Raw genomic sequence first — 57,671 nt, forward strand, 5'->3', positions numbered from 1 at the left:
GGCGTTGACCGCCTCGCCCACCGCGACCCCGGAGTAGCCCCAGGCGGTGCCGGTGCCGAGGTTGCCGGGCCCCTGCGCGACGACGGTGATGTCGGCGCCGAGCACGTGGCGCGCGGCGAGCAGCCCGCTGTGCACGTTGACCGATTCCAGATCGCCGCCGAAGGCCTGACCGGCGGTGATGACACCGGCCAGCGCCGGGGCGAGCGCGTCGAGCGAGCGGGAGAACCAGGCCGGAAGCGCGCCCCCGTCGGTCATCACGTACGCGATGCGCGCCCGCGGTGCGTCGGCCCGGATGCCCGCGATGATCGCCGGAAGCGCGGAGTGCAGGTCGGCGGTGACGACGGGCATGCCGCCCAGGTCGTGTGCGGCGAGCATCGTCTCGCGGTGCGGCGAGGCCTCCTCGTCCACGGAGATCGTGATCGCCTGCAGCGGGGTGTATCGAGCCTTGACGATGTGACCGGGGCTCTCCGGGTCGGCGGGCAGCCGCTCGGGGATCGCCACGACGAGCGCGTAGCCGCCGGTGCCGAGGCCCATCGCGAGCGCACCGGTGTTGAGCAGCACCTGGTCACCGACGTGCGGCTCACCCACGAGCTGCGGGTAGGCGAGGGCGAGCATCGTCTCGGGATCGGCGTCGGCGCGCCGGTGCAGGCGTACCTGTAGCTCCATCGCGCCCTGCCAGCGCTTGCCGTGCCCGACCACCACCGCGGTACGCCACCGAATCATGCGCACCATCCTTCCGTACCGTCCCGTCCTTACCCGGTCGGGTCGAGGAAGACATACCGGATGCCCGGGAAACGTTCGCGCAGCCGCCGCTCGGCCTCGTCGGCGGCGGCCTCGACCTCGGCTCCGGAGATCGTGTCGACGAAGTCGACCTTCGCGGCGACGAGCAGGGAGCCCGGGCCCAGCAGCATGGTGAGCAGCGTCGGGACGCCCTCGATGCCCGGGACGCCCGCGAGCTCCGCCTGGATCTGGTCCTGGAGGCCGGCGGGCGCGGCGAGGCCGATGAGGTGGGCGATGTTGGCCCGGGCCAGCACACCGGCGACGGCGAAGAGCAGCAGTCCGATCGCGATCGAGGCGAGCCCGTCCCAGACCGCCGAGCCGGTGAGCACCGAGGCGCCGAGGCCGAGAGCTGCGAGGACGAGGCCGATCAGGGCGGCGCCGTCCTCCAGGGTCACCGCGACGACGGTGGTGTCCGAGGTGATCCGCAGGTAGCGCAGGGGCTTGATGCGCCAGCGGGCGGCGGCACCGCGTACCTGCCGGGTGGCCTGCCGGAACGAGATCGCCTCGATGGCGAAGGAGATGGCGAGCACGGCGAAGGAGATGCCGGTGTCGCTGAGCTCCTCGCCGTCGATGAGGGTCTGTACGCCATGCGTGATGGAGAACCCGGCTCCGGCCACGAAGGTGCAGACCGACGCGATGAAGGCCCAGAAGTAGGCGGCCTTGCCGTACCCGAACTGGTGACGCTCGTCGGCCGGCTGGGCGCCCCGGCGCAGGGCGACGTAGAGCAGCACCTCGGTGATGGTGTCGGCGAAGGAGTGCGCGGCCTCGGAGAGCATGGAGGCGGAGCCGCTGATCAGACCGGCGACGGTCTTGGCGACCGCGATGCCGAGATTCGCCGCACCCGCGATGATGACCGTGCGCAGGCTCTCTTCGCTCGACATGGCATCAGGCTAGGGTCGCGACAGGTCGGGCGCCCTGTTCAGGGTCGTTTTGCCTGGAAAAATATGTTTAGCGAGTTATTCTCCGAACGCTCGTGCTAATAACACCCCTACCGGGGACGACGTTCCACGGCAACGCTGCTAGGTTGGGCGGGTGTCGCGCAGCCGCACCGAACGACTCGTCAATCTCGTGATCTGCTTACTCTCCACCAGGCGTTTTCTCACCGCCGCGCAGATCGCCGCGACCGTGCCCGGATATGAGCACGACGCCACCGATGCCCGGGACCATGAGGCGTTCCAGCGCAAGTTCGAGCGTGACAAGGCCGAGCTCCGTGATCTCGGTGTGCCGCTCGAGACCGGCACCGCCAGCGCTTTCGACGCCGAGCCGGGCTACCGCATCGCCCAGCGTGACTACGGACTGCCCGATATCCCGCTCGGTCCGGATGAAGCCGCCGCCGTCGGTGTCGCCGCCCGGCTCTGGCGCCATGCCGGGCTCGCCGCCGCCGCCACCTCGGGGCTGGCGAAGCTGCGGGCGGGCGGCATCGAGGTCGACGCGCAGGCGACGCTCGGCGTCGAGCCGGTCGTCGCGGTCGACCCCGCCTTCGCCCCGCTGACCAGCGCCGCCCGGGAGCGCCGAGCGGTCACCTTCGACTACCGGGTGCCCGAGGAGGACACCACGGTCACCCGGCACGTGCAGCCGTGGGGCGTCGTCTGCTGGCGCGGCCGGTGGTATGTCGTGGGGCACGACACCGACCGGGGCGCCACCCGCTGCTTCCGCCTGTCCCGCATCCGCGGCCAGGTCAAGGCGGTCGGCCGGGCGAGTGCCTACAGCCCGCCGGCCGAGCTCGACCTGATCAGCCACGTGGCCCGGTGGTCCGGTCCGCTGGAGCGCAGCAACACCGCGCGGGTGCTGGCCCGCCCCGGCCGGGCCGCCGGTGTGCGGCGCTGGGCGATCGACGTCGAGCCCGCCGCCGACGGCGACGTGCTCACCCTGCGCTATGCCGAGCCGGGCGGCTTCGCCAACTGGCTCGTCGGATACGGCGCCGACGTGACCGTCATCGAGCCGGTCGAGGTCCGCGAGGCGGTGATCCTGCGGCTGCAGGAGATCGTCAAGGAGTTCGAGCCCGTGGAGGTGGTCCGGTGACGGTCACCCGCCCCGGCACCTCGGCCGACCGGCTGGCCCGGTTGTTGAATCTGGTGCCCTACCTGCTGACGCGGCCCGGGATCCTGATCACCGAGGCGGCCGCCGATCTCGGGGTCACCCCGGCGCAGCTCCAGGACGACCTGGAGCTGCTCTGGGTGTGCGGGCTGCCCGGATACGGCCCCGGTGACCTGATCGACATGGCGTTCGACGGCGACCGGGTCACCATCACCTACGACGCGGGCATCGACCGGCCGTTGCGCCTGACTCCCGACGAGGCGATGGCGCTGGTGGTGGCGCTGCGGATGCTCGCCGAGACGCCGGGCATCGCCGACCGCGACGCGATCAGCCGGGCCCTGTCGAAGATCGAGAAGGCTGCGGGGGAGTGGGCCGACGCGCCCGTCGCCGTCGGCACCCGGGGCAACGACGACCGGCTCGCCACCGTGCGTGCCGCCGTCGAGCGCGGCCGGGCGCTGCGCATCACCTACTACACGGCGACCCGCGACGCGACGACCGAGCGGGTGATCGACCCGATCCGGGTGCTGATCGTGGGCGAGCGCTCCTATGTCGAGGCCTGGTGCCGACGCGCGGCCGACGTGCGGCTGTTCCGGGTCGACCGGATCGATGCGCTCGTCGAGCTCGAGGAGCCCGCGGTGCCGCCGCCGGGGGTTCGCAGCGAGGTCCTCGACGGTGCCGTCTACCGCCCGGCGGGGGACGCGCCCGAGATGGTGCTGCGGATCGGACGCGGGGCGCGGTGGATCACGGAGTATTACCCCGTCGAGGGGATCGAGGAGCTCACTCCCGAGGAGTGGCTGGTCACGATGCGGGTGACGGACCTGGACTGGGCCCGGCGGTTCGTGCTCGGACTCGGGCCGGGCGTGGGCGTCGTCTCGCCCAGTGAGCTCGCGGCATCGGTGCGCTGCTCGGCGCAGGAAGCGCTCGCGGCGTATTCGGCGTGATTAAATCATTCGTGTATGCGGATGTCGTGATGTTAGATTCCCCAGCGTAACGCTCACGGGGGCGGTGTCCTCGCGTGACCTGTAGCACCGCTCTCGGGGAGGAAACATGGCAAGGATCAAAGCTCTGCTGGTCGCGTTCGCGGCCGTCGTTCTGGTCATGGCCAACGGTTCCCAGGGAAGCATCAGCGATGCCAATGGCAGCGCGGCCGGGTGCAGCTCGGCCTATCCGGGCACCTCCGTCTACCCGGTCACCGCGGTGCAGGTCTGTCTCGATCTGTCCGGCGGCGACGTGTGCCGGGCGAAAGTGACGATCACCTAATCGGTGCGGCGGAGATCCCCGGCCCAACGCCATCGAGACGTGGCCCGGGGATCTCCGTTTCGGCCCGGGTGGGCTTGACGTGCGGTTCGTAACGGCACCGGTAGGCTGACCTCATGACAGGGTGGATCGTGCTCGGCGTGGTGTTGCTGGGTCTGCTTATTCTCCTGCTGGCAGTGCGGGCGCTCGCGGTCAGAGTGCCCCAGCTGCTGGCGGTGCAGCAGGATCTCCAGGTGACGCTGGAGGGCGCGCAGGCGCTGCAGGCCCGATTGGAGGGCACCCAGGAGCGGATCGCGGCGCTGCAGGAGCGCGTTGCGCTGGCCCAGCACCGCCAGGGCATCCTGCAGGAGCGGATCGCCCTGATCAAGGCCTCGTTCAAGCGATAGCTGCTCGATTCTGCTCGATACCCGTCCATTGCAAGCAAATCTTGGCGGAATCGCTGCTTGACGGGTGCTCGGTCGGTGGTCAAGACTGCACCGGCGGGTGACGCAAGAGCCGGACGCAACGTGGCGATTGCGGAAAACGCACGTACTATGGGGCCGGACACCCCTCACTTTGATCAAATTTGGAGCAAGCAATGGGCGCCCTTAAGCCATGGCACATCATCCTGGTGGTGGTAGTGCTCGTCCTTCTGTTCGGTGCGAAGCGGCTCCCCGACGCTGCTCGTTCGCTCGGCCGCTCGATGCGGATCATGAAGGCTGAGACCAAGGGCCTCATGGAGGACGGCAAGGAAGCCGACAAGGGTGACCTCGCGGGCAAGGCTGAGGCCAACGCCGCGCGCACGCCGCTCTCCGGCGAGGTCCAGGCGCCGGCGGCGCCCGTCGCTGATCCGGTGCAGCGCGTCAACGAGCGCTGAGCGCTCACCGCGACGTGAACACCCCGGCACGTCGGTCCAAACCGACCAAATTCGAGCGTGCTTCCGAAGGCTCGATGACTCTCATCGAGCACATTCGGGAGCTACGTTCCCGGCTGACCCGGGCGACTCTGGCGATCCTGGTCGGCGTCATCGTTGGTTACTTCCTGTCGACCGACATCTTCAAGCTCATTCAAGAGCCTTACTGCAGCCTGCAACCCGATCCGACGAACTGCCAGTTCGTGTCGCTCGAGGTCACCGCGCAGTTCATGTTGAAGCTGAAGCTGGCGCTCTGGGCCGGACTGGTGCTGTCGTCGCCGGTCTGGCTTTACCAGCTCTGGGCCTTCATCGCGCCGGGACTGCACCGGCACGAGCGCAAGTGGGCCTACATCTTCGGCGCGATCGCCGGTCCCCTCTTCATGACGGGTGCGGTGCTCGCCTACGTCGCGGTCCACCAGGGTCTGAAATTCCTGCTGGAGCAGGGCTTCGCCAACGTCGCGGTGACGCTGGAGATCGGCGCCTACACGTCGTTCATCACCAACTTCGTTCTGCTCTTCGGCGCGTCGTTCGAGTTCCCCGTGCTGCTGCTGCTGCTCAACTTCTCGGGTGCCGTCACCGGCAGGCGGATGCTCGGCTGGTGGCGGATCGCGATTTTCCTGTGCTTCGTCTTCGCCGCGATCACGACGCCGGACCCCGGTCCGTTCGGCATGACGCTGCTGGCTCTGGCGCTGTCCCTGCTCTTCTTCGGCTCCGTCGGAGTCGCGCTCATCAATGACAAGCGGCGTGCTCGCAAGGAGCGCAAGCTCTACGGTGACATCGGCGATGACGAGGTCTCCAAGCTCGACGACCTGGAGCTCGACGAGGTCGAAGCCGGTGAACCGGTCGCCGCACCGAAGCCGATCGAGCGGCGCTACGACGAAATGACGTAACCGTCATACGATGACGGCTCGCACCCACCCGGGTGCGGGCCGTTCGTCGTTTCTGAGAGGTCGCACTGTGATCGCGGTGCTGGTCAACCCGACCGCCGGGCGCGGTCGCCACCGTGGGGTGCTCACGGAGGTCGTCGAGCGCCTGCGCGGCGCGGGCGAGCAGGTGGTGCAGATCGCCGGTGAGTCGGCCGAGCAGGCCCAGCAGGGCTGCCGCGACGCCGTCGCCGACGGCGCCCGCGCGCTGGTCGCGATCGGCGGCGACGGGACACTGCACCTGGCGCTCCAGGCCGTCGCCGAGCGCGGCATCCCGCTGGGAATAATCCCGGCCGGTACGGGCAACGACGTCGCCACTGCCGTCGGAGTCCCCGCCGACCCGCTCGCCGCGGCCGACCTCATCGTGGCGGCGCTGCTCGCCGACCGCACCACCACCATCGACCTGGCCCGGATCGACGGCGCCGGCGGCGAGACCCGCTGGTTCGCCGGGGTGCTCGGGCTCGGCTTCGACGCGATCGTCAACGAGCGCGCCAACCGGATGCGCTTCCCGAAGGGCTCCTCGCGCTATGACGTCGCGATCGTCCTGGAGCTGGCACGGCTGAAGGCGCGCCGCTACGCGATCACCGTGGACGGGGTCCGGCACGACCAGGATGCGGTACTCGTGGCGATCGGCAACACGCCGTCCTATGGCGGGGGGATGCGGATCTGTCCGGCCGCGGTGCCGACCGACGGGCTGAGCGACCTGGTCATCGCGGGTCCGGTCTCGCGGGCGACCCTGATGCGGGTGAAGCCGCGCATCTACGCGGGCACCCACGTGAGCCACCCCGCCGTGCGCCAGCTCCGCGGCAAGGTGATCACCATCGACGCCGAGGGCATCACCGGGTACGCCGACGGCGAGCGCGCGCTGCCCCTGCCGATCACGGTGACCGCGGTGCCGGGCGCACTGACGCTGCTGCGGTAACGCGGCCCTGCCGTGCCCGAAATTCGCGTTGATCAAGGGAAGACTCGCCATCCGGGGTGTCCGATTCGCGGCGAGTCTTCCCTTGATCAACGCGAATTTCGGGCAGGCTCAGTGCTGCTGGACGGCTAGGGCGAGGGCGGCGGAGAGGCCGTTGGCGCTGCCGACCGGGGCCGACGGCAGGATGATCGCCCGGCACCCGGCCGCCACGGCACCCGCGTCGGCGGCCGTGTCGCCCACCATGATCGTGCGCTCCGGTGGCGTACCGAGCAGGGCACAGGCGCGCAGGAAGATCTTGGGATCGGGCTTGATCAGGCCGATCTCGTAGCTCAACATCACCGGCACGTCGCCGAAGCCCCAGACCTCCAGCATCGGCCGGATGTCGAAGCCGATGTTGCTGACGACGCCGACCGCCACCCCCGCCTCACGGAGCGCGTTCACCGTGGGCAGCGCGTCGGCGTAGGGCACCCAGCCCTCGGCGAGCAGGACCCGCTCGTAGACCGCTTCGGCGAAGCCCTCGATGTCGCAGACGACGGTCGCGGCGAGCCCGGTATAGGCCTCGCGGTGGGCGTACTCATAGAGGTCTCGGTTTGCCCAGACCTCAGCCAACTGCGGCGGGATGCGGACCGGCCGCCCGGAACCGGGCAGGCCACCCGCGGCCGCGAGCCGATCGGCGAGCACGGTCGCCCGGCCGCGATCGATCGACGCACCGCACGCCGCGGCGGCCTCGGTCACCCAGAGCACCGGGTCCACCGTGGTCGCGAGCGTGCCGTGGAAGTCGAAGAGGACGGCGTCGGCGCCTCGCGCCGGGTACGCCGTCGGCGTGCCCTCATCATCTGCCACCCGTGCACCCTATCTAACGGACAGTTACCCCTTCGCGCCCTCCCGTGCGGTGTCGCGCGGTTGATCTCCCGGGCAGGTGACTCGCGGGCGGGGAGGCTCTACCGTTGCGCGGTGTGACTGACCCCCTCGGCACCGTCGCCACCGCGATCGGCGTCTTCGCCGGTACCAACATCGACGACCTCATCGTCCTGACCGTGCTCTTCCTCGCCGCGCGGGCGACCGGTCGGCCCCGGCCGTGGCAGATCTGGGTCGGCCAGGCAACCGGGATCGCGCTGCTCGTCACCGCCTCGGCCGCGATGGCACTCGGGCTCGCCGCCATCCCTGACGAATGGGTCGGGCTGCTCGGCCTGGTGCCGCTCGGCCTCGGGATCTGGGGGTTCGTGCAGGTGTTCCGCGGCGGTGACGAGGCCGAGCCGCCCGTCGTGGCGGCCGGTGCGCTCGCGGTCGCCGGGCTCACCGTGGCGAACGGGGCGGACAACATCGCGGTCTACGCCCCCGTCTTCCGTACGCTGGGGCTGACCGGCACCCTGCTGACGATCGGGGTGTTCGCGCTGCTGGTGGCGGTGTGGTGCGCGGCGGGGTCGTGGCTGGGGTCGCACCGGGCGGTGGTCGCGGTGATGCGCCGGCACGGCCACTGGCTCGTACCGGCGGTCTTCGTCGCGATCGGCGTTGTGATCATCCTCGAGTCCGGCGTCCTGGCCCGGCTGCTCTGACCCCGCCCCGCCCCGCGCCGCCACTCGCCCTGACGGTCTGGTCACGTAGTGCAGCACAGCGTGGCCTCGCGCAGCGATGTGGCCACGGTGTGCTGCACAACGTGACGGGAAGTGCGGCTGGCGCCGGCTGTCGGGAGTGCGGCTCGCCTGTGGGGGCGCTAGCCGGGCCATGATCGCGTTGTTTGTCGGAAGTTGGCCCCTCCGCAGGCGCGGGAAGGGCTTGCTTCCCGGAAACAACGCGATCATGGACCGTGCATTGGCGCCGGGTGTCCCAGCTTGCTGTGCGCGCGCACGCGTTGAGCGGGCCCGCGTACCCGGGCGGGCCCGCGTACCCGGGCGGGCCCGCGTACCCGGGCGGGCCCGCGTACCCGGGCGGGCCCGCGTACCCGGGCGGGCCCGCGTACCCGGGCGGGCCCGCGTACCCGGGCGGGCCCGCGTACCCGGGCGGGCCCGCGTACCCGGGCGGGCCCGCGTACCCGGGCGGGCCCGCGTACCCGGGCGGGCCCGCGTACCCGGGCGGGCCCGCGTACCCGGGCGGGCCCGCGTACCCGGGCGGGCCCGCGTACCCGGGCGGGCCCGCGTACCCGGGCGGGTAAGGACCGGTGCCGCAACTCTTCAAGAGTTGCGGCACCGGTCCTTACCCGCCCGGGCCAGGTCAGGAGAGGGGCGCCGTGAGGTCGTAGACGGTCTGGCCGCCGACGGTCTTCGCGGTGTAGTTCTCCGCCACCCAGGCGCTGATCGCGCTGCTGCTGCCGCCGCCACGGCCGCCACCCTGGCCGCCGCCGATGAGGTAGCCGATCTGCCCGTCCTGCACCCACTGCTGGAACTGCGCCAGCGTCGGTGCCGGATCGCCGGACCAGCCGCCCATGCCCATCACCGCCTTGCCCGTGGCGAGCTCCAGCGTCGCCGCGCTCTGCGCACCGGAGACCGCCGCCGCCCAGGTCGTGTCGGTCGCGGTGAGCAGTGCGGTGAGCTCGGCGGAGGTCGCACCGCCGCCACCGAATCCGCCGCCACCGACCATTCCGCCGGCTGCCCCGCCCGAAGCCGCCCCGCCCACCGCTGGACCACCCGCACCGCCCGGCAGAGCGGAGCCGGGAGCAGCGCCGATACCGGGAGCGGTGCCGGAACCGCCGCCGAACCCGCCCCGCCCGCCGTCCGGCCGGCCCGCGCCGCCCGCGCCGCCCGGACCACCCATCCCGGGCATGCCGCCCATGCCGCGGCCGCCCGCCGACGTCGCGGGTCCGGCGAGCGGCGTACTCCCGGTGTGCGCGGTTCCGGCGGTCTGCAGCGCATACGCCGCCGGAGCCGCGAGTAACGCCCCCAGCGCCCCGATCGCACCCGCGAGCGCCAGACGCCGAGCCGGGACCAGCAGCCCCGCTACGGCGATCACAGCCGCCGCAACCACCACCCACGCCAACCACGGCTGCCAGTCGGCCCGGCCGAGCAGCGTGACCGCCCACCAGGCGCTGACCACGACCGCGGCAGCCAGGATGATCCGGGCGGTCCAGCCGTCCCGCGCCCGCCACAGCAGCACGCCGCCCCCGCCGATCAGCGCGCCGAGGGCGGGTGCCATTGCGACGGTGTAGTACTCGTGGACGATGCCCTCCATCAGGCTGAACACGAGCGCGTGCGTGATCAGCCAGGTGCCCCAGAGCAGCAGTCCGGCCCGAGCGGCGTCGGTCCGCGGCCGCCGCGCGGTCACCCACAGCCCGCCGCCGAGCGCGATCAGCGCCGCCGGGAGCAGCCAGGACGCCTGCGCGCCCATCGTGTCGTTGAAGAGCCGCAGCAGCCCGGCCGCGCCGCCGAAACCGCCCCCGCCGCCGCCGAAACCGCCGCCGGGGCCACCGCCCTCACCGCCGGTGATCCGGCTCAGCCCGTTGTAGCCGAGGGTCAGCTCCAGGATGGAGTTCCCCGTCGACCCGCCGATGTAGGGCCGCGATCCGGCGGGCCAGAGCTCGACGAGCGCCACCCACCAGCCCGCGCCGACGATCATGGCTCCGGCGGCGGCGAGCAGCTGCCGGACCCGCTTCCAGACTCCGACCGGCGCGCAGACCAGGTAGACGATCGCGAGCGCGGGCAGCACCAGGAACGCCTGCATCATCTTCGTCAGGTAAGCGAGTCCGACGAGCCCGCCCGCGAGCAGCAGCCACCGGGTCAGCCCCCGCTCCAGGGCCCGCGTCACCGCGTAGGCGGCGGCGACGAGCAGCAGCGTGAGCAGCGCGTCCGGGTTGTTGAAGCGGAACATCAGCGCCGCGACCGGGGTCAACGCCAGCACCACCCCGGCGATGAGCCCGGCGGTGCCGCCCGCCCAGCGCCGCACGGCCGCATGGGTGAGCGCGACGGCGGCGACCCCGCAGAGCGCCTGCGGCACGAGCACGCTCCAGCTGGAGAAGCCGAAGATCCGCGCCGAGATCTCCATCAGCCACAGCGACGCGGGTGTCTTGTCGACGGTGATGAAGTTCGCCGAGTCCAGCGAACCGAAGAGCATCGCCTTCCAGTCCTGGGTCCCGGCCTGCACCGCCGCCGCGTAGTAGCCGTTGCCCCAGCCCGACGCCGCGAGATTCCACAGGTAGAGCAGTCCGGTGCCGACGAGCAGCGCGGCGAGCGCGATCCGCTCGGTCGTCGGCCGCCGCGAGCTGCGCGGTGTCTCGACAACCTCGGCGGGTACGCCCGCAGCCGCCCGCTCGGTCTCGAAGTCCAGCATGGTCATGCCCTTTCTCCCGGGACGACAGTGACGGTGGAACCGAAGACCCACGACCGCAGCAGCGTGAAGCGCAGCAGGGTGGCGGTGAGGTTGGCGGCGATCAGCACCGCGAGCTCGGTCGAGCGGGACGGGTCCGGTGCGAGCGCGTGCAGCAGCCCCAGCGAGCCGCTCGTCACCACCAGGCCGAGCACGAAGATCAGCATCCCCTGGGCCTGGTGGCGCAGCGCGTCGGCGGACCCCCGGATGCCGAAGGTGAGGCGCCGGTTCGCCGCCGTGTTCGCGACCGCGGTGACCGCCAGCGCGGCGAAGTTGGCGCCCTGCGCACCCAGCACCGGCCGGGCAAGCGCGAAGAGCACCAGGTAGGCGAGGGTGCTCGCCACCCCGACGAGCCCGAACCGGACCACCTGCCGCAGCAGCGTCCCGTGCCCGGCCTGCTCGTCGAGGAGCTGGGGCTCCCGGCCGAGCTGCTCGCGCAGCCGTTGCAGCGGCAGGGCGCCGGTGAGCAGTGCCGTGCCGAGCCGGGCGATGCCGCGCAGGTCGGCGGCGACGGTGGCGCGGATGTCGACCCTGCTGTCGGGGTCGTCGACCCAGTCCACGGGTACCTCGTGGATGCGCATCCCGCTGTTCTGCGCGAGGACCAGCAGCTCTGTGTCGAAGAACCAGCCGGTGTCCTGGACCAGCGGCAGCAGCTCCCGCGCCACGTCGGCGCGGATCGCCTTGAACCCGCACTGCGCGTCGGAGAAGGACGCGGCGAGGGTGCCCCGCAGCAGCAGGTTGTAGCCGCGCGAGATCACCTCCCGCTTGGCGCCCCGGACCACCCGCGACTGCCGGGCGAGCCGGGTACCGATCGCGAGGTCGGAGTGGCCCGAGACGAGCGGCGCCACCAGCGGCGGCAGCGCCGCGAGGTCGGTGGAGAGGTCCACGTCGAGGTAGGCGAGGACCGGTGCGGGCGAGCCCAGCCACGCGTGCCGCAGCGCCCGTCCCCGGCCCTTCTCGTCGAGCCGCACCACCCTGACCTCCGGCAGCTCGGCGGCGAGCCCGGCTGCCACCGCGGCGGTGCCGTCGACGCTGGCGTTGTCGGCGATCGTGATCCGGAACCGGTAGGGCAGGTTCGCGACGAGGTAGCCGTGCAGTCGGCGTACGCAGGGGGCGAGGTCGGCCTCCTCGTTGTAGACGGGCACCACGACATCGAGGACGAGCTGCGTCGCCGCGGTCTCGATCGGTTGCCGTCGGGATCGGGCCGGTGCGGTGATCATGAATTCTCCTTCGTCAGGTCGTAGACGGTGACGCCGCCGACGGTGCTCGACGCGTAGTGCTCGGCCACCCAGGCCGTGATCTGCTGAGCGACGTCGCTGCCGCTGCTCGCCCCCATGCCGAAACCCGAACCGCCGATCAGGTAGTGGATGCGTCCCTGCGCGACCCACTGCTGGAACTGGGCGAGGCCGGGCGCGGCGTCGGTGCCGTTGAACCCGCCCAGCGCCATCACCGGGAGCTGTGTGGCGAGCTGGTACCCGGCCGCGTTGTTGGCGCCGGTCGTCGCGGCCACCCAGTCATAGGCGTCGGCGTCGGCGGTGAGGAGTGCCTGGAGTTCGGTGCTCGGGGTGGTGGCGTTGAGCAGGCCGCCCATGCCGCCGCGTCCGCCGCCGCGGAAGGCGCCGGTGCCCGTACCCCCGCCGGTTCCCCCCGGTGCCGTGCCGTCAGGGGCCATCGGACCGGTGGGGCCGGCCTGGCCGGTGCCCTGTGCCGGACCACCGGGGAGCGTGCCCTGGCCGCCGGGCATGCCGCGCCCCGCGCCGCCCCGGTTGCCGCCGGGGCCGCCGCCACCCGGGCCGCCCATGCCGCCGGTCGCGGGACCGGCCGTGGGGATCGCGCCGGTGTGGGCCGTCGCGGCCGTCTGGAGGGCGAAGGCCGCGGGTCCGGCGAGGGCGACCACGAGGCCGGCGAGTGCCACGGTGCGCTGGGTCCAGCCGGGCAGCAGCCGGGCCGCGAGCAGCGCGGAGGCGATGGCGATCGCACCGACCAGGATCGCCTGGCGCAGCCACGGGTAGAAGGTCGCAGCCTGGCCGAGCAGGGTGAAGGACCACCAGCCGGTGCCCGCGAGCGCCGCTGCGGCGGCGGCCGCGGCCCAGGCGTGCTCGCGATTGCGCCACAGCAGCGCCGCGCCCGTGCCGATGACCGCGCCGATCGCCGGGGCGAGGGCCACGGTGTAGTAGGAGTGGAAGATTCCGGCCATGAAGCTGAAGACGAGCCAGGTCGTCACGAGCCAGCCGCCCCACAGCAGGAATCCGGCCCGGATCCGGTCCGTGCGCGGCCGCCGCCAGGTCGCCGCGATCCCCACGGCGAGCAGCACCAGCGCGGTCGGCAGCAGCCAGGACGCCTGGCTCGCCATCTCGCTGCCGAACAGGCGCTGCCAGCCGGTCTCGCCCCAGCCGTTGCCGCCGCCGACGCTGCCGGTCTCGTCGCCGGTGAGGCGGCCGAAGCCGTTGTAGCCGAGCGTCAGCTCCAGCACGCTGTTGTCCTGCGTGCCGCCGATGTAGGGGCGCGAGCTCGCCGGCCACAGCTCCACGATCAGCACCCACCACCCGGCCGCCGCGACCATCACGCCGGTCGCCGCCGCGAGCTGCCAGGCCCGCCGCCCGAGGCCGCGCGGTCCGAAGATCAGATACACCAGGCCGAACGCGGGGAGTACGAGCAGCGCCTGCAGCATCTTGGCGAGGAAGGCGAAGCCGATCGCACTCCCGGCGAGCAGCAGCCACCTCGTCTGCCCGAACTCCAGTGCCCGGGTCACCCCGTAGGCGGCCGCGATCAGCAGCAGCACGAGCAGCGCGTCGGGGTTGTTGAAGCGGAACATCAGCGCCGCGACCGGGGTGGTGGCGAGCACGGCACCGGCGATCAGCCCCGCACCCGGCCCCGACCAGCGGCGTACGGTGGCGTACAGCAGGCCGACCGAGGCGATTCCGCACAGCGCCTGCGGCAGCAGGACGGCGACGGAGTTCAGCCCGAAGAGGCGGACGGATATCGCCATCAGCCACACCGCGGCCGGGGCCTTGTCGACGGTGATGAAGTTCGACGAGTCCAGGGAGCCGAAGAAGAGCGCCTTCCAGCTCTGCGATCCGGCCTGGGCCGCGGCGGCGTAGTAGGGATTGGCCCAGCCCGATCGGGACAGCCCGATCAGGTAGAGCGCCGCCGTGGCGGCGAGCAGCAGGGCCACCGCGATCGTGCCGGCTCTGGGCCGCCGTCGGCGGGGAGCCGCGCTCGCGTCGACCGGTGCGGTGGTGAGCCCGGGAGCAGGCAGGATGCTGGTCATGGCGGTGAGCCTGACAGCGGCGTGTCTGCACCGACTCGGACTTGGCTGGGTGTCACCTGGGGGTATGTCCGTAATTCGCTGGTCTGAAAGCCGACGCCGCCCCGTTCTGCGCAGCCCCCGAGCCGCAAACTGTCGCCTCTGCGCTATAGCCTGTGAATCATGACGAGCCCCGCCGAGAGTTATGCCGATTCCCAGCGACGCGGGGCACAGGCCGCGGAGTTCCCGGCATTGACGGACTTCATCGGCGAGCTCTCGTTCGAGCTCGACGACTTCCAGCTGCAGTCCTGCCAGGCGCTGGAGCGGGGCTCCGGCGTGCTGGTCTGCGCGCCGACCGGTGCGGGCAAGACGGTGGTCGGCGAGTTCGCGGTGCACCTGGCCCTGCGGCAGGGTCGCAAGTGCTTCTACACGACCCCGATCAAGGCGTTGTCCAACCAGAAGTTCCACGACCTCATCGACCGCTACGGTCCGGAGAAGGTCGGCCTGCTCACCGGCGACAACGCCATCAACGGCGACGCGCCGATCGTGGTCATGACGACCGAGGTCCTGCGCAACATGCTCTACGCGGGATCATCCACTCTGGAGGGTCTCTCCTTCGTCGTCATGGACGAGGTGCACTACCTCGCCGACCGCTTCCGCGGCGCCGTCTGGGAAGAAGTGATCATCCACCTCTCCCAGTCGGTCACCCTCGTCTCCCTCAGCGCGACCGTCTCCAACGCGGAGGAGTTCGCCGAGTGGCTCAAGACGGTGCGCGGCAAGACCGAGGTGATCGTCAGCGAGCACCGGCCCGTCCCGCTGTGGCAGCACATGCTCGTCAACAAGCGGATGTTCGACCTCTTCCACGACGCTGACGCCGCCCGTGCTCACGACGTTCACCCGGAGCTGCTGCGTTACACCCGGGAGTCGCTGCGGCGGCTGGAGCTCAGCGGCGGCCTCGACAAGCGCGGCCCGCGCGGGCGGGGACGCCGCAACGTCGGCCCGCCGCGCCAGGACATCGTCGAGCGCCTCGACAACGAGGGCCTGCTCCCGGCGATCCTGTTCATCTTCAGCCGGGCCGCCTGCGACGCCGCCGTGCAGCAGTGCCTCCAGGCCGGCCTGCGCCTCACCAGCCCCGACGAGAAGGTCGAGATCCGGGCCCTCGTCGAGCGGCGGATGAGCTCGATCCCGACCGAGGACCTGTCGGCGCTGGGCTACTGGGAGTGGCTCGACGGGCTCGAGCGCGGGCTCGCCGCCCACCACGCCGGGCTGCTGCCGATCTTCAAGGAGATCGTCGAGGACCTCTTCGTCCGGGGCCTGGTCAAGGCGGTCTTCGCCACCGAGACGCTGGCACTCGGCATCAACATGCCCGCCCGCTGCGTCGTGCTGGAGCGCCTGGTCAAGTTCAACGGCGAGGCGCACGTCGACCTGACCCCGGGGGAGTACACGCAGCTCACCGGCCGCGCCGGCCGCCGGGGCATCGACGTGGAGGGCCACGCGGTCGTCGTCTGGACGCCCGAGGTCGACCCCCGCCACGTCGCCGGTCTCGCCTCCACCCGCACCTACCCGCTGCGCTCCAGCTTCCGGCCGTCCTACAACATGGCGGTCAACCTCGTCGGGTCCGTCGGCGCCGACCGCGCTCGCGACCTGCTCGAATCGTCGTTCGCGCAGTTCCAGGCCGATGCCTCGGTCGTCGGCGTCGCCCGCCAGGTGCAGAAGAGCCTGGAGACGCAGGCGGCCTACGCCCACGAGGCCTCCTGCCACCTCGGCGACTTCTCGGAGTATTTCGCGCTGCGTGTGGCGATCGGCGACCGGGAGAAGGCGATCACCCGCCAGTCCCAGGCGAGCCGCCGCGACCAGGTGGCGATCTCGCTCAGCGCGCTCAAGGTGGGCGACGTGATCCGGGTTCCCGCCGGTCGGCACGGGGGCCTCGCGATCGTGCTGGAGGCGGGCACCGCCGGATTCGGCGAGCCCCGGCCGCTGCTGCTCACCGAGGACCGCTGGGCCGGGCGCCTCGCCGCGGGGGAGTTCCCGCACCCGGTGGAGGTGCTCGAACGCGTACGCGTGCCGAAGAACTTCAACCACCGCAACCCCGGCGAGCGGCGCGACCTCGCGGCGAGCATGCGCGGCCTCGGGCTGGAGCGCGGCGCGGGCCGCCGGGCCAAGCCCAAGTCCGGCGGCGAGGACCGCGAGCTCACCCGGCTGCGCCACGACATGCGCAAGCACCCCTGCCACCAGTGCCCCGACCGCGAGGACCACGCCCGCTGGGCCGAGCGCGCCCACCGGCTGCTGCGCGAGACCGATGCGCTGCGGGAAAAGGTCGCCAGCCGGACCGGTTCGCTGGCCCGCACCTTCGACCGGATCTGCTCGATCCTCGCCGACCGGGGCTACCTCGCCGCCGACGGCACCGTCACCGCGGCGGGCAAGATGCTCGCCCGGATCTGGACCGAGGCGGACCTGCTCGTCGCCGAGTGCCTGCGCGACGGCGTCTTCGAGGGTCTGCCCCCGGCGGAGCTCGCCGCGGTCGTCTCCACCGTGCTCTACGAGGCGCGGCGCGAGACCGACGAGCGGATCGGGCTGCCCCGGGGACCGGTGACCACGGCGGTCGAGGAGATCCTGGCCCGGCACCGCAACATCGCCGAGGACGAGCTGGAGCGGGGACTCGACGCGACCCGCGAGCCCGACCTGGGCTTCGTCTGGCCGATCTACCGCTGGGCGCGCGGCGAGACGCTGGCGAAGGTGCTGGCGAGCGGCACGATGGACGGCGAGATGCCGGCCGGTGACTTCGTCCGCTGGGCCCGTCAGGTCGTCGACCTGCTCGGGCAGCTCGCCGAGGCGTCCGGGGTGTCGGCGGAGGTGCGGGGGTCGGCCCGGCAGGCGATCGCGCTGGTCAACCGGGGAGTGCTCGCCTACACCGCGATGGCCTGACGCCCGCGCTGCTATTCACGATCACACGTCATTCGGGGAACCAGACGTGATCTCCACGGGTGCCCGGATTCGCTGCGCGTGCACGTCCCGGCGAGGCGCCAGCGTCGCGGCACCTCCGCACGCCGGCGTCTCTGCACGTCAGGAGATGCGCCGCCGCCCGGCCCGATGCCACGATCCCGGAGAGGGATCCACCGGCGGGTCCTGATAGGAGCGGTGGCAGATGAGTTCCGGATTGGCGATCGTCCTCTTCCCCGTAGCGCTGGGCATCGTCATGCTCGGCCTCGGCCTCACCCTGACGATCGAGGACTTCCGGCGGGTGGTCACCTATCCCCGCGCCGTCCTCATCTCGCTCGCCTGCCAGATGGTCCTGCTCCCGGCGATCTGCCTGGGGCTCGTCCTGCTCGCGGACCTGCCGCCCGAGCTCGCGGTCGGCATGATGCTGCTCGCCGCCTCGCCCGGCGGCAGCACCGCCAGCCTCTACAGCCACCTCTTCCGCGGCAACGTCGCGCTCAACGTGACCCTCACGGCGATCAACTCCGTCCTCGCGCTCTTCACCCTGCCGCTGATCGTCAACTCCTCGATCGCCGGGTTCATCGGCTCGGACACCTCGATCGGCCTGCAGTTCGACAAGGTGCTCCAGGTCTTCGCGATCGTCCTCATCCCGGTCGCGGTCGGCATGACGGTCCGCGGCCGCTTCCCCGCCTTCGCCGAGCGGATCCAGCGCACGGTCAAGATCGCGTCCGTCGTGGTCCTGGTCTTCGTCCTCACCGGCGCGGTGATCGGGATCAAGGACGAGATCGCCGAGACGATCGGCGCGGTCGGCGTGACGGTCCTGCTCTTCAACATCGCAAGCCTCCTCATCGGGTACGCCGTCCCGCGCCTCGCCCGCGTCGCGCACCGCGAGTCGGTGGCCTCGTCGTTCGAGATCGGACTGCACAACGCGACGCTGGCGATCACCATCGGTCTCAGCCCGACCCTGCTCAACAGCAGCGAGATCGCCCTACCGTCGGCGATCTACGGCACGCTGATGTTCGCCACCGCCGCGGTCTTCGGCTTCATCACGGCCCGCCGCGGTCGGCGTACCTCCGAGGATCTCCCGGCCTGACCCTCCGCGGCCCGGCGCCGAAGATCGCCGCAACTCTTCAAGAGTTGGTGCTAACCCCTGAGCACCAACTCTTGAAGAGTTGCGGCGATCTTTGGTTTGATGAGCGTTATCCATCGGCGGTGGGATTTAATCGCCGCAAAGTATTGACCTGTCTGAGCGGGCATGGTCTTATCTAGCCGAATACATTCTATTCCCATGGGTTAGGTAGGATATTGATGTCCCGACTCCGTCCCCCGGTGCTCGTTGCCGTGTTCGCGCTGGTGCTCGGCTCGTTGGCCGGTCCCGTCGTGTCGGCACCCGCCGCGCAGGCAGCGCTTCCCACCGCCGCCATCTCCATCGGCGACAGCTTCATCAGCGGCGAGGGCGCCGGCGCCTACACCGCCGTCACCGACCTCAACGGCACGTCGCAGGCCTTCCCCGGTTGGTCGGCGCCGAACAACAACCCCTACTTCTGCCACCGCTCGGCGAACGCGTCGCTCTTCAAGGCGGACCTGCCGGGGATCCAGAACCGGTTCAACCTCGCCTGCTCGGGCGGCCAGCCGTTCGACATCGCCAACAACTCGATCAACCGCACCAAGGGCCGCAACGTCGCCGCGCAGCTCACCCAGCTCCGGCAGGTCGCGCAGACCAACGACATCGACGTGGTCCTGGTCGGACTCGGCTCCAACAACAGCTCCTTCACCTTCGGCGACGTGGCCGTCCTCTGTGCCAACCGGTTCATCGCCGACGCGTGGACCGGCTGGTGGGAGTTCTGGGCCTACCTCAACGGTCCGGTGCCGCAGGAGCCGTGCAGCAACGCCGACCTCGCGACCGCCGCCGAGGTCTCGGCCGCGACCGCCGAGACGATCGCCGCGCTGCGCCTGCTCGTCAACACCCTCAACGAGGTCGACGCCGACGGCCAGCACCGCATCGTGTTCCAGGACTACACCAACCCGATGCCGACCGACTTCGACGTCAAGTTCCACACCGAGGACGGCCGCGCCGACGACCGGGACAAGTTCCGCGACCTGGGCGCCGAGCGCTACGCGGGCGGCTGCCCCGTGCACCGGGCGAGCCTGGCTCCCGGCCACTACTTCTCGGCCGCGCTCGGCACGATCGTGCAGAACAGCTTCAACACGATCTCGGCCGAGTACCCGGGCCAGGACTTCGTCTACCTCAACGTGCAGCACGCCTTCGACGGCGCCCGGCTCTGCGAGAAGGCCGACAGCCCGGCGAACACCCTCGCCACCCCGATCCGCCTGATGGACGGCCCGACCGGCGTCTTCCTGCAGAGCCTGTCCGGCTACGACAAGATCGCGATCCAGCGGATCGCCAACTCCTGCGTGACCTACTTCCAGACCTGCCAGGAGTCGTGGCACCCCAATGCCTCGGGCCACGCGGTGCTCGGGCAGTGCCTCGCGGGTGCGGCTGCGACGGCCGCACGCTCCGTCTCCTGCGTACGCCAGAGCAACGGCTCGATCGTCGTCAGCTGACGTGACGCGGTGCCCGGGATCGTCCTCCCGGGCACCGCGTTACACCGCCCACGGTGGAGTGCCGACGACCGTCCCGTCCGCCATCGTCGCGGTGAAGCCCGCCTGGATCACGACGTGGGCCGTGGCGGGCTCGGCCCCCGGGTTGACGAGCTGGATCGGCTCGCCGGCCGGCACGACGGCGGCGTCCCCCGCGTGCAGCGGATCGCCGTCGGGGGAGAGCCGCAGGGTGCCCGAGGTGACCATGAAGACCTCGTCCCGGTCGAGGTGGTGCGGCTGGTCCGAGACGAGGCCCGCCTCGACGGTGATCCGCCAGGTGCAGACCTCGCCGGAACCCCGGCTGGGTGAGGCGAGCCCGGTGAACTCGACGCCGGGCAGCTGGAAACGCGGTGCGGTGGTCGCGGTGATGAGGTGCATGGTTCGTTCCCGTCCGAGTAGACAAGCTGGCTTGTTCAAGCTGACTTGTCTATCATGGGGTCCATGGACGCCGAAGCGCAACCGATCGATCTGGGGATCCTGCTGGGCCTCGCCTATCAGGAGTTCGTCCGCGAGCTGCGGGTCGCGCACGAGGAGGCCGGATTCACCGACGTGGGCAGGTCGGACGGTGTCGTCTTCCGGGCGATCGCCGGGCGGCCGATGACCGTCAGCGACCTCGCCGTCCGCCTGCAGATCACGAAGCAGGGTGCGGCGCAGATCATCGAGGAGATGGAGGCCCGGGGGTACGTCGAGCGCCACCCCGACCCGTCGGACGGCCGGGCCCGCCTCGTCCACCTCGCCGAACGGGGGCGGGCGGCACTCGCCAGCGCCCGCGCGTTCCACCGGTCCTATGAGGAGCGTCTCGCTGCCGCCCATGGCAAGGCCGCTGTCGCCACGCTGCGCGGGCTGCTCGCGGAGATCGCCGGCGCCGAGCAGACCGTCGACCCCCGCCTGCGCGCCCTCTACCTCTAGCCCTCGGGTCACGGTGCCCTCGGGTCGCGGTGCCCCGGTCGCGTTGCCCCGGTCACGTTTTGCAGCAAAGCGTGGCCTCGCCGCGCGGAATAGCCACGCTTTGCTGCAAAACGTGACGGGGACCAAGATCGCCGCAACTCTTCAAGAGTTGGTCCTATCGACCGCGCCGCCGTGCCGCCGCTCGCCGTGCCGGGACTTGATCGCGCTGTTTCCCGGAAGTAGGGCGCTCGGGCATTGCCGGAGGGGACTGTTTCCCGGAAACAACGCGATCACGCGCGATGGGAGCGCTTCCATTCGCGCTGCGGGCCGGTATGCTGACGGGGCATTGAGGCCGGGAGGGACCATGGCGCGTCAACCCACGATGGGGGATATCGCGCGCCGTGCCGGGGTTTCCCGGGTCGCCGTCTCCTACGCGCTCAACGGCCGTCCCGGTGTCTCCGAGGAGCTGCGCCAGCGCATCCTGCGGATCTCGCAAGAGATCAACTTCAGCGCCAACGGACCGGCCCAGGCGCTGCACGGCGGCGGCGTGCACGCGATCGGGCTCACCATGCGGCGCCCCGCCACGGCGTTCGCCATCGAGGTCTTCCGCCGCGAGCTCATCAGCGGCGTGCAGATGGAGCTCTCGGCGCGCGGCTTCGGCCTCGCCCTGCAGTTCGTCGCCGACCTCGACGACGAGCTCGCCGTCTATCGCCGGTGGAACGGCGAGCGCCGGGTCGGTGGCGTACTCATCTGCGATCTCGGCACCGACGACCCGCGGGTGCCGGTGCTGGAGGAGCTCGGCCTGCCTGCGGTCGTCGTCGGCGGCCCGACCGGTGTGGGGCGCCTGACCAGCATCTGGAACGACGATCGGGCGGCGGTGACCGAGTCCGTCGGCTACCTGGTCGGGCTGGGGCACCGGCGGATCGCCCGGGTCAGCGGGCCGGGCGAGATGCTGCACACCGCCGAGCGGACCGGGGCGTTCCTCGCCGCCTGCGCGAGCGCGGGTGCCGAGGGGATCGTCGTCGGCGCCGACTACACGGGTGAGGCCGGGGCGACGGCGACGCGGCGGCTGCTCAGCTCGGCGCGGCGGCCCACGGCGATCGCCTACGACAACGACGTGATGGCCGTCGCCGGGCTCGGCGTCGCGATGGAGATGGGTGTCGGGGTCCCGGCCGAGCTCTCCATCGTGGCGTGGGAGGACTCGCCGGTCTGCCAGGTCGTGCGGCCGGCGCTGACGGTGCTCCACCGCGACATCCCGGCCTTCGGCGCGCACGCGGCGCGGCTGCTGCTCGCGGTCATCGAGGGTGCGGAGCCGCGGAGCGTCCAGGACCACACCGCCCAGCTCGTCGTCCGGGCGAGTACGGCGCCACCGGCCTGATGGCGTCCGGAATATAGGCTGAGCCGATGAGCTTCAGCGATGAGATCCGCCGCAGCAAGCAGGTCAACCTCACGACTTTCCGCAAGGACGGCACCGGGGTCGCCACGCCCGTCTGGCACGTCGTCGACGGCGATGAGCTCTTCATCATCTCCGAGGCCGAGGCGTGGAAGGTCAAGCGGATCCGCAAGAACAGCCGGGTGCTGATCACGGCCTGCGACATCCGCGGCAAGGTCGCGCCGGGCGCCGAGCCCATCGAGGGCCGGGCCCGCCTGCTCGACGACGCCGGGACGCAGGCAGCGCGGAAGCTGGTCGCCCAGCGTTACATCATGTCGCGGCTCGGCAACTGGTTCAGCCGCGTCCTCCACCTGCGCAAAGCGCCCGTCATCGGCATCGCCGTCACGATTTAGGCGGTGCGGTGCTGCCGCGCGGGGTGAGGTGCGCGGGCTCGTCGTGCATGCTCGTCACCGGCTTGCCGTCGATCGCCGAGAGCAGCAGCCGGGCCGCGTGCGTGCCGTACGCGGAGATGTCGCGGGTCATCGCCGTCAGCGGCGGGTGGACGAGGCGGCAGATCGGTGAGTCGTCCCACGCGATGATCGACAGGTCGCCGGGGACGGCGAGCCCCATCTCCTGCGCCACGGCGAGCCCGGCGATCGCCATGATGTCGTTGTCATAGATCAGCGCGGTCGGCCTGCTGGGCGAGCTGAGCAGGCGGCGCGTGGCGCGGGCGCCGTCCTCACCGGTGTAGTCGGTCGGGACCGTGACGGTCGTCAGGCCCAGCCGGGTCCCGGTCGCGGCGAAGGTCTCCGTGCGGATGGCGGTGTGCACGAGGCCGGAGATGCCGCCGACCCGGGCGATCCGCTTGTGCCCCAGCGCCGCCAGATACTCCACCGCCTCGATGAGCGAGACGCCGTCGTCGGACCAGATGCTGGCGAGCGGCCCGCTGGCGCTCGGCGGGCCGATCACGACGGCGGGCAGCCCGAGCCCGGCGAGCGCGGCGATCCGCTCGTCGCCGGTCCGCACGTCGCAGACGAGGACGCCGTCGACGCTGCGGTCGCTCCACCAGCGCCGATAGGCGGCGATCTCCGAGTCGTGGTCGGTCACCATCTGCAGCAGCAGCGCGTAGGAGTGGATCGACAGCTCGGCTTCGAGGCCGCTGATGAGCTCCATGAAGAAGGGTTCGAGACCGAGGGTCTTGGGCGGCCGGTGCAGGGTCAGGCCGACCACCTTGGAGGCGGCGCCGGCGAGGGCCCGGGCGGCGCTGTTGGCGCGGAAACCGAGGGAGTCGGCGGTGGCGAGGATCCGCTGCCGGGTCGTCTCGGAGACGCCGGGCAGGCCGTTGAGCGCGTAGGAGACGGCACCCTTGGAGACACCGGCCTCCCGCGCGACGTCGGCGATGGTGGGTCGTTTCACGCGGTCTGCCTCCGGCGGTCGTCCTGAACGAGGATGCTGTCCCGAACAAGGCTGCGCTGCTTTCTCGGTTCACCAATCGTAGCTGATCCCCGTGCGCCGGCCGGATACCGTGCGGGCTGCGTACGCAATCGACCGTTGACAGTCGCGAAACCGGGTCGTAAAGTCCGCCCGCTTACTCGGTTCAGTAGGGTGCCCGCAACCACTCGACCGTCACGTCGTGCAGCGAAGCGTAGCCATGCTTCGCTGCACGACGTGACCGGCTAGGCGACCAGCTTGAGCATCATCTCGATCTGGGCGGTTCGCGACTGGTCGATGCGGGTCGCGAGGTCCAGCGAACCGGGGTGGGCGCCGCTCGTGAGCTCCATACGGGCGTACTCGACGGCCTGGTGCTGGCGCCCGATCAGCAGGTTGAGGAAGGTCTTGTCGAAGTCGGCCGCCTTGCGCAGCGCCTCGACCTCGGACTTCCCGCTCGTCGGCAGGCCGCCGTGACCGGCGTGCAGGGACGGCTCGGCGGCGGCCGCGGTCGGCAGCGACCAGGCGGTCAGCCAGTTCAGCATGGTCTTCGCCTCGTCGGCCTGCGTCACCGCGACCGCGGCCGCGAGAGTCTTGACCTGCGGGTCGACGGCGCGTTCCTGGGCGAGTGTCAGGATCTCGGCGGCGGGACCGTACTGCGAGACCATCATCTGCAGGAACATCACGTCGGTGTCGTTGTGCGGCGCGGTCACCGGGTCGATCCGCTGGATCTGCTCCGGCGACTCGGGAACGCCGTTGGCGGAGCACCCCGCGCTCAGCGTGACGGCCGTGATCAGGACGGCGATTGTGGTAAGACGCTTCATCGGGTCTCCAGGATGGACGGTAAAGGGTCCGCACCCCGTCGGGGCGGTGCGGACCCGTTGTGCGGTAGGTCAGATCCTCTGCCAGAGCGCCGGGACGTTCGGCGGCTCCCAGCCGGCGATGGCGGTGTGACCCTGCAGGCAGCGGTAGCTGAGACCGCCGTAGGTCACGGTCGCGCCGACCGCGTAGGTGGTGCCGGCCGCCCAGGTGCCACCGGCGGGCGGCGGCGGGCTGCTGCTCGGCTGAGGACTCGGCGACGTGGGAGGCGTCGACGGGGGAGTGCTGGGCGGCGTGGTTCCGCCGCCGCCGACCTGAAGGTCGACACAGGAGTAGAACGCCATGGCCGTGTCGTAGACGTTCCACCGCGCCAGCAGCAGGATGCGGCCGGTCCGCCCACCCAGGCTGACGTTGTGCGTCACGGTCGGTCCTGGCTGCGCGCCGTGGTCGTCGAAGACGGCGATGCGAGTGCCGCCGACGAAGTACTCCCACGTGCTGGTGCGGTGCCGGGCCGTCAGGACCCAGTTGAACGTGACGTTGTTGCCGACCGATGCGGCGGGCCACGCCTTGCTGTTGTCGTTGAGGACGGCGAAGCGGCTGCCGCCTCCGTTGCACTGCATGGAACCCTTGGGCGCTTCCACGCTCTGGGGCTCCCAGACGATGTCACCGCAGTTGGTGACGCGTCCCTGTGCGCAGTTGGCCTGGCGGCTGGGCGGGGACGAGATGTACCCGTGCGCTTGCGCGGGGATCGTCACCAACAGCGATGCCAGGACGGCGATTACTGAGGCCAGGGTGATGGCCATCCGTTTTCGCATGAGCTACTCCTCGCTTCCGGGTGCGGGATGTAGTGCTATTTCGAGCCCTGCACTCGGTCGGAGGGCGGACCTAGCCGGCGCTCACCTGACGACTTTAATGTAAAGAAGCATAACAGTAAATATAGTTTATGAATGATCCGTTAAGGTGGCATGGCGTGTGTCGGAGCAACTGTCCTGCTTGGACGACCTCGTCGACTCGGTCGCTGAGCGCCGCGGAGAGCGCTCGGGACCACCGCCTATGACCGCCGCTGGGCCAGGAGGTGGGCGCGGCGGGATGCGTGCTCGTTCGGCCACGGCTCGCGTACCGCCGAGACCTTGACCTCGAACCCGGCGGCCGCCACCTCGGCGGCGACCCGGTCCGGGTCCAGGTAGTGGAAGTCCAGGGCGACGTCATGTCCCCACCAGCTCGCCAGCCGCTGCACCTCGCCCGCCGCGTGGTCGGCGTCGCTGACGTGGAAGGAGAGCAGCAGCCAGCCTCCCGGCGCCAGCGCGCGGGCCAGCTCGGCGAAGGCGACCGGCCGCTGCTCCTCGGCGAGGTGGATGATCGAGTAGGCGCAGACCGCACCCGCCCAGCCGCCGTCGGCCACCGGCAGGCTCAGCAGCGATCCGACCGTGAATTCGATCGACGGGTGACGCTGCCGCGCCACCGCGACCATGCCCGGGGAGAGGTCGACCCCGACCGCGTCGACACCGAGCCGGTGCAGGTAGGAGGTGATGTGCCCGGGTCCGCAGCCGACATCGGCGACGACGCCGAGCCCGGCCGACTCGGCGAGGATGGTGAGGAATGCCCGGTCGACGGGCTTGCCGGGCAGCTCGTCACCGATCTCGGCGGCGTACCGCGCCGCCACCGCGTCGTAGCCGGCGGCTGTGGGGTCCGTCATGCCGCGATCCTGCCATGCGCGGCACTCGGAGGGCTGACGGTGCACGATCCTGCCCGATGCCGGGGGCCTCCGGGGCGGCCGCCGACCATCGCCGATAGCCGGGAGCCCGCTCCGTCTGTCATGGTGGTGCCTTCCATGGTGGGGGTCCGCAGATGGTGGCACACCGAGTCGGGCTTACGCTGCCCCTGGTCATGGGACCGGGGCAAATGTGGATCATGATGGGGGTTTGTGATGAGCGACGACGTGCTGGGGCACATCGAGAGCCTGCGCACCAAAGCCGGCCAGGAGTGGCAGGCGGATGTCGCCGTGGCGTTGCGGCAGGCCGTCCACCTGGCGATCCCGGATGTACGGGAGCGGCTGCAGTACGGCAAGCCGCACTTCCTGAAGGGCCAGAAGTACGCGGCGGTCATCTCCGCGTCGAAGGCCGCCCTGTCGTTCACCATCTTCAACGCGGCGGAGCTCGCAACGCCCGGCGACGGATTCTTCGAGCCGGGTCCGGCGGAGCGCAAGACCATCAAGATCAAGGAAGGTCAGCAGCCCGATTACGCGCTGCTGACCACGCTGGTTCGTGAGGCCGCCGCCGGACTCTGACGACGGCCTCGGGGAGCGGTCACCCCCAGATGGCGGTGGCCCACTCGGGGTGGTCGATGAACGGGTTGCGGTTGCCCTGCCACGAGTCGTAGATCTTCTGGTTGCGCGTCTTCTCGAAGGTCGACGGCGGGTCCTGCAGGTTCCACTGCAGCAGCACCGACAGCTTGCCGATGTAGGGCGCCGAGCCGTTGCTGGTCGAGGAGTTCATCTCCAGGTTGGGCCAGCCGTCCTCGCCCTCGTAGCGGATCGCCATATACATGATCATGCGGGCGACGTCGCCCTTGTCGGCGTTGCGGGGCTCGAAGGAGTCGGCGTCGGTGTAGTTGCCGGGTGCGCCGCTGACCGCGCTGCCGCCGATGTCGAAGTCCTTGTTGCCGCGGGTGGAGTTGACCGACACATTGGACGGACGCAGGTGGTGCACGTCGGTGCCGGGCCCGGTCGCCGTGCCGAAGTCGCCGTGCGACTTGGCCCAGACGTGCTCGCGGTTCCAGTCGCTGACACCGCCGCCGTTGGACGACTTGCTCTGCGACACGCCGGTGTAGAGCAGGATCACGTTGTTGGCGTTGGCGGGGTCCTGGTCGGTCGACTTCAGCGCGTCCCACACCTGCTCGTAGGTGAGCTTCGTCTGCACCTTGATGATGGTGTGCAGCGCGGAGCGCAGCGCCGAACCGGACTTGCCGACCGCGTTCTTGTAATAGGTCTGGTCGTAGGGGCCGCCGGGCGGGGTGCTCCCGGTCGGGCTCGGGGTCGGGCTCGGCGGCGTCGTGCCGCCGAGGACCATCGCGGTCGGATCCTTCAGGCCGCCATGGGCGAAGTACGCCGTGAGCGTGCCCGTCACCGTCACCGAGCGCCCCAGCAGCCCGGGGTTGCTCTGCAGGCCGAATGCGCTGCGGTAGGCCGCGGTGACCTGCACGTAGAGGATGCGCGCCGTGTTCGTCTCGGTCACCGCGTCCGCGATCGCGATCGCGGTGTCAGCGGTGAAACCGGAGCGGATGACGGTGCTGGTGGCGGTGGGCTGGCCGACGATGAAGCCGGTCACCGCCGCGGAGCTGCCGTTCTGTGTGGCCAGCGCGGTGGCGACGGTGATGCCCGGAGCCGCCGAAGCTGACCCGGACACCACGGACGCTCCAATGACGACAGCGACACCGAGGGTCGCCACCAGCCTCCGTAGGCCGGACGATGCCAGCTTCTCGAGATTCATACCAAGCGATGGTAATGGTGCCGGGGATCACTGAGAAGACCGCGAAAGTGCCGTCCGCGTAAACATTTACCGTTGGCACTATCCCAGGTCGCGGGGCACGTGGTCGACCATGGATTGACGGGTCCGCCTGGGCTGCATAGGTTCGCGGGCATGGTCCCCCGCATCAGTCTGGTCGTGCTCGTCGCCGCGCTGGCGTTCCTCGGCGGCTGCGGCGACGGCGACGAGTCCGCGACCCCGCCGGCCGGCAGCGGACCGGGGGCGGCCGACACCTGCGGCGGTGCCGCGGCCACGGTGGGCCGGCGGGTGCAGCGGCCCGAGGTCACCTCGGTCACCGTCGTCGGCGAGTGCACCACCGTCATGATCGACACGAAGCTCGCCGACAGTGACATCGACGCGGCGCGGGAGATCTGTGACCGGGCCGGTGAGGTCGCCTACGCGGGGGGCGTCACCTCGGTCCGGGTGCAGGGCACCTCCGGCCGCGAGCTCGCCAACGGCATCCCCGGCGGGAAGTGCCTGGGCGGCTGACCGGGCGCGGTGCCGCGCGTGCGGGACCGGTGCGCACTACGGTGAGGCGGTGCGCCTGGCGACCTGGAACGTGAACTCCGTCAACGCCCGACTGCCCCGGCTGACGCAGTGGCTGGAGACGGTCGGACCCGACGTGGTCTGCCTGCAGGAGACGAAGACGGCCCAGTTCCCGCTCGCCGAGGTGCAGGCGCTCGGCTACGAGGTCGCGGCATACGGCACCGGGCGGTGGAACGGGGTGGCGGTCCTGTCCCGGGTCGGGATCGACGAGGTCGCGCAGGGGTTCCCCGGCGAACCGGGCTTCCCCGATCCGGAGGCGCGTGCGGTCGGCGCCACCTGCGGCGGGGTGCGGGTGTGGTCGATCTACGTGCCCAACGGGCGGACGCCGGACGACCCGCACTACGCGTACAAGCTGGAGTGGCTGGCGGCGTTGCGCGCAGCCCTCGCCGCGGAGCTGCCCGCCCACCCGGAGCTGGCGGTCTGCGGCGACTTCAACGTGGCGCCGACCGACGCCGATGTCTGGGACCCGACGGTCTTCGCCCACTCCACGCACGTCACGCCGCCGGAGCGGGCGGCCCTGGCGAGCCTGCGCGAGCTCGGGCTCGCCGATGTCGTGCCGACGCCGATGAAGGGCCCGCATCCGTTCACCTACTGGGATTACCGGGCCGGGATGTTTCATCAGGACAAGGGGATGCGAATCGACCTCGTCTATGCGTCGCAACCACTCGCGAGTCGGGTGGCCAGTGCGTATGTGGACCGGGAGGCGCGCAAGGGCAAGGGCCCGTCGGATCACGCCCCGATCGTCGTGGAGATCGCGTAATCATCCCGAAAGATGGGAGGGGGTGCCCTTCCGGCTCCACGTGGTGCAGTCTGGGACCGAGCGCAGCGTCGGGCTCCGCGGCGACACCCGCCGCACCTCAGCGGTCGTGCCGTGATCCGGCACACCGGTGCGACGCCCCCATGGAGCCCTCCCATGCAGCCCTCGCTCTCCGCCCGGATGCGTTCCCAGCAGCTCATCGCGCGGACCGCGGCCGGAGTCAGCGCGGGCCTGCCGCTGCTCGGCCAGCCCGCCCGCGCCGCCGCCGCGCCGCCGCCCGTGCCGCTCGCGCTCCCCGCCCACTGGCGCCCCGTGCCGGGCGCCGAGATCATCACCGCGTCACAGCGCTTCACCGCCTACGTCCCGGCCGCGGGCCAGGAGATCCACCTCCACACGGTGTACGGGCTGGGTTTCGGCACCGCCCACCGGCGCATCGCCTGGGTGACCCTGGGCACGCAGCGGGTCGCCGTCTACGCCGGGGACACCGAGGGCACCTTCGAGGCCCGGTGGGGCACCGACCTGGCCCAGCACCGCCTCGCCGCGACCGCCACGACGCTCGCCCGCTTCATGGAGCTGCTGCTCGGCCTCGACTGGGAGTAGCCTCGAACCTTTGGGTTCGCCCGCGGGTTCGCCGAGTCAGGAGCGGTTCATGCAGTTCGGGGTCTTCACCGTCGGCAGCATCATCCTCGATCCCACCACCGGCGAGAAGCCGACGGAGCACGAGCGGATCAAGTCGATGGTGGCGATCGCGCTCAAGGCGGAGGAGGTCGGCCTCGACGTCTTCGCCACCGGTGAGCACCACAACCGCCCCTTCGTACCCTCCTCCCCGACGACGATGCTCGGCCACATCGCGGCGCGGACGACGACGCTGCAGCTCTCGACGGCGACGACGCTGATCACCACCAACGACCCGGTGAAGATCGCCGAGGACTACGCGATGCTCCAGCACCTCGCCGACGGCCGGGTGGACCTGATGCTCGGCCGGGGCAACACCGTCCCGGTCTACCCGTGGTTCGGCCAGGACGTCCGCAACGGCATCCCGCTCGCGATCGAGAACTACGCCCTGCTGCACCGGCTGTGGCGCGAGGACGTGGTCGACTGGGCCGGCCGGTTCCGCACCCCGCTGCAGTCGTTCACCTCGACGCCGCGCCCGCTCGACGGGGTGCCGCCGTTCGTCTGGCACGGCTCGATCCGCAGCCCGGAGATCGCCGAGCAGGCGGCCTTCTACGGCGACGGGTTCTTCGCCAACCACATCTTCTGGCCCAAGGAGCACACCCAGTCGATGGTGGCGCTCTATCGGGAGCGCTTCGCCCACCACGGTCACGGCGGCGCCGACCAGGCGATCGTCGGCCTCGGCGGGCAGGTCTTCATCCGGCGCAACTCCCAGGACGCGGTGCGCGAATTCCGCCCCTACTTCGACAAGGCCCCGATCTACGGCAACGGGCCGTCGCTGGAGGAGTTCACCCGGGACACGCCGCTGACGGTCGGCAGCCCGCAGCAGATCATCGACCGGACGCTGGGCTTCCGGGACTACGTCGGCGACTACCAGCGGCAGCTCTTCCTCGTCGATCATGCCGGGTTGCCGCTCAAGACGGTGCTGGAGCAGCTCGATCTGCTCGGCGAGGAGGTCGTACCGGTGCTGCGCCGCGAGTTCGCCGCACTGCGCCCCGCGCACGTGCCGCTGGCGCCGACCCACGCCTCGCTGCTCGCCACCGCGCAGAGCTAGCATTCGCGGCATGTCGCTGTGGGAGACGGACCGGCTGATCATCCGGGACTGGACCGAGGAGCCGGCCGATGTCGAGCGGATCTTCGACATGCTGTCGCGCTGGGAGGTGGCCCGCTGGCTCGGCGCCACGCCCCGGGCCCTGACCGATCCGGCCGAGGCGGTCGGGGTGGTGCGCCGCTGGCGGGCCCGGGGATCGGCGGACGGCCGCTTCGGGATCTGGGCGATCGAGGTCCGCGCGACCGGCGAGGCCGTCGGCACCGTGCTCGTCATCCCGATGCCGGGGATGGGCGGCGCGACGACCGAGGACATCGAGGTCGGCTGGCACCTGCACCCCGACGCGTGGGGCAACGGCTACGCGACCGAGGCCGCTCGCAGCGCCGTCGACCGGGCCTTCGCCGCCGGCGTACCGGAGATCTTCGCCGTGGTCCGCCCGGGCAACGCCCCGTCCGTCGCGGTCACCCGCCGTCTCGGCATGTCGCCGCTCGGCCCGCAGCCCGACCGGTGGTACGACGGCGCCGAGCTGGAAGCGTTCGTCCTCACCGCTCCGTCGGCCTAGCCCCACGATCGCCGCAACTCTTCAAGAGTTGGTGCTTCGACGGCCAGCCCTCCGCCACGCTTTGCAGCGAAGCGTGCTCATTCGGCGTTGCGAGGGCACGCTTTGCTGCAAAACGTGGCCGGGGGGCGATAACACCAACTCTTCAAGAGTTGCGGTGGGTGGTGTGGGTCGGGGGCTGATCCGGGCACGGTAGGGTGCGCCAGCGATACCGCCGAAGGGAACCGTTGTGCTGAGCCGCTTCTATGGCCTGACCGTCACCGCCGAGACGGCCGCCGCCGTCAGCGAGGGTCTCACGACGCCGGACGTGGACGACCTGGTCGAGGCGCATCTCGCGACCAACTACGCCTACTTCGGGGCGATCGACAAGACACTCGCCGGGTTCGTCGTGCTCGACGACGAGGGCGACAACTACACGCTGCTCGACCTGCGCGGCGACGGGCGGATCTGGTGGCAGGACCACGAGACCCGCGAGCTCTACGCCCGGTTCGACACGCTCGCCGACTGGACCGCGTTCCGCGACGAGGTGGGCCAGGGCGGTGACGAGAGCGAGCTGCGCGACGCCTACCAGGGCGGGCTCGGCAACGGTGTCGAATCGGTCGGGCCGTCCACATCGGAGCTGGCGGAGCGGTACCAGTGGCTGGTGTGGTTGCTGGCACAGCCGATGCGCGACCGGCAGGGCCGGGTGACGCAGGACGACGACCAGCTGGTCCGCAGCGCGATGGGGCACCTGCGGTCGGTCTTCCCCACGATCGCCGCCGAGGTCAAGGCGTTCGAGGCGGAGCTGCCGCTGACCGCCGACGATCCGCACCTGGCGGTCTACTGGCTGCTGCACACCGCGATGCTCGGTCGCGTCGAGCTCCGGTCCCGGCTGACGCAGCAGGTGGGCGGGGTGGGCGTACCCCTCGTGGTGGCTTTTAGAGGTGTTTTCGGCGACCTGCCGGCGGCGGGCGACGTGGCGGTGGTGCCCGGGTTCCGGGCCCGGCGGTCGCTCGCGGTGCTCTACGCGGGAGCCGAGGGCCCCACGGAGCAGGCCGGGGTGGCGCTGGCGTCGCTGGAGATGGCGCCGGAGGTGCTGCCGCTGGTCAAGGTGGAGCAGATCCGGGCCGGGCTCGCGGGCGGCGACCTCGCCGACGCCGACGCCCGGGCGGTCGGGGAACGGCTCGCCGTCGGGCTCGGACGATCGGTGCTGCTCGCGACGCTCGACGAGCGGTCGGGCGCCGCCGCGAGCGCGCACGCCGACGACACCGCCCGGCACTCCACGGCGAGCACCGAGAGCTGGCCGTGGGTGATGCACACCCTGTGGCAGCTGCACCCGCTGATGCGCGACGGCGACGCGCTCGCCGACGCCGTGCGGCCGTTGCTCGCCGCCGACCCGCACCACCGGCGGATCCTGCTGCTCGCCCTGCACGCGCAGGAGCTCGCCGGACGGGAGATCTTCACAGCCCCGGCGGAGCTGACGGCCGCCGCACGGGTTGCCGAGGCCTCCGCCGCCGTGCTGCAGCGGCTCACCGCCGAACCCGCCGCCCGCGCCGAGGTCACCGACCCCGAGCTGCGCCGGGTCATCGCGCGGCGGGTGCTCTTCCGGTCGGGGCTGGAGGACTACCCGGCCGAGGTGATGAGCTGGGCGGTGCACGAGGTGCTCGCGTCGGACGATCCGGACCGCGGCGAGCTGATCGCCCGCGGCCTGGCCCGGCTCCCCGACGACGAGCACGGCAGCGTCGTCGACTCGCTCGCCGCGGGCATCGACTCCGCCGAGCACCCGCACGTCGCGGTGCTGCTCGGGCTGCTCGGCGCAGCAGCCGAGCCGGACGAGGCCGACTTCCTCGCCACGATGAACGCCGAGGACCAGTCCGACCGGCTGCTGCACGCCCTCGCCCCGGTCGCCCACGAACCGGCCGTCTTCGACGCGCTGATGCGCCTCGCCGAGCTGCCCGCGGGCCGCTCGGTCATCGATCCACTCTGGAGCGAGCTCTTCAACCCGTTCACCCGGGAGACCTTCATCGTGCCCCGGCTCGCGCCGGAGCAGGCGGTCCGCGCCGCTCAAGCCATGATCGACACGAAGCTGTCGCACCCGAACATCCACGCGCGCAACGCCGCGGGACACCAGCTCTACCGCTTCCATCACGCCGGTGCCGAGTCCTTCCTGATCAATGCCCTTGAGGTGTACGCCGACCGCTACGCCGCCGGCGTCAAGGGCGGTGGCCGGGTGCTCGACCACGGCCAGAACGAGGACACGCTGATCGAGGACGTCGTCGCCAACCTCTACGCGGCGGTCCGCGGCCTCGGCACCCCCGGTGCGCGGGCGGCCCTGGTCGAGCGGCTCTTCACCGAGCGGCGTTCCTACTGGCGGATGGGCAACGCGTTCGGCGAGGTCTTCGGCGCCGAGACCGAGGCGCAGGTGCTGGACCGGCTGCGGGAACGCCGCGACGGGCAGGCCGCCGGCTGCTACGCCTTCGCCCTCGCCGACTTCGTCAAGCAGGCCGCGCCCAAGGTCACGCTCCTCGCCGAACTGGTCACCTGGCCCGTGCCGGAGCCCGTGGTCGACCGGCGCTTCTTCAAGTACGCCCTCGTCGTCGGCGTCGAGGCGGCGCTCGCCGCGCAGCGGTTCGACCTCGTCCGCGCCGGTCACGCGCTCGCCGAGTCGATCGCCGAACCGGCGCTGGAGCCCGACAACCACGCCCGGGGGACGAGCTGGAGCAACCCCCTCGACGAACCCGCCACCGCGAAGCTGCTGCTCGCCGTCGTCACCGGTGCCGCCGACGCGAAACGGCGCAAGCTCCTGGACCGGGGCGCCGCCGACCGCCGGGCCGACCGTCCCCGGCTCGCGATCTCCGACCGGGACCTCGGCGTCATCGCCGGAGCCGTGGTGGCGCACCGCGTCCTGCACGACCGGCAGAGCGGCGAGGCGTGGTTCCTCGACCCCGACGGCGGCCTGCACCGCTTCGACGGCTTCGAGATCGCCCCGTTGACCTTCACCCCGCGACCGGTCGGCCACGGCCGGATGGCCGAATTCCTGGCGGGCACCACGGGCATCAGCGAGCGGGCGCTGTGCTGGGACGCGAAGGCAGAGCACTTCACCGAGGTGATCCGCTTCGACGACCGGGTCACCGTCACCTTCGGCCGCGACAACAGCGCCGGAACCCAGCTCGGCCTCGTCTTCCCCGCGGTGGCCGGTGCGGCCGACGCGTTCGCCCGGCTCGTCGCGAGTGCCGTCGCCGACGGGATGGCCCAGACCACGCCCTGGTATGTCCCCGGCCGGGGCGCGGTCCAGCGCAGCTACTACACGCCGCTGCCGGACGGCGGGTACAACTCCGACGGGCGCTCCTACCTGACGCTCTTCGACCGGCGGATCGATCGTGACTCGCCGCCCTTCGCCACGCAGGCCGAGGCGGTCGCGGCACACCAGGACGCCGAGTTCACCGCGATGCGCGACCGCAACGCCAGCCTCGGCTGTCTGGAGTGGACCTCCCGTATCCGGGTGCCCGAGGACATGATGCTCGCCGAGTGGCTGCGGGACCGGGTCCGCGACGACTCCCGCGACCCCGCCTGGCACGTCCGCGCCCTGACCGAGATCGCCGAATATCTCACCAGCCACGGCTTCACCCCGGAACTGCCGGGACTCGCGGTCACGGTGGACCAGCCCGCGGTCTCCGACGCCGCGCCGCCCGGTGGTTCACTGCCCGGTGATCCGCTGCCCGGTGATTCGCGGCCGCATGGTTCACTGCCTGGTGATCCGCGGCCGCATGGTTCGCGGCCCGGTGGTGCGCTGGACGGTAGTTCGCGGCCCGGTGGTGCGCTGGACGGTGGTTCACTGCCCGGTGGCTCGCTGGACGGCGGTTCGCGGCCCGGTGGTGCGCTGGACGGTAGTTCGCTGCCGGGGCGGGAGCATCCGCTGCCGGAGCCGCTCGCCGGGCTCTGGCGGGAGGTCGGCGGAGCGTCCTGGACGCTCGGCGGTGCCGGGATGCGGCTGCTCGGCCCGGCCGAGGTGCCGACGCGGCGGCCCGCGCTGCGGGAGTGGGCCCGGCTGCGGCTCGACGGGCTGCGCCCGGCCGCGGCGGCGGCCGCCGCACCGGCGCTGGCCCGGCTCGACGTGCTGGTCGAGCTCGCGGACGGCACCCCGGTCACGGTCCTCGACGACCGCGCCGCCGATGACGGCCGGGTCATGGCCCACCTCCCCGACGCCCGGCAGGACTTCTGGTGGGAGAAATCCCTGTCGTGGCTGCTCGCGACCCGTTTCCTCGGCATCTTCGTCGAGGCGGTCCTCGCCACCGCGCCGGTCACCGCGCAGCTCCGCTACGGCCAGCCGCTGCGGCCGGAGGCGGAGCGGCGTGCCTTCGAACTCCGCGTGCCCGGCACACCGGCCAGGGCCTGGTCGATCTTCGCCGACCCGGGGCTCGGGGTGGTCTCCACCCGCTCCGGCAAGCCCGGGGCGCTCGGTACGGTCCGCGTGGAGAACTTCACCGACGAGGCGAAGGCCGCCGCCCGCGCCGCGAAGCTCATCGCGGCGAAGCTGGCCGACGGCTACGTCGAGCTCAGCTGACCGCGCTGCCGCCGTCGCTGCCGCCGTCGCCGTCGCCGCCGCCGTCGCGCAAGATCGTGCTCGTTCCCGGAAGTAAGCCCTTCCGACACGCTCCGAGGGGACTACTTCCGGGAAAGAACGCGATCATTGCACGCAGGTAAGGGTGATTTCCCGGAACGTGCGCGAGCTGCACAGCGGAGTCAGGCTGGGGCGAAGAACCTGGTCAGCTCCGCGTTGAGGGCGTCGGCGTCCTCGGTCGGCATGGTGTGGTGGGTGGCGCCGGGGATGACGACCACCTCGACGTCCGGCAGCAGCCGCGCACCCTGTGCCGCCGCTGCGACGTCATGGTGCCGGGACCGCTCCGCGAGCAGCACGAGGGTACGGGTCGGCAGCGCGCGCAGCACCGCAGGGTCTGGCCGCTTCGGCCACACCAGACCGGTACGCCCACCCGGGCGCCCCGCCATCACCTCCAGCCAGCCGGGGTCGATGGTGCGTCCGCCGGCCTCCCAGGCGAGGAATTCCCGCATCCGCGCCGGTGAGCCGAGCAGGGCCCGGGCGCCCCGCAGCGCGTATCGGGCGGACTGCCCGCAGAAGCACTTCGTCGGGTCGAGCAGGGCGAGTCCGCTGACCCGCTGCGGCGAGTGCAGGGCGAACCGCAGCGCGATCCAGGCGCCGTAGGAGTGGCCGACGAGACCGGTCTGCCGCACGCCGAGGCCGTCGAGCGTGGCGCCGAGCCACTCCATCAGGTCGGCGAGGCCGGTCACCTTGTCCCCGTCGTAGCTGCCGCGCCCGCCGTCGGTGAGCAGGTCGATCGCGTAGACCCGGTGGGTGGCGGCGAGCGCTCCGACATTCGCGAACCACACGGTGGAGGTCGCCCCGCCGCCGTGGAGCAGGACGAGCGGTGGCGCGTCGGGGTCGCCGCAGGCGTTGACGCGGGTGGTGCCGAAACGGCCGGCCAGGTCGATCCGCTCGACCGGCACCGGCCAGCGGGCCAGCACGGCGTCGTAGGCGGTGAGGTACGGGTCCATCATTCCCCCAGGTGTCTTGATGGTCTATTATCTTGATGATCGAGATAATAGACCGCCTGCGGCGGCGGAGGGAAGTCGGATGATCGACGAGGGCACCATGCGGACGATTCACCAGCTCCGGCGGGTGACGGTCGCGCTCAACCTGCGCGGGGCGGAGTTCGCCGCGGCGCAGGGGCTGCACACCACCGATCTGCGGGCGATCATCAGCCTGCTCGACGCCGATCGCGAGGGCATCGCCGCGACACCGGGCTGGCTGGGCGAGCAGCTCCAGCTCAACTCGGCGTCGGTGACCGCCCTCGTCGACCGGCTGGCCCGCCTCGGGCTGGTCCGGCGGGACCGCGACACCGCCGACCGGCGGCGGGTGCTGCTCACGGTCGAGCCCAGCGCCACGGAGCTGGGCTGGGCGTTCTTCGGCCCGCTGATGGGCCGGATCGCCGAGGTGGCCGGGGCCTTCGACCAGGCCGAGCTGGCCGTGGTCGACCGCTTCCTGGCCGGGGTGCTGACCGCCGCCGGGAGCGAGGGCGCCGGGGATGAGGCCGCCGGGGATGTCCGGGGCACCTGATTCGGGGATTCGCCGTGCCCGGGCGGCCCACTGATGATCGGCTGGTAACCGGCGGGACCGTCCGTGTCCCCCGGCGAAGGGAACGATCATGGGGTTCATCACGGCAGCGGACGGCGCGCAGATCCACTACAAGGAGTGGGGGAGCGGCCGGCCGGTCGTCTTCAGCCACGGCTGGCCGCTCAACGCCGACTCCTGGGAGGCGCAGCAGCTCGCGGTCGCGAGCGCCGGTTACCGGGCCGTCGCCCACGACCGGCGGGGGCACGGGCGCTCCACGCAGACGTGGGACGGCAACGACATGGACACCTACGCAGACGACCTGGCGGCGCTGATCGAGGCGCTGGACCTGCGGGACGTGACGCTGATCGGCTTCTCGACCGGCGGCGGCGAGGTGGCCCGCTACATCGGGCGGCACGGCACGCAGCGGGTGGCCCAGGCCGTCCTGGTGTCGTCGGTGCCGCCGTTCATGCTGCGGACCGAGGACAACCCCGGTGGCGTACCGGCCGAGGTTTTCGACGGTCTTCGGGCCGGGTCGCTCGCGGACCGCTCGCAGCTCTATCGAGACCTCGCCGACGGGCCGTTCTTCGGCGGCAACCGGCCCGGCGCGAAGCCGTCGCAGGGCATGCGCGACTCGTTCTGGAGCCAGGGCATGCAGGCCGGGCACCGCAACACGCTGGAGTGCATCACCGCCTTCTCGGCCACCGACTTCCGGCCCGACCTCGACGCCTTCGACGTGCCGACGCTCGTCGTGCACGGCGACGACGACCAGGTGGTGCCCTTCGAGGTCGGCGGGAAGGCCTCGGCGGAGCGGATCAAGGGTGCCGAGCTGAAGGTCTATCCGGGCGCGCCGCACGGCCTCACCGACACGCACAAGGAGCAGCTCAGTGCCGATCTGGTCGAGTTCCTGACGGCCTTCGACCGGGGGCGGTGACCGGGCGCGTCACCCGTCGGGATTTCGCCGGGGTTGAACAGCGCGGCTATCGTCGCTGACATGGCCCATCCCGTGATCATTGCTTTGGTCGGCATCGACGGATCGGGCAAATCGAGCCAGGCCCGCGAGCTCGCCGCCTGGCTGACGATGATCGGCACCCCGGCGATCTCGTTCAAGGCGCCCGGCGGTCGGCTCAAGGTGGACCGGATCGCCCGCCGCCTGCGCCGCTCCGACGGCATCGACCTGCTCGGCCGCATCCTGTTCGCGTTCGTCGAGGCGACGGTCCGCTGGCTCGCCATCGCCCGGGCGCTGCTCGTCTCCCGCCTCACCGGCCGGACGCTGGTGATGGACCGCTACACCTACTGCCAGTTCGCCGTCATGGCCGCCCGGGGTGATCGCGGCCGCCGACTGACGCGCTTCTTCTACGCGCTGTTCCCCACCCCCGACCTCGTCTGCTTCCTCGCCGTGGACCCGGTCCGCGCCAAGCGCCGGATCGAGGCCCGGGGCTACGACACCGAGCCGCTCGACTACCTGCGCGCCTTCGACGCCTCCTATCGTGCGCTGCCGGAGTTCGCCGGATTCACCGTGATCGACGCCGACGGCACCGAGGCCGAGGTCGAGGCCGCGCTGCACACGCACGCCGCCGAGCTGCGTCGGGAGGGCCGGGCGCGTCGCGCTGGACTCTCGTTCTGAAAACGACTATCAAGTTCATTATGAAAATGGCATTCGTCGGCAAGGGCGGCAGCGGCAAGACGACCCTCGCCGCCCTGACGGCCCGGCGCATCGGCGCCGCCGGACCCGGCACCACACCACTGCTCGCCATCGACGCCGACATCAACCAGCACCTCGCCGCAGCCCTCGGCGCACCCGAGGACGAGGCGGTGATGCTGCCCGCCCTCGGCGACCAGCTACCCATGATCAAGGAGTACCTGCGGGGGGCGAACCCGCGTATCGCGAGCGCCGACGCCATGGTCAAGACGACCCCGGCCGGGACCGGGTCGCGACTGCTCACGGTCGCCGGGCCCAATCCGATCTACGAAGCGCTCGTCCGCGACGTCGGCGGCGTCCGGCTCGCCGTCACCGGGCCCTTCGCCACCGAGGACCTCGGCGTCGCCTGTTACCACTCCAAGGTCGGCGCGGTCGAGCTGCTCCTCAACCACCTCGTCGACGGGCCGGACGAGTACGTCGTCGTCGACATGACCGCCGGCGCCGACAGCTTCGCCTCCGGCCTGTTCACCCGCTTCGACGCGACCTTCCTCGTCTGCGAGCCCACCGTGAGAAGCGTCAGCGTCTACCGGCAGTACATCGGTTACGCCCGCGACTTCGGCGTGCGGGTCCACGTCGTCGGCAACAAGGTCGACGACGCCTCCGACGTCGACTTCCTCCGCGAGCAGGTCGGCGACGACCTGCTCACCTGGGTCGGCCGGTCCGACTTCATCAAGGCCGCCGAGCGGGGCGTCGCCCGGCCCATCGCCGACCTCGAACCCGCCAACGCCGCCGCCCTCGACCTGATCCGGGCCACCCTCGACGGCTGCGTCAAGGACTGGGAGCTCTACACCCGGCAGGGCGTCGAATTCCACCTGCGCAACGCGAGCGCCTGGGCCAGCGCCAAGACCGGGCAGGACCTCAGCGAGCAGGTCGACCCCGGCTTCGTGCTGGGACCGCAGGCGCTGCACCTCGCCGATCGCTGATCCGGGCGTGCCCCTGGACGCGTTCCTGACCAGCCGGTTCGGTCCGGCCGCCGCGCTGGCGCACACCCGCGCCGCCGAGGCGGCCGGGCTCGGCGGGGTCTGGCTCGCCGAGCACCACTTCGTCTCCTATGGACAGTGCCCGTCGGCGACGCTGCTCGCCGGGCACCTGCTCGCCGCCACCGCGCGGATCACCATCGGGACCGCCGCCTGCGTGCTCTCCGCCCGGCACCCGGTCGCCCTCGCCGAGGAGGCGTCGGTGCTGCGGGCGCTCGGCGGGGACCGGTTCGTGCTCGGGGTGGCGCGGGGCGGGCCGTGGATCGAGGCCGAGCTGCTCGGCGGGGGAGCGGAGCGTTACGAGCGCGGGTTCGCCGAAGCCCTCGACGTACTGCTGAGCCGGGTCTCGGGTGTCTCGCCGGTCGGTGCGGACGGCGAGTTCTTCCGGTTCCCGCCGCTCGCCGTGGTGCCGAACGTACCGGGGGTGCCGGTCATGGTCGCCGTCACCTCGGGTGCGTCGGCGGAGCTCGCGGCTCGGCGGGGACTGCCGCTGCTGCTCGGGGTGCAGGCCGGGGACGACGAGGTCGCCGGGGTGGTGCGCCGGTGGCGGGAGGTCGCCGAAGCCGAAGGGCACGATCCGGACGGCGGCGGGCACGCGCGGGTGCGGGTGGCGTACCCGGCGAAGGATCGTGCGACCGGGGAGCGCGAGCTGCGCGCGGCATTGCCCGCGTGGCTGGCCGGGATGGGGGAGGCCGTGCGGATCGCGGGCGGCACGGCGCGCGACCCGCGCGAGCACGTCGAGGCGATGCTGCGGCACCACCCGGTGGGGCGGCCCGCCGAGGTCGCCGAGCGGCTCGCCGAGAGTGCCGCGCGGACCGGCGTGCGGCGGCAGCTCTGCCTGGTCGAGGCGGTGCCGGACGCCGCCGCCGCGACCGATCTGATCGCCTCGCTCGGCGCGCTGCCCGACCGGTAGGGTCTGCTGATGGGCGCCGGTCACAGCCACACACACGCACCGATCGAACCGTCGCGGCGCGGCCTGCGCGTGACCCTGGCCGTGCTCATCCCGGCGGTGCTGCTGACGATCGCCGCCCTCGCCTGGCTCTGGCCGCCGCCGGTGCAGCGCGAGGCACCGACCGACGGATACCAGCAGGTCAACGGGGTCGTCCTCGCCATCGTGGAGCAGGCGTGCCCGCAGGTCCCCGAGGAGGAGCCCGGCATCGAGCTCGGACCCTGCGGCACCGTCTCGGTGCGGCTCGGCGACGGACCCGACGCCGGGACCACGATCGACGTCGACCTGCCCGCCGGGCCGGGTGCGCCGATCGTGCACGCGGGCGACGACGTGGTCCTGCAGTATCTCCCCGACGCGACCTTCGGCGACCCCTACCAGATCGCCGACCATCAGCGGTCGACGCCGCTGTGGGTGCTCGGGATCGCGTTCGCGCTGGCCGTGGTCGCGTTCGGCAGGCTGCGCGGGCTCACCGCGCTCGCCGGGCTCGGCATCACCTTCGGCATCCTGCTCTGGTTCATCGTCCCGGCCATCCTCGCCGGGAAGCCGCCGCTGCTCGTCGCGATCGTCGGCGCGGCGGCGATCATGCTGACGGTCCTCTACCTCACCCACGGGCTCTCGGCGACCACCTCGGTGGCGGTCGCGGGGACGCTGATCGCGCTCGCGCTCACCGGAGTGCTCTCCGCCGTCGCGGTGAGCGCGGTGCACCTCACCGGTGTCGCCGACGACAGCTCGATGTATCTGCAGCTCAGCTCCAACGTCAACATGCAGGGGCTGCTGCTCGCGGGGATCCTGATCGGGGCGCTCGGCGTCCTCGACGACATCACCGTCACCCAGTCGATGACGGTGACCGAGCTCGCGCGGGCGAACCCGGACTACGGGTTCCGCGATCTCTACGGCGCCGCGGCCCGGGTGGGGCGCGCCCACATCGCGTCGGTGATCAACACCATCATCCTCGCGTACGCCGGTGCGTCGCTCCCGGTGATGCTGCTGATCGCGGACAGCGACACGCCGGGCGGGGAGGTGCTGACGAACCCGATGATCGCGACGGAGCTGGTGCGGGCGATCGTCGGGACACTCGGTCTCATCGCGGCGGTGCCGGTGACGACGGCGCTGGCGGCGCTCGTGTCGGTGCGGTCGCGGTCGTCCTCGCCCGACTCCTCGCACGATGCGGGGCGGGGCGGCTCGCACCGGCCGGCCGTGCCGGAGCAGCAGGGCTGGGAGCCGGTGACCGCCGACGGCGCGACGTGGCACCGCCCGGACGCCCCCACCCACTGGGCTCCCCACGACTAAGGGCTCGCCCGCAAGATCGTGCTGTTTCCCGGAAACAAGCCCTACCTGCCCACTCCGAGGGGACTCCTTCCGGGAAACTGCACGATCTTGCCCGATTCCGGCACACCTCTACTTATTGACATCGGCATATCTTCGCGTGTATCTATTAACGGCGGCAAATAACGTTATAGAGCATCGCGCCGGACCTCGCGGCCCGCCCTGGCCGCCCCACCCGGCACGCCGATCCCCGCTCTTTCGCAGCCCGTCCCGCCCCTGCCAAGGAGATCCCCATGCGACAAGATCGCCATCGACGGCGCCTCGTGCGCTCGACCCTCGTCGGTGCCCTCACCCTGCTCCTCGCCGCCACCGGCGTGACCGTCGGGGCACCGCCCGCCACCGCCGCCCCGGCTCAGCCGTCCCCGCTGACCACGCCGTGGACCGCGCAGGCGCTCAACGGCACGCCCCTGCCGGAGTACCCCCGCCCGCAGATGACCCGGCCGGACTGGCAGAACCTCAACGGCGAGTGGCAGCTCCGCCAGTCGACGACCAACGACAACCCGGTCTTCGGTCAGACGCTGCCGGAGCGGGTCAACGTGCCGTTCCCGGTGGAGTCGGCGCTGTCGGGGATCAAGCGCCCCGCCAACGACAACCGCTACTACCTGTTCTACCGGCGTACGTTCACGGTGCCGGCCGCCTGGAGCGGACGTCGGGTGCAGCTGCACTTCGGCGCCGTGGACTGGCAGGCGACGGTCTGGGTCAACGGCGTGCAGGTCGGGGGCCACACCGGCGGCTACGACCGCTTCGAGTTCGACATCACCCCGCAGCTCAACGGCGGCACCAACGAGCTGATCGTGCGGGCCTTCGACCCGTCCGACTCCGGCGTCAACGGCGCCAATCCGGCCCGGGGCAAGCAGGTCCGCAACCCCGGCGGCATCATGTACACGCCGTCGTCGGGCATCTGGCAGACGGTCTGGATGGAGCCGACGCCGACCTCGTCGATCTACAGCGTCGACTTCTACCCCAACCTCAGCAACAACACCCTGCGGGTCCGGGTCTTCACCCGCGGCGACGTCACCGGCCACTCGGTGCTCGCGGAGGCGTTGAACGGCACCACCGTCGTGGGTACGGCGACCGGCGCCTTCACCGACTTCAGCGTGCCGGTGCCGAGCGCGCGGCGGTGGACGCCGGACGACCCGTTCCTCTACAACCTGCGGATCTCGCTGCGCAACGCGGCCAACACCACGGTCGACCAGACGATGCACTACTTCGGGATGCGCGAGGTCGGCAAGGCCATCGTCAACGGCCGGTTGATGCCGACGCTCAACGGGCAGTTCCTGATGCACAACGGCGTACTCGACCAGGGGTTCTGGCCCGACGGCCTCTACACCGCGCCGACCGACGCCGCGCTCGCCAGCGACCTGCAGAAGATCAAGGACCTCGGCTTCAACATGGTCCGCAAGCACATCAAGGTGGAGCCGCAGCGCTGGTTCTACCACGCGGACCGGCTCGGACTGCTGGTCTGGCAGGACATGCCGGCGATGCACGGGGTGCCCGGCACCGCCGCGGACCACGCGCAGTTCGAGACCGAGCTGCGCGAGATCGTCGACGAGCACCGGTCGGCGCCGTCGGTCGTCGTCTACGTCCCCTTCAACGAGGGCTGGGGCGAGTGGAACCTCGCCGACACCACCCGGATAGCCAACAACGTCAAGGCCCAGGACCCGACCCGGCTGGTCAACCCGCACAGCGGCTACAACTGCTGCAACTCCAAGGGCGACCCGAACGCCGGGGACATCCAGGACTGGCACGCCTACGTCGGCCCCGACTCACCGACCCCGACCGGCACCCGCGTGGCGATGCTGGGGGAGTACGGCGGGCTGGGCCTGCGCACCCCCGGGCACGAGTACAGCCCGAACGGCAACTTCTTCGTCTACGAGCTGCACACCTCGATGCAGTCGATCACCGACCGGTTCGTCGGGTTGATCACCTCCTCGACGAACCTGATGTACACCCGGGGCCTCAGCGCGCTGGTCTACACCGAGCCGTTCGACGTGGAGGGCGAGGTCAACGGGTTCTGGACCTATGACCGGCAGGTGCTGAAGTACGACGGTGCCCGGGTCCGGGCGGCGAACCAGCAGATCATCGCGGCGTCCAAGGCGCTCAACACCGGACCGCCGCCGGTGACCGGCCAGCCGATCAACGGCCCCGGCGGCAAGTGCGTCGACGTGGCCGGCGACGACGTGGGCGTCAACGGTACGGCCGTGCAGCTCTGGGACTGCCAGGGCTTCGCCGTCGACCAGCGCTGGACGTGGAACGGCACCGCCCTGACCACGCTGGGCCGCTGCCTCGACGTCTCCAACAACGGCACCGCCAACGGGTCCCTGCTGCACCTGTGGGACTGCAACGGCGGCGGCGCGCAGCAGTGGGTGCCGCAGGCCAACGGCACGCTGCGCAATCCGCAGTCCGGCCGCTGCCTCGACTCGCCCAACGGCGCCACCGGCAACGGCACCCGGCTGCAGATCTGGGACTGCAACGGCTCCGCCGCGCAGCTCTTCCGGGTCGGCGGCGGCGCGACCGCTGCCACGCCGATCATCGGCCCCGGCGGCAAGTGCGTCGATGTCGCCGCCGACGACACCGGTGGCAACGGCGCGGCCGTGCAGCTCTGGGACTGCCAGACCACCTCGCAGGACCAGCGCTGGACCTGGAACGGTTCGACGCTGCGGTCGCTGGCCCGGTGCCTCGACATCACCAACAACGGCACCGCCAACGGCGCCGTGCTGCAACTGTGGGACTGCAACGGCAGCGGAGCGCAGCAGTGGCTGCCGCAGCCGAACGGCTCGCTGCGCAACCCGCAGTCCGGCCGCTGCGTCGACTCGCCCAGCGGCGGCACCGCCAACGGCACCCGGCTGCAGATCTGGGACTGCAACGGCTCCGCCGCGCAGACCTTCCTGAAGCAGTAGCTCCGAACGGGGCGGGTGCGGCAGTCACCCCTGCCGCACCCGCCCGCCATCCGGTGCAGATTTGCGGGTTGTTCGCGATGATCCGGCTCGATATCACAGGGGGACGACCGGGCGAGCCGTCCGGTCCCCGGCGAGAGGATCACCCCATGCCATCGCGTACCCCCCTGATGGATCGCGTGCGACGCGGCAGATGGCGCCCCGCGCTGCGTCGGCTCGCCGTCGTCGCGCTGCTCGTGCCCCTCGCCGTCGCGGTCGGTCCGGCACCGGCCGAGGCCGCGGCGCCGGTTCAGAAGGGCATCCAGTTCGGTCAGGCGCTCAACGTGGAGAACTGCAGCCGCAACCCGGCGACGATCCGGTTCCTCGCCGACCCGGGTGTGCTCGCGAAGACGTCCTGGGTCCGGATCGACCTGCGCGGGGCAGGCGGCGACTACAGCGACCACGCCAAGCCCTACTGCGCCACGCTCGCCACCGCATACCAGCAGCTGTTCGCCGCGATCCGGGCGGCGGCGCCGCAGATCCAGATCATCGGCCTGCTCAGCCACGACTTCGTGTGGGGCGGGACGGTCGGGGTCTCGCCCCAGCGCTACGGCGACCAGATCTACGCGGCCGCGTGCGACGCGAGGTATCTCGAGGTGGACGTCTGGGAGGTCTGGAACGAGCCCAACATGCCGCCCGGCGTCGAGGCGGGCATCACCGCCCAGGCCTACGGCGACCTGCTGGAAGCGGCGTCCTTCGCCGTGGACTCCTGCAACCGGCCGGGCAACATCGACAAGGTCATCTCCGGCGGGCTGCTCGCGAGCCCGGACACGATCCACGCGGTCCTCGCCTACCTGCTCGACGTGGACACGCGCATGGGGGTCAACGGCATCGGGCACTACGCCTCGCTCGCCGAGGCGATCGACGGCCTGGGCATGCATCCCTACCTGAGCCCGGTCGACATGGAGACCTTCCTCCTCGATCTCTACGACGACCTGCTGGACTTCGATGTCAAGGCGACGTTCTACCTCACCGAGTTCGGCTGGGCCGTCGGCGACGGCGGCATGAACGAGCCGCTGCAGTGCCAGTGGCTGATCGACGCGTTCAGCAGGATCGCCCAGCACAAGTCCGAGATCCCCGCCGCCACCTTCTTCACCCTGACCGACTTCGGGTTCGCCGACAAGCGCTTCGGTCTCTACGACGACTACGGCAACGCGCGGCCGGCCCGCAACGGCTACATCACCAACGCCTGCGTGGCGGTGCCTCCGATAGCCCCCGGGGACCTGCAGGTCTGGGCCACCAGCCCGACGTCGGTCATGGTGTCCTGGGCCGACCGCTCCTTCAATGAGAGCGGCTTCCTCATCCGGTCGGGATCGACGGTGCAGTCGGCCGGCGGCGGGATTCTCGCCGTGCCGTTCGTCAACCTCACCCCCGGCACGACCCACTGCTTCACGGTGGAGTCCGTCAACGGCAGCGGCTCCTCACCGCGCAGCCTTCCGCGCTGCGCGGCGACCCCCGCGGCCGGCACGCCGCCGCAACCGCCGGCCACCCCGGGCAAGCCGGTCGTCACGGCGACCAGCCCCACGAGCGTCCACATCACCTGGCAGGACAACTCGGGCACCGCGGACCGCTTCTGGATCGACACCACCGTGGAGACGCACTCGGAGCCGGGCAACCACCCCTGGCACGACTGGAACGGCCTGACTCCGGGCCTGTGGACGTGCTTCCACATCATCGCCATCAACGCGGCGGGCTACTCGAGCTGGTCCGAATACACCTGCCTCTACATGCCGACAGCCTGAGGGCTGGCGAGCCGACGGCAGCCGCGCCGGGTCACCCGATCCCGGCGCGGCAGCCATCGGTGGCCCTGGAGGAGGCCGCGGTGGTCCGCTGCCTTCGAGGCTATGAGGCGGCGCGCCCCGCATCAATGACGGGGAGATCAGATGACAAAGGTGTCATCTACGGGTGCGGGTCCGGCAGCGCCGCGCGTACCCGGAGCTCGATGGCGTGCAGGCCCACGACGGCCCGCAGGTGGGCCGCGACCTCGGGATCGGCGGCGGCCGGTCCGGGCCCGGTCGAGCCGCAGCCCATGCACGTGACCCGGATCGCGTCAGCCGGGCACTCGACCGCCCGGCCGCAGGTCCCGCACGCGCAGCTGCTCTCCTCGGGCAGCACGTCGCCCTCGGTGATGTCGGCCTCGTGGCCGCACTGGGCGCACTGCCAGGCGACCGGCTGGTCCCAGTCGACGTTCTCGCCGAGGACCCCGATCGTGTAGTCGAGCCGCTCCGGCGGCCCGACCAGCGAGCAGCGCGGGCAGCAGACATAGAGCTGGGGCCTCACCGCGCGCACCCGTGATCAGCCGGTCCGATGTCCGGCGTGCGGCGCGAGCGGGTGGCGAATGTAAACACACTCGAAACAATAGAGCGGTGCCGCGGCACATGTCGCCGGTAACCGCACCGTCGAGTTAGGAATCGTTACGTTCGGTCGCCTGGCGCATGAGATGACTCACGCCGTCACGCGTGCCGACGATCGTCAGCCGATCCCCCTCCCGCAGCCGCCGCTCCGGCGACGGCTTCCAGAGCGGCCGGGGCTCCCCGAACTCGGCGAGCGCGATCACCCGGAGGTGTCCCGGCTCGTCGGCGTCGGCGATCCGGGCACCGTCCAGGGCCGAACCCGCCCGGATCCGCACCTCGGCGATGAGCAGCACACGGCGCTCGACGGAGATGGTGCCGATCACCTCGCGGCCCATCAGCGCCTCGGCGAAGGCCGGCGCCGCCAGGTAGGAGACGCTGCGGGAATAGGGCAGGTCGAAGGTACGCCGGACGTGCCGCGCCAGGTCCCCGTCGAAGACCCGCAGCACCACGTGCAGCCGGGGCTGGAGGTTGCGGCCGTGCAGCGCGGTCTCCAGATTGGACGCGTCGGCGCTGGTGATCGCCATCAGTGCCCGGCACCGGTCGACCCCGGCCGTCCGCAGCGTCGTCTCCCGGCTCGGATCGCCGATGACGAGCGGGATCGCGAGCTCCCGGGCCAGCTGCACGCCCCGGTCCTGCTCGTCCCGGGCGATCGCCACCATCTTCAGGCCCCGGTCGTGCAGCAGGCGCAGGACGCGGGTGCCGACGCCGCCGAGCCCGACGACGACGATGTGGTCGGACTGGGGCTGCCGCAGGCGTACCTGGGCGACGGCGAGCCGGGCCCGGACGATCCCCTCGACGACGAGCGCCGTGATCAGCGGCAGCAGGGCGAGACCGGCCGCGCCGAGCACGAGCTGCAGCGTCTTCTGCCAGTGGGTGTATGTCGTCGTCGCCTGCGGCCCGCCGAGCACCACGGTCATCACCTGGTAGAAGGTCCCGGCCGGGCTCAGCCTGAGGCTGATGCCGAGGGCCGTCCCGGCGGCGGCGATGAGGCCGAGCACGACGGTGACGGCGATCCGGGCCTTGCGGGAGAAGATCGTGGCGACGAAGGTGCCGATCACGCCCGCCCACGGCTTGCGCCGCCGCCGCGGGGCGCCGGGGACGGGGGCGGCGGCGAGGCCGGGCCGATGGTCGGCGAGGACCAGGTCGCCGCCGGCGGGCAGGACCTCGGTGCCACCGGCGGCGGTCGTGTCGGCGAGGGTGCAGACGACGTGCTCGGGTGGCACGTCGTCGCGGCGGGCGACGATCAGGGTGCGCTTGGCGACGACGACGGGGTTCGCCGCGACCTCGCGCAGCGCCGAGGCGACGAGCGCGGGTGCGGCGATCTCGGCGTCGGAGAGCACCTTGCAGTTGCCGAGCAGCGGCTCGATGCTGTGCGCGAGGCTGGTGTTGTACATCCGCACGACCAGGCGCAGCCGGGGTGCCGCCTCCCGGGCCTGCAGCGCCAGGTGGATGTTGCCGACGTCGTCCTGCATCGTCAGGGCGAGCCCGGCGGCGTCGTCGAGCCCGGCCGCGCTCAGCGTCCGGGCGTCGAGCCGGTCGACGACGGCGATCCGCACCCGGGCGAGCCCGTCGAAGCCCCGCGCCGCCTGCTGCTGCTCGGCCGTCATCAGCACCACCACGTCCGTGGCGTATCGGCCGGTGAGCTGCTCGGTCAGGCGCAGGGCCAGACCGTCGAAGCCGCAGATCACGAAGTGGGAACCGGTCACGCGCCGATGGTGCGCCGTCATCGGCGGTCGCGAACCCCGAGCGGGTGAAGTCGCGGCAAACAATCGATGAATAGACGGGTGTCGCGGGTCAGGTGAAGCGCTCGATGGTGACGGGGATGAGGCCGTGGCGGCGTACCCCCTGGCGGAGATCGTGCAGCAGGTCGCCGATCGCGCCGGACGGCGCGTGCCCCAGGCGGACGGTCGCGTCGATGCACCACGCGATGCCGGGGCCGATGCTGCGCAGGGCCCACTCCACCGCGTGGTCGGCGACGGTGACCCGGGCCCGGCCCGCGAGGCGGGGGTCCTCGACCGGCTCCAGACCCCACTCGGCCTGGAGCGCGGCGAGGTTGCTCTGACCGAGGTGGTTGGCGAAGAGGATGCGGTAGACGCGCTCGTCGCTCTCCGGCCCCCACCGCAGCGGCTCGCCGCCGGGCAGCGGCTCGCGCTCGCCGAAGTGGCCGCGCAGCGCCGCCTCGTCCGGCAGGGGAGAGCCGGTGAGCTGCTGGAACGCGTCATCGGCGGCGTCTCGCCGGACCGGCACGACGAGAGTGCGCACGGCCGGGTCGGAGCGCAGGGCCCGGCTGAGCCAGCCGCCGGGCAGCCACTCCCGCTCATCCACCGTCCACACCGCACTGTCCAGCCCGGCCGCGGTGAAGTCGTCGCGGAGCGCGAACTCCTCGACCAGGACGCCGTCGGGGCGGCTGCGGTCCCGGCCGGGCGGGTAGGTGAGGCTGTAATCGAGCCGATCCATGTGATCAGACTAGATTGCCGGTCAGCGGGTCGCGTGCAGGCACACGGGCATCGATGCGCTAGGACGCCTCCCGCAGGCTGCGCGGGCGCAGGTCGGTCCAGACCAGGTCGATGTGGTCCAGGCACTCCTGCCGGGTGCCGCTCGTCCCCTCGGGGAGCCACCCGCCGGGCAGGTCGGCACCGGCCGCCCAGATCGAGAGCTGGTCCTCGTCGTTGCGCACCACCACGAAGGCGTCAGCGGGCATGGTCTCCTCCGGTCTGCAGGCGTTGGCGTACGGCATCGAGCCCGACCGCGTCGTCGGGGATGGCGTCGGGGACGTTCTCGTCGAAGCGGGCGAGCACCGGCACCCGCAGCGAAACCACGGCCAGCAGGCCGATGACGAGGGCGAAGGCGACGTAGAGCAGCGCGATCCCGCGTCCCGGTCCGGTGCCGATCACCGCGCCGACGCTGCCCGCGAGCGCACCGCCCGGTGCCATCAGCGCGTCGAACCACGCCACGGCGAAGGGCCCGACGACGGCGATGCCGATCGGCAGGGTCGACCAGGCGACCATCATGTTGAGCGCGAAGACCCGGGCGTGGTAACGCTGCTCCACCTTGACCTGCACGATCGTGGTGTAGATGCCATTGACGACGGTGAGGCAGAAGGTCATCGCGAAGGTGCCCGCCGCGACGACGGCGACCGAGGGGTAGAGGCCCGGGACGGCGCAGGCGATGCCGAGCAGCCCGGTCATGACGAGCATGCCGGTCATCCGGCGCCGCTGCGGCCCGCCCCAGATCGTCATCAGCAGCCCGCCGCCGACGACCCCGACCGCACCGGCCGTGCTGACCTGCGCGACCTGGGCGAGGGTGCCGAAGCCGAGCACCAGCGGCGCGATGAGGTTGGAGAGCGGGGAGAAGAAAAGGTTGAAGACGACGAAGAAGACCACCATCGCCCGCATCCCCCGGTGGCCGACCGAGTAGCGGAACCCGCCGACGATCTCCTGCCGGAACGTCTCGCGCCGCGTCGAGCCGAGGGTCTTCGGGAAGGTGACGAAGGCGAGCAGGGTGATCGCGGCGGCGTAGCTGACCACGTCGATGAGCAGGATGCCGCCGAGGCCGATCCCGGCGAGCAGCCCGGCCGCGAAGAGCGGCACCATCAGCAGCCCGGCGCCGTTGAGGGCCTGGCTGATGCCGTTGGCGTGGCCGAGATAGCGCTTGGGCACGAGCTGCGGCACCGCCGCCTGGTAGGCGACCCGCTGGAACGGCAGCACCGCCGAGAGCACCGCGAGCAGGACGTAGACGTGGCCCACCTGGATGGCGCCGGTCCAGAAGAGCACACCGAGGGTGAGCTGGACGGTTCCGGCGGCGGCGTCGGCGGCGAGCATGACCCGGCGCCGGTCGAAGCGGTCGGCGACGGCACCGGCGATCGGTGCCGCGAGCAGCCCGGGTACGACGCCGACGGCGAAGAAGACCGCGAACTGCACCAGCGACCCGGTCTGCAGGTAGATCCAGATCGGCAGGGCGAACTCGGTGAGCGCCGAGCCGGTCATCGAGATGAGCTGCCCGATCGCGACGGCGAGGAAGCGGCCCATGCTCGGTGCGACCGCCGGGGGTTCCGCCTCGGTTGTGGGCTGGTGCACCGCCCGCAGCCACCAGCTCGCCGCGTCGTCGCGCTCGACCGGCTGCGCCGTGCCGTCGGCGAGGGCGGTATGGGTGCCGGTGACGATCTCGGCGAGCTCCTCGGCCCGGTAGCGCAGGAAGTAGTGCCCGGCCTCGTCCAGCACGACGACGGCGGTCGGCGCGGTGGTGAGGAAGCCCCACTCGGCGAAGCGCTCGGCGTAGAACTCGGTGCTCGGGTCGCGCTCGCCGACGACGGAGATGATCGGTGCCTGGATCGGTGCCGCACCGCTGTGCAGCAGCTCGGTGAAGTAGCTCTCGGCGAGCTGCGCGTCGGTGCGCATGGTCCGGACCAGGAACTGCACCTGCTGCTCGTCGAGGCCGTCCAGGTCCGCGCCGAGCACGCGCAGCCAGTTGGCGTGCACGCGGTCGTTGCGGAAGCGTTCCAGCCGCGTCAGCCGGGCCAGGGGTCCCAGGATCTTCCCGTCGGGTACGGCGAACGGGAACACCCCGCCCAGGTAGACGGCGTCCACCACCCGCCCGGCCCGCTCCAACCGCTGTGCCAGCTCGACGGTGAGCGCACCACCCGGACCGCAGTGTCCATAGAGGACCAGTGGCCCGGCGACCCGCTCCAGGATCTCCTCGACGCACCGCGCCGCCACCTCGCCGAGCGGCTGGTGCTCCTCGGCGAGCCCGATGTCGTGCCCCGGCACCGCGACCGACAGCAGCCGGTGCCCCGCGGGCAGGGCGTCGGCGAGCGGCTGGAACACCACGGCGCTGCCGCCGCCGTAGGGTACGCAGACCACCGTCGACACGGCCGTCCCGGTGCCCGCCGGGGTCAGCTCGTGCAGCAGTTGCCGGGGCGTGGTGTCGCCGGAGCCGACGAGGGCGGCGAGACCGGCGGCGGTGGGCCACTTGAAGAGGTCCATCACGCTGACCGCTCGGGACCCGTCGGGCAGGCGCCGCCGCAGCCGGGCGACGACGCCGATGGCGAGCAGCGAGTGGCCGCCGCTGTCGAAGAAGTCGTCGTATGCGCCGACCCGCTCCCGCTCCAGGACCTCGGCGAAGACGGCGGCGATCAGCGTCTCCAGCTCGGTCCGCGGCGCCACGTACTCGCCCTCGGCGACCTCGCGGTCGGGCTCCGGCAGGCGGCCCCGGTCGACCTTGCCGTGCGCCTTGAGCGGCAGCGCGTCCAGCCAGACGAAGAACGACGGGATCATGTAGTCGGGGAGTCCGGCGCCGAGCTCCAGCCGTAGCTCGGCCGAGGTCCGGGGGGCGGTGCCGGGCTCGGCGACGAGGTAGGCGACGAGCCGGGTGGCGCCCAGCGGTCCCCGGGCGTCCACGACCGCCTGGCTCACCCCGCCGCAGCCCAGCAGGGCGGTCTCGATCTCGCCGAGCTCGACGCGGTAGCCGCGTACCTTCACCTGCTGGTCGCGGCGGCCGAGGAATTCGACATCGCCGCTCGCGAGCCAGCGGCCCTGGTCGCCGGTGCGGTACATCCGGGACCCGTCGGCGGTGAACGGGTCGGGCAGGAACCGGTCGGCGGTGAGCCCGCCCCGGCCCAGGTAGCCCCGGGCGAGCCGGTCCCCGCCGAGGTAGACCTCGCCGACGACGCCCGACGGGACGGGCCGCAGCTGCTCGTCGAGGATGTAGACCCGGGCGTGCGGCAGCGGCCGCCCGATCGGGGTGAGCACGGCGGGCGCGGTCACGTCGGGATCCACGCGGAAGGTGGTGACGCCGACCGTCGTCTCGGTGGGCCCGTAGTGGTTGACGACACCGCAGGTCCCGGCCTGTGCCAGCGCCCGCGCCCAGGTGAGGCTGGACGCCTCGCCGCCGAGGATGAGCAGCCTGCGGGGCAGGATCGCGGCCACGTCGTCGACCTCGCCCGCGAGCGCGGCGAGGTGCGACGGGGTCAGCTTCAGGTAGTCGATCGGGTGCGCCGCGAAGAGCTCCGCCAGCTCCGTCCCGCCGGAGCGCTTGGGCAGCAGGCGCAGGCTGCCGCCGGTGAGCAGCGACAGGTAGAAGACGGTGATGCCGAAGTCGAAGGCGAGCGACTGGATCAGCCCGAACGCCGACCCGGGCACGACGGCGAAGCGCTCGCGGACCCCGGCGAGGTAGTGGAGGACCTGCCGGTGCGCGACGCCGACGCCCTTGGGCCGACCGGTCGACCCGGAGGTGAAGATGACGTAGGCGAGCTGCTGCGGATGGATCTCGACACCGGGGTCCTGTGTGGACTCGGCGTCGATCGCGGATCGCGCGGTGTCGAGCTGGAGCAGCGGAACGCCCGCGTCGGACACCTGCGCCGACACCTCCGATTCGGTGAGCACCAGGACCGCGCCCGCATCGTGCAGCATGTCGGCGAGGCGCCCCGGCGGCTGTTCGGCGTCGAGGGGCAGGTACCCGCCGCCCGCCTTGAGGACGCCGAGCATCGCCACCGCCACGTCGGCGTGCTGCGGCAGGCAGATCCCGACCGGGGTGTCCCGGCCGACCCCGTGCCGCCGCAGGTGGTGCGCGAGCTGGTTGGCACGGCGGTCCAGCTCGGCGTAGGTGAGCACGGTGTCGCCGTCGAGCACCGCCGGTGCGTCCGGGGTCGCGGCGACGTGCGCGGCGATGATGTGGTGCAGCGCGGCCACCGGTGGCGTCACGGGCGCGACGGTGTTGTGCCCCTCGATCATCGCCGCGGCGGCCGTCGCGTCGAGCAGCGGCAGGTCGAGCACGGGGCGGTCGGGCTCCGCGACGATGGCGCGCAGCAGGACCAGCAGGTGCTCGACCATGCCGTCGATCGTGGCAGCGTCGAAGAGGTCGGTGTTGTAGGCGAGCGACCCGTCGATGCCGCCCGGCCGCTCGGTGAAGTAGAGCCCCAGGTCATAGCGGATGAAGCTGGTCTCGCCCCCGCCGAACGGGGTCACGGTCAGCGGTCCGGCACTGCCGTGCCCGGATCCGACGGCTGTTTCCTGCGCGCCCTGCGGGGCTCCGGTCGCTGCGCTCCCTGCACTCCTCGTGCCGGCGCCGTAGTTGTGCAGGGCGAAAACGGCCTGGAACAGTGGCGACCGGCTCACGTCGCGGGTCACCTGGAGTTCCTTGACCAGCACCTCGAAGGGCAGGTCGCCGTGGGCGTAGGCGGCGAGCGCCGTCTCGCGGCACCGGCGCAGCAGCTCGGTGAAGCTCGGCTCGCCGTCGAGGTCGGCGCGCAGCGTCAGCATGTTGATGAAGAGCCCGGCGAGCCCCTCCCACTCCGGTCGCGACCGGCCCGCGACCGGCGAGCCGATCGCGAAGTCGACCTGCCCGGTATACCGCTGCAGCAGCGCCTGAAAGCCCGCGAGCAGGGTCATGTAGAGCGTCGCCCCCTGGCCGCGCCCCAGCAGGTGCAGCCGGTCGGTCAGGTCGCGGTCGAGGACGAAGTGCCGCATCGCGCCGGGAAACGTCTGCTCGGCCGGTCGCGGCCGATCGGTCGCCAGATCCAGCGGGGGTACGCCGTCCAGCCGCTCCCGCCAGTACTCCACCTGCCCGGCGAGTGCGGGTCCGGTCAGCTTCTCGCGCTGCCAGGCGGCGTAGTCGGCGTACCGGGCGGGGAGGGGTTGCAGGGGTGAGCCCTCGCCCGCGACGGCCGCCGCGTAGAGCCGGTTCAGCTCGTCGAGCAGGATGCCGGTGGACCAGCCGTCGCTGGCGATGTGGTGCACCGCGAGCAGCAGCACGTGGTCGTCGGTGTCGAGCGCCACGAGCAGCGCCCGCGCGACCGGCCCGGCGGCGAGGTCGAACGGCGTCGCCGTGGTGCGGGTGAAGAGGCTCTGCGCAGCGGTCTCCCGCTCGTCGGCGGGCAGGTGCGTCACCGAGGCGGTCGCGAGCGCCAGCTCCCCGTCCGGTTCGACGACGACCGTCGGCATCCCGTCGGCGTCGACGGGGAACCGGGACCGCAGCGGTTCGTGCCGCCGCACCAGGGCGGTCAACGCCGCACGCAGCGCCGACTCGTCGAGCGGTCCGCGCAGCCGCACGCCGGCCGCGATCGTGTAGGCGGCCGTACCCGGCGCGAACTGGTCCATGAACCACAGCCGCTCCTGCCCGAAGGAGAGCACGGGCGGCGCGGCCGGGTCGGGCTGCCACGTGTCGGCCTCGGCGCCGGTCTGCTCGTCACGGGCGGCGGTGAGCGCTGCGGCGAGCCCCTCCAGGGTGGGATGGGCGAAGAGGTCCCGCATCGGCAGGTCGACCCCGGTCGCGGCGCGGAGCCGGGCGAGGACCCGGGCGGCGAGCAGCGAGTGGCCGCCGCGCTCGAAGAAATCGTCGCCGACACCGAGGTCGTCCACGCCGAGCACCTCGGCCCAGGCGGTGGCGACGAGCTCCTCGGCGGTGGACCGGGGCGCGACGCGTTCGCGCTGCTCGGCGGCGGCGAACTCCGGTGCGGGCAGCGCGGCCCGGTCGAGCTTGCCGTTGGGGGTGAGCGGCAGCCGCGGCAGCGCCACGAACGCCGCCGGGATGAGGTGCGGCGGCAGCGACGAACCGAGGAACGCCCGCAGTTCGCCCGAGTTCACGCCGGTGTCGACCGTGTAGGCGACGAGGGCAGGCTCGCCCGCCCGGTCCGGGCGGACCACGACGGCGGCGACCGAGACGGCGGGGTGGGCGGTGAGGGCCGCCTCGATCTCGCCCAGCTCGATGCGGTGGCCGCGCAGCTTGATCTGGTTGTCGACGCGCCCGATGAACTCCAGCTCCCCGGTGGCGTCCCAGCGGACGCGGTCGCCGGTGGCGTAGATCCGGTGCCCGCCGCCCCGGAACGGGTCCGGGCGGAACCGGTCGGCGGTGAGTCCAGGCCGGTCGTGGTAGCCCCGGGCGACGCCGTCGCCGCCGATGAAGAGCTCCCCGGCGAGTCCATAGGGGACGGTGCGGAGGTGCTCGTCGAGGACGTAGACCCAGGTGTTGGCGATCGGGCCGCCGATGCCGACGCGCTGTGCCCCGGCGGGGACGCCGGCAGCCGTGGACCACACCGTGGTCTCCGTCGGGCCGTAGACGTTGATGAGGGTGTGCGAGCGCGCGGCGAGCTCGGCCGCGAGCGGGACCGGCAGCGCCTCGCCGCCGACGAGCGCGGTGATCCGCGGTTCGGCGAAGCCGGCGGCGAGCAGCAACCGCCAGCCCGACGGCGTGGCCTGGACGTGGGTGACGCGCTCGCGCCGGATCAGGGCGAGCAGCTCCTCGCCGTCGCGGCCCGCGTGGTCACCGGCGACCACCACGGTGCCGCCGAGGACCAGCGGCAGGAAGAGCTCCAATGTGGAGATGTCGAAGGAGAGCGAGGTCTGCGCCAGCCAGACGTCGTCCGGGCCCGCGGCCAGCCGTTCCCGCATCGCCGCGATGAAGTTGCCGAACGCCCGGTGCTCCACCATGACGCCCTTCGGCCGCCCCGTCGACCCCGACGTATAGATCAGGTAGGCGAGGTCTCCCGCCCCGGCCCCACCCGCCCCCCAAGACCGCCGCAACTCTTCAAGAGTTGGTCCTATATAGGACCAACTCTTGAAGAGTTGCGACGATCTCGGGGTTGCGACCGGTGCCGCGGCGACCGGTGCTACGGCGTCTGGTGCCACGGCGTCCGGCGTCGGGTCGAGCAGCAGGGTGGGGGTGGTGGTGGGGAAGCGGGCGTGGTGGGCGGGCTCGGTGACGAGCAGGCGGGCGCCGCTGTCGGCGAGCATGTAGGCGAGCCGGTCCGCCGGGTAGGCGGGGTCCAGCGGCAGGTAGGCCGCACCCGTCTGCCAGATCGCCAGCAGCGACGCGACCAGCTCCGCG

At 71.8% G+C, this 57,671-nt stretch carries 48 protein-coding genes (2 of these 48 cut by a window edge); 29 read left to right on the forward strand and 19 right to left on the reverse strand.

Translation table 11 applies throughout. The annotated features are described in order from the left end of the window. Positions 1-723, reverse strand: the 5' portion of a protein-coding gene (locus tag F4553_RS35990) for a DUF3866 family protein (protein WP_184845497.1). The gene continues 363 nt to the left of window position 1, outside the view; 723 of the gene's 1,086 nt are visible here — the first part of the coding sequence; its start codon is at positions 721-723; the stop codon falls past the left edge of the window. 29 nt (positions 724-752) lie between these two features. Continuing rightward, positions 753-1,661 (reverse strand): cation diffusion facilitator family transporter, encoded by a 909-nt coding sequence (locus tag F4553_RS35995; protein ID WP_184845499.1) that lies wholly within the window; start codon positions 1,659-1,661, stop codon positions 753-755. Between the two features lie 151 nt (positions 1,662-1,812). Between F4553_RS35995 and F4553_RS36000 the strand changes: the two genes are divergently transcribed. The 7 genes from F4553_RS36000 (at position 1,813) to F4553_RS36030 (ending at position 6,811) form a co-directional block, all read left to right on the forward strand. Then, complete coding sequence (locus F4553_RS36000; RefSeq protein ID WP_184845501.1) at positions 1,813-2,802, forward strand: helix-turn-helix transcriptional regulator; 990 nt, start codon at positions 1,813-1,815, stop codon at positions 2,800-2,802. Next, positions 2,799-3,758: a helix-turn-helix transcriptional regulator gene (locus tag F4553_RS36005; protein ID WP_184845503.1), complete on the forward strand. Its 960-nt coding sequence runs from the start codon at positions 2,799-2,801 to the stop codon at positions 3,756-3,758. Before F4553_RS36000 ends, F4553_RS36005 begins: the two co-directional genes overlap by 4 nt. Before the next feature lie 106 nt (positions 3,759-3,864). Continuing rightward, the gene (locus tag F4553_RS36010; RefSeq protein ID WP_184845505.1) at positions 3,865-4,077 is read left to right on the forward strand and encodes a hypothetical protein; all 213 of its coding nucleotides are present in this window, start codon (positions 3,865-3,867) and stop codon (positions 4,075-4,077) included. 113 nt (positions 4,078-4,190) lie between these two features. Continuing rightward, positions 4,191-4,460 carry a hypothetical protein gene (locus tag F4553_RS36015; RefSeq protein WP_184845507.1) on the forward strand — a complete coding sequence of 90 codons (270 nt, stop codon included), beginning with the start codon at positions 4,191-4,193 and terminating at the stop codon, positions 4,458-4,460. Between the two features lie 191 nt (positions 4,461-4,651). Next, positions 4,652-4,930: a Sec-independent protein translocase subunit TatA gene (gene tatA, locus F4553_RS36020; RefSeq protein ID WP_184845509.1), complete on the forward strand. Its 279-nt coding sequence runs from the start codon at positions 4,652-4,654 to the stop codon at positions 4,928-4,930. 74 nt (positions 4,931-5,004) lie between these two features. Next, positions 5,005-5,856, forward strand: a complete 852-nt coding sequence (gene tatC, locus F4553_RS36025; protein ID WP_184845511.1) for a twin-arginine translocase subunit TatC — start codon at positions 5,005-5,007, stop codon at positions 5,854-5,856. Positions 5,857-5,866: 10 nt separating this feature from the next. Continuing rightward, positions 5,867-6,811: a diacylglycerol kinase gene (locus tag F4553_RS36030; RefSeq protein ID WP_184845513.1), complete on the forward strand. Its 945-nt coding sequence runs from the start codon at positions 5,867-5,869 to the stop codon at positions 6,809-6,811. Between the two features lie 108 nt (positions 6,812-6,919). On the opposite strand, the gene F4553_RS36035 is transcribed toward F4553_RS36030, so the two are convergent. Further along, positions 6,920-7,651 carry an HAD-IA family hydrolase gene (locus F4553_RS36035; RefSeq protein WP_184845515.1) on the reverse strand — a complete coding sequence of 244 codons (732 nt, stop codon included), beginning with the start codon at positions 7,649-7,651 and terminating at the stop codon, positions 6,920-6,922. A 113-nt stretch (positions 7,652-7,764) separates the two neighbouring features. On the opposite strand from F4553_RS36035, the gene F4553_RS36040 reads away from it, so the two are divergent. Further along, positions 7,765-8,364, forward strand: a complete 600-nt coding sequence (locus tag F4553_RS36040) for a cadmium resistance transporter (protein ID WP_184845517.1) — start codon at positions 7,765-7,767, stop codon at positions 8,362-8,364. A 242-nt stretch (positions 8,365-8,606) separates the two neighbouring features. On the opposite strand, the gene F4553_RS40365 is transcribed toward F4553_RS36040, so the two are convergent. Genes F4553_RS40365 through F4553_RS36060 form a run of 4 tightly spaced genes read right to left on the reverse strand, consistent with a single transcriptional unit; the run spans position 8,607 to position 14,375 of the window. Continuing rightward, positions 8,607-8,975, reverse strand: a complete 369-nt coding sequence (locus F4553_RS40365; protein WP_221470617.1) for a collagen-like domain-containing protein — start codon at positions 8,973-8,975, stop codon at positions 8,607-8,609. 44 nt (positions 8,976-9,019) lie between these two features. After that, a complete protein-coding gene (locus tag F4553_RS36050) occupies positions 9,020-11,074 on the reverse strand; it encodes an ArnT family glycosyltransferase (protein ID WP_184845521.1) in 2,055 nt (684 codons plus the stop codon). Then, positions 11,071-12,324, reverse strand: a complete 1,254-nt coding sequence (locus F4553_RS36055) for a bifunctional glycosyltransferase family 2/GtrA family protein (protein WP_184845523.1) — start codon at positions 12,322-12,324, stop codon at positions 11,071-11,073. The genes F4553_RS36050 and F4553_RS36055 overlap by 4 nt, the downstream gene beginning before the upstream one ends. Continuing rightward, positions 12,321-14,375: a glycosyltransferase family 39 protein gene (locus F4553_RS36060; RefSeq protein ID WP_184845525.1), complete on the reverse strand. Its 2,055-nt coding sequence runs from the start codon at positions 14,373-14,375 to the stop codon at positions 12,321-12,323. The genes F4553_RS36055 and F4553_RS36060 overlap by 4 nt, the downstream gene beginning before the upstream one ends. 159 nt (positions 14,376-14,534) lie before the next feature. Between F4553_RS36060 and F4553_RS36065 the strand changes: the two genes are divergently transcribed. From F4553_RS36065 to F4553_RS36075, 3 genes are all read left to right on the forward strand, one after another. Further along, positions 14,535-17,276, forward strand: coding sequence for a DEAD/DEAH box helicase (locus F4553_RS36065; protein WP_184845527.1), 2,742 nt, complete (start codon positions 14,535-14,537; stop codon positions 17,274-17,276). A gap of 220 nt (positions 17,277-17,496) precedes the next feature. Further along, positions 17,497-18,381 carry a bile acid:sodium symporter family protein gene (locus tag F4553_RS36070; RefSeq protein WP_184845529.1) on the forward strand — a complete coding sequence of 295 codons (885 nt, stop codon included), beginning with the start codon at positions 17,497-17,499 and terminating at the stop codon, positions 18,379-18,381. A gap of 215 nt (positions 18,382-18,596) precedes the next feature. Next, positions 18,597-19,853, forward strand: coding sequence for an SGNH/GDSL hydrolase family protein (locus F4553_RS36075; protein WP_184845531.1), 1,257 nt, complete (start codon positions 18,597-18,599; stop codon positions 19,851-19,853). A 39-nt stretch (positions 19,854-19,892) separates the two neighbouring features. Here F4553_RS36075 and F4553_RS36080 read toward each other — a convergent pair whose 3' ends face one another. Then, positions 19,893-20,267 carry a cupin domain-containing protein gene (locus tag F4553_RS36080; RefSeq protein WP_184845533.1) on the reverse strand — a complete coding sequence of 125 codons (375 nt, stop codon included), beginning with the start codon at positions 20,265-20,267 and terminating at the stop codon, positions 19,893-19,895. A 63-nt stretch (positions 20,268-20,330) separates the two neighbouring features. Here F4553_RS36080 and F4553_RS36085 point away from each other — a divergent pair, with 63 nt between their 5' ends. The 3 genes from F4553_RS36085 to F4553_RS36095 all read left to right on the forward strand — a co-directional run bounded on the left by F4553_RS36085 (position 20,331) and on the right by F4553_RS36095 (position 22,562). Continuing rightward, positions 20,331-20,798, forward strand: coding sequence for a MarR family winged helix-turn-helix transcriptional regulator (locus tag F4553_RS36085; protein ID WP_221470618.1), 468 nt, complete (start codon positions 20,331-20,333; stop codon positions 20,796-20,798). A gap of 343 nt (positions 20,799-21,141) precedes the next feature. Beyond that, the gene (locus tag F4553_RS36090) at positions 21,142-22,155 is read left to right on the forward strand and encodes a LacI family DNA-binding transcriptional regulator (protein WP_184845534.1); all 1,014 of its coding nucleotides are present in this window, start codon (positions 21,142-21,144) and stop codon (positions 22,153-22,155) included. Between the two features lie 26 nt (positions 22,156-22,181). Then, complete coding sequence (locus tag F4553_RS36095) at positions 22,182-22,562, forward strand: PPOX class F420-dependent oxidoreductase (protein WP_184845536.1); 381 nt, start codon at positions 22,182-22,184, stop codon at positions 22,560-22,562. Here F4553_RS36095 and F4553_RS36100 read toward each other — a convergent pair. The 4 genes from F4553_RS36100 to F4553_RS36115 all read right to left on the reverse strand — a co-directional run bounded on the left by F4553_RS36100 (position 22,552) and on the right by F4553_RS36115 (position 26,092). Beyond that, a complete protein-coding gene (locus F4553_RS36100; protein WP_184845538.1) occupies positions 22,552-23,565 on the reverse strand; it encodes a LacI family DNA-binding transcriptional regulator in 1,014 nt (337 codons plus the stop codon). The genes F4553_RS36095 and F4553_RS36100 overlap by 11 nt on opposite strands. Positions 23,566-23,825: 260 nt before the next feature. Continuing rightward, on the reverse strand, positions 23,826-24,401 hold the full coding sequence (locus F4553_RS36105; RefSeq protein ID WP_184845540.1) for a DUF305 domain-containing protein: 576 nt from the start codon (positions 24,399-24,401) through the stop codon (positions 23,826-23,828). Positions 24,402-24,470: 69 nt separating this feature from the next. Continuing rightward, entirely contained in the window at positions 24,471-25,211 is a 741-nt protein-coding gene (locus tag F4553_RS36110; protein ID WP_184845542.1) for a lytic polysaccharide monooxygenase, read from the reverse strand. A 236-nt stretch (positions 25,212-25,447) separates the two neighbouring features. Further along, a complete protein-coding gene (locus tag F4553_RS36115) occupies positions 25,448-26,092 on the reverse strand; it encodes a class I SAM-dependent DNA methyltransferase (RefSeq protein ID WP_184845544.1) in 645 nt (214 codons plus the stop codon). 231 nt (positions 26,093-26,323) lie between these two features. On the opposite strand from F4553_RS36115, the gene F4553_RS36120 reads away from it, so the two are divergent. Next, entirely contained in the window at positions 26,324-26,683 is a 360-nt protein-coding gene (locus F4553_RS36120; RefSeq protein ID WP_184845546.1) for a DUF1801 domain-containing protein, read from the forward strand. Positions 26,684-26,702: 19 nt separating this feature from the next. Here the strand turns inward: F4553_RS36120 and F4553_RS36125 are convergent, their stop codons facing one another. Continuing rightward, the gene (locus F4553_RS36125) at positions 26,703-27,884 is read right to left on the reverse strand and encodes an endonuclease (RefSeq protein WP_184845548.1); all 1,182 of its coding nucleotides are present in this window, start codon (positions 27,882-27,884) and stop codon (positions 26,703-26,705) included. Positions 27,885-28,034: 150 nt separating this feature from the next. Between F4553_RS36125 and F4553_RS36130 the strand changes: the two genes are divergently transcribed. The 6 genes from F4553_RS36130 (at position 28,035) to F4553_RS36155 (ending at position 36,045) form a co-directional block, all read left to right on the forward strand. Next, the gene (locus F4553_RS36130) at positions 28,035-28,409 is read left to right on the forward strand and encodes a hypothetical protein (protein ID WP_184845550.1); all 375 of its coding nucleotides are present in this window, start codon (positions 28,035-28,037) and stop codon (positions 28,407-28,409) included. Positions 28,410-28,458: 49 nt separating this feature from the next. Then, the gene (locus F4553_RS36135) at positions 28,459-29,226 is read left to right on the forward strand and encodes an exodeoxyribonuclease III (RefSeq protein ID WP_184845552.1); all 768 of its coding nucleotides are present in this window, start codon (positions 28,459-28,461) and stop codon (positions 29,224-29,226) included. A gap of 153 nt (positions 29,227-29,379) precedes the next feature. Continuing rightward, entirely contained in the window at positions 29,380-29,823 is a 444-nt protein-coding gene (locus F4553_RS36140) for a hypothetical protein (RefSeq protein ID WP_184845554.1), read from the forward strand. Positions 29,824-29,872: 49 nt separating this feature from the next. After that, positions 29,873-30,949, forward strand: a complete 1,077-nt coding sequence (locus tag F4553_RS36145) for an LLM class flavin-dependent oxidoreductase (protein ID WP_184845556.1) — start codon at positions 29,873-29,875, stop codon at positions 30,947-30,949. A gap of 10 nt (positions 30,950-30,959) precedes the next feature. Then, entirely contained in the window at positions 30,960-31,505 is a 546-nt protein-coding gene (locus F4553_RS36150) for a GNAT family N-acetyltransferase (RefSeq protein ID WP_184845558.1), read from the forward strand. 226 nt (positions 31,506-31,731) lie between these two features. Beyond that, positions 31,732-36,045, forward strand: a complete 4,314-nt coding sequence (locus F4553_RS36155; protein WP_184845560.1) for a YML083C domain-containing protein — start codon at positions 31,732-31,734, stop codon at positions 36,043-36,045. 179 nt (positions 36,046-36,224) lie between these two features. Here F4553_RS36155 and F4553_RS36160 read toward each other — a convergent pair whose 3' ends face one another. Beyond that, complete coding sequence (locus tag F4553_RS36160; RefSeq protein ID WP_221470619.1) at positions 36,225-37,052, reverse strand: alpha/beta fold hydrolase; 828 nt, start codon at positions 37,050-37,052, stop codon at positions 36,225-36,227. A gap of 79 nt (positions 37,053-37,131) precedes the next feature. Between F4553_RS36160 and F4553_RS36165 the strand changes: the two genes are divergently transcribed. The 8 genes from F4553_RS36165 to F4553_RS36200 all read left to right on the forward strand — a co-directional run bounded on the left by F4553_RS36165 (position 37,132) and on the right by F4553_RS36200 (position 47,240). Beyond that, complete coding sequence (locus F4553_RS36165; protein ID WP_221470620.1) at positions 37,132-37,614, forward strand: MarR family transcriptional regulator; 483 nt, start codon at positions 37,132-37,134, stop codon at positions 37,612-37,614. An 88-nt stretch (positions 37,615-37,702) separates the two neighbouring features. Beyond that, the gene (locus F4553_RS36170; protein ID WP_184845564.1) at positions 37,703-38,542 is read left to right on the forward strand and encodes an alpha/beta fold hydrolase; all 840 of its coding nucleotides are present in this window, start codon (positions 37,703-37,705) and stop codon (positions 38,540-38,542) included. A 60-nt stretch (positions 38,543-38,602) separates the two neighbouring features. After that, entirely contained in the window at positions 38,603-39,235 is a 633-nt protein-coding gene (locus tag F4553_RS36175; protein WP_184845566.1) for a dTMP kinase, read from the forward strand. 20 nt (positions 39,236-39,255) lie between these two features. Continuing rightward, positions 39,256-40,233, forward strand: a complete 978-nt coding sequence (locus F4553_RS36180) for an ATP-binding protein (RefSeq protein ID WP_184845568.1) — start codon at positions 39,256-39,258, stop codon at positions 40,231-40,233. Between the two features lie 7 nt (positions 40,234-40,240). After that, on the forward strand, positions 40,241-41,200 hold the full coding sequence (locus F4553_RS36185) for an LLM class flavin-dependent oxidoreductase (protein WP_184845570.1): 960 nt from the start codon (positions 40,241-40,243) through the stop codon (positions 41,198-41,200). A gap of 9 nt (positions 41,201-41,209) precedes the next feature. Then, positions 41,210-42,526, forward strand: a complete 1,317-nt coding sequence (locus F4553_RS36190; RefSeq protein WP_184845572.1) for a YibE/F family protein — start codon at positions 41,210-41,212, stop codon at positions 42,524-42,526. A 269-nt stretch (positions 42,527-42,795) separates the two neighbouring features. Continuing rightward, positions 42,796-45,462, forward strand: a complete 2,667-nt coding sequence (locus F4553_RS36195) for a ricin-type beta-trefoil lectin domain protein (RefSeq protein WP_184845574.1) — start codon at positions 42,796-42,798, stop codon at positions 45,460-45,462. A gap of 176 nt (positions 45,463-45,638) precedes the next feature. Then, positions 45,639-47,240, forward strand: a complete 1,602-nt coding sequence (locus F4553_RS36200; RefSeq protein ID WP_184845576.1) for a fibronectin type III domain-containing protein — start codon at positions 45,639-45,641, stop codon at positions 47,238-47,240. 157 nt (positions 47,241-47,397) lie between these two features. Here F4553_RS36200 and F4553_RS36205 read toward each other — a convergent pair whose 3' ends face one another. The 5 genes from F4553_RS36205 to F4553_RS36225 all read right to left on the reverse strand — a co-directional run. Then, the gene (locus tag F4553_RS36205; protein WP_184845578.1) at positions 47,398-47,778 is read right to left on the reverse strand and encodes a hypothetical protein; all 381 of its coding nucleotides are present in this window, start codon (positions 47,776-47,778) and stop codon (positions 47,398-47,400) included. Positions 47,779-47,902: 124 nt separating this feature from the next. Further along, positions 47,903-49,558, reverse strand: a complete 1,656-nt coding sequence (locus tag F4553_RS36210) for an NAD-binding protein (protein WP_184845580.1) — start codon at positions 49,556-49,558, stop codon at positions 47,903-47,905. A gap of 88 nt (positions 49,559-49,646) precedes the next feature. Beyond that, positions 49,647-50,309, reverse strand: coding sequence for a hypothetical protein (locus F4553_RS36215; RefSeq protein ID WP_184845582.1), 663 nt, complete (start codon positions 50,307-50,309; stop codon positions 49,647-49,649). A gap of 58 nt (positions 50,310-50,367) precedes the next feature. Next, positions 50,368-50,553 carry an MbtH family protein gene (locus F4553_RS36220; protein ID WP_246467573.1) on the reverse strand — a complete coding sequence of 62 codons (186 nt, stop codon included), beginning with the start codon at positions 50,551-50,553 and terminating at the stop codon, positions 50,368-50,370. Beyond that, on the reverse strand, positions 50,543-57,671 hold the 3' portion of the coding sequence (locus F4553_RS36225; protein WP_184845586.1) for a non-ribosomal peptide synthetase/MFS transporter. The gene runs 1,670 nt beyond the window's last position; only the last 7,129 of its 8,799 coding nucleotides appear in the window; its start codon lies beyond the right edge, outside the window; it ends in the stop codon at positions 50,543-50,545. The genes F4553_RS36220 and F4553_RS36225 overlap by 11 nt, the downstream gene beginning before the upstream one ends.

Origin of the sequence: Allocatelliglobosispora scoriae (assembly GCF_014204945.1) — a bacterium.
Lineage (GTDB): Bacteria > Actinomycetota > Actinomycetes > Mycobacteriales > Micromonosporaceae > Allocatelliglobosispora > Allocatelliglobosispora scoriae.

What these genes read in the sequence shown, in the direction of transcription:
- F4553_RS36010 (WP_184845505.1), top strand. Translation starts at nt 3,865, where the DNA reads ATGGCAAGGATCAAAGCTCTGCTGGTCGCGTTCGCGGCCGTCGTTCTG.
- F4553_RS36165 (WP_221470620.1), top strand. Translation starts at nt 37,132, where the DNA reads ATGATCGACGAGGGCACCATGCGGACGATTCACCAGCTCCGGCGGGTG.
- F4553_RS36090 (WP_184845534.1), top strand. Translation starts at nt 21,142, where the DNA reads ATGGCGCGTCAACCCACGATGGGGGATATCGCGCGCCGTGCCGGGGTT.
- F4553_RS36085 (WP_221470618.1), top strand. Translation starts at nt 20,331, where the DNA reads ATGGACGCCGAAGCGCAACCGATCGATCTGGGGATCCTGCTGGGCCTC.
- F4553_RS36175 (WP_184845566.1), top strand. Translation starts at nt 38,603, where the DNA reads ATGGCCCATCCCGTGATCATTGCTTTGGTCGGCATCGACGGATCGGGC.
- F4553_RS36180 (WP_184845568.1), top strand. Translation starts at nt 39,256, where the DNA reads ATGAAAATGGCATTCGTCGGCAAGGGCGGCAGCGGCAAGACGACCCTC.
- F4553_RS36070 (WP_184845529.1), top strand. Translation starts at nt 17,497, where the DNA reads ATGAGTTCCGGATTGGCGATCGTCCTCTTCCCCGTAGCGCTGGGCATC.
- F4553_RS36190 (WP_184845572.1), top strand. Translation starts at nt 41,210, where the DNA reads ATGGGCGCCGGTCACAGCCACACACACGCACCGATCGAACCGTCGCGG.
- F4553_RS36150 (WP_184845558.1), top strand. Translation starts at nt 30,960, where the DNA reads ATGTCGCTGTGGGAGACGGACCGGCTGATCATCCGGGACTGGACCGAG.
- F4553_RS36065 (WP_184845527.1), top strand. Translation starts at nt 14,535, where the DNA reads ATGACGAGCCCCGCCGAGAGTTATGCCGATTCCCAGCGACGCGGGGCA.
- F4553_RS36080 (WP_184845533.1), bottom strand. Translation starts at nt 20,267, where the DNA reads ATGCACCTCATCACCGCGACCACCGCACCGCGTTTCCAGCTGCCCGGC.
- F4553_RS36075 (WP_184845531.1), top strand. Translation starts at nt 18,597, where the DNA reads ATGTCCCGACTCCGTCCCCCGGTGCTCGTTGCCGTGTTCGCGCTGGTG.
- F4553_RS36015 (WP_184845507.1), top strand. Translation starts at nt 4,191, where the DNA reads ATGACAGGGTGGATCGTGCTCGGCGTGGTGTTGCTGGGTCTGCTTATT.
- F4553_RS36030 (WP_184845513.1), top strand. Translation starts at nt 5,867, where the DNA reads ATGACGGCTCGCACCCACCCGGGTGCGGGCCGTTCGTCGTTTCTGAGA.
- F4553_RS36215 (WP_184845582.1), bottom strand. Translation starts at nt 50,309, where the DNA reads ATGGATCGGCTCGATTACAGCCTCACCTACCCGCCCGGCCGGGACCGC.
- F4553_RS36140 (WP_184845554.1), top strand. Translation starts at nt 29,380, where the DNA reads ATGCAGCCCTCGCTCTCCGCCCGGATGCGTTCCCAGCAGCTCATCGCG.
- F4553_RS36195 (WP_184845574.1), top strand. Translation starts at nt 42,796, where the DNA reads ATGCGACAAGATCGCCATCGACGGCGCCTCGTGCGCTCGACCCTCGTC.
- F4553_RS36110 (WP_184845542.1), bottom strand. Translation starts at nt 25,211, where the DNA reads ATGCGAAAACGGATGGCCATCACCCTGGCCTCAGTAATCGCCGTCCTG.
- F4553_RS36220 (WP_246467573.1), bottom strand. Translation starts at nt 50,553, where the DNA reads ATGCCCGCTGACGCCTTCGTGGTGGTGCGCAACGACGAGGACCAGCTC.
- F4553_RS35995 (WP_184845499.1), bottom strand. Translation starts at nt 1,661, where the DNA reads ATGTCGAGCGAAGAGAGCCTGCGCACGGTCATCATCGCGGGTGCGGCG.
- F4553_RS36160 (WP_221470619.1), bottom strand. Translation starts at nt 37,052, where the DNA reads ATGGACCCGTACCTCACCGCCTACGACGCCGTGCTGGCCCGCTGGCCG.
- F4553_RS36050 (WP_184845521.1), bottom strand. Translation starts at nt 11,074, where the DNA reads ATGACCATGCTGGACTTCGAGACCGAGCGGGCGGCTGCGGGCGTACCC.
- tatA (WP_184845509.1), top strand. Translation starts at nt 4,652, where the DNA reads ATGGGCGCCCTTAAGCCATGGCACATCATCCTGGTGGTGGTAGTGCTC.
- F4553_RS36055 (WP_184845523.1), bottom strand. Translation starts at nt 12,324, where the DNA reads ATGATCACCGCACCGGCCCGATCCCGACGGCAACCGATCGAGACCGCG.
- F4553_RS36125 (WP_184845548.1), bottom strand. Translation starts at nt 27,884, where the DNA reads ATGAATCTCGAGAAGCTGGCATCGTCCGGCCTACGGAGGCTGGTGGCG.
- F4553_RS36105 (WP_184845540.1), bottom strand. Translation starts at nt 24,401, where the DNA reads ATGAAGCGTCTTACCACAATCGCCGTCCTGATCACGGCCGTCACGCTG.
- F4553_RS36060 (WP_184845525.1), bottom strand. Translation starts at nt 14,375, where the DNA reads ATGACCAGCATCCTGCCTGCTCCCGGGCTCACCACCGCACCGGTCGAC.
- F4553_RS36145 (WP_184845556.1), top strand. Translation starts at nt 29,873, where the DNA reads ATGCAGTTCGGGGTCTTCACCGTCGGCAGCATCATCCTCGATCCCACC.
- F4553_RS36170 (WP_184845564.1), top strand. Translation starts at nt 37,703, where the DNA reads ATGGGGTTCATCACGGCAGCGGACGGCGCGCAGATCCACTACAAGGAG.
- F4553_RS36120 (WP_184845546.1), top strand. Translation starts at nt 26,324, where the DNA reads ATGAGCGACGACGTGCTGGGGCACATCGAGAGCCTGCGCACCAAAGCC.
- F4553_RS36115 (WP_184845544.1), bottom strand. Translation starts at nt 26,092, where the DNA reads ATGACGGACCCCACAGCCGCCGGCTACGACGCGGTGGCGGCGCGGTAC.
- F4553_RS36095 (WP_184845536.1), top strand. Translation starts at nt 22,182, where the DNA reads ATGAGCTTCAGCGATGAGATCCGCCGCAGCAAGCAGGTCAACCTCACG.
- tatC (WP_184845511.1), top strand. Translation starts at nt 5,005, where the DNA reads ATGACTCTCATCGAGCACATTCGGGAGCTACGTTCCCGGCTGACCCGG.
- F4553_RS36130 (WP_184845550.1), top strand. Translation starts at nt 28,035, where the DNA reads ATGGTCCCCCGCATCAGTCTGGTCGTGCTCGTCGCCGCGCTGGCGTTC.